Raw genomic sequence first — 45,779 nt, 5'->3', positions numbered from 1 at the left:
GGAGCCCGGCCTGAGCCCGGCCTGAGCCCGGCCTGAGCCCGGCCCGAGTCCGAGCCCGGCCTGAGCCCGGCCCGAGTCCGAGCCCGGCCTGAGCCTGAGCCCGAGCCGGAGTCGGGCCTGGAGGACGAAGGTCAGCGCAGGCCGGCGGCGGCGAGCAGGTTGCCCTCGGGCAGCGCCGGGAGGGCCCGGCCCTGCGACATCCGTTGCTCGGCGCGTTCGGCGGTGAACGCGGCGTCGTGGTGGATGGCGGCGGCGTAGCTGGCGGCGGTGCGTTGGGCGATCGCGGCCCAGCCGTACTGGTCGTGGACCATCCGGCGGGCGCGGCGGGCCATGACGCGGGAACGGTCGGCATCCGACAGCAGCGCGTCCACGGCGTCGGTGAGGCTGTCCGGGTCGTGCGGGCGGAAGGTCATCCCGGTGACGCCCGGCTCGACGATCTCGCCGAGGCCTCCGGTGGCGGCGACGGCCAGGGGGGCGCCGGCCGCGGCGCCTTCCAGGGCCACCATGCCGAACGGCTCGTAGATGCTCGGCACGACGAAGCAGTCGGACGCGGCCATCAGCGCCGGCAGGTCGGTGCCGCCCAGGAAGCCCGGCATGGTGACCATGCCGCCGAGGCCGCGGCGGTGCACGTCGGCCTCCAACTCGGCGCGGTACGGGCCGTCACCGGCGATCACGGCACGCAGCCCGGGGTGCCGCTCGCGCAGCCGGGGGAGTGCCTCGATCAGGTGTTGGACGCCCTTCTCGTACACCAGGCGGCCGGCGAAGGTGACCAGCGGGCCGTCCGCGGCGAAGCGGGCGCGGGCGGCGGCCACGGCACGGGCGGGCACCCGCCAGCGGTGCGGCTCCACGCCGTTGGCGACGACGTCGACCCGTCCGGCCGGTACGCCGAAGAGCGCGTTCACCTCGTCGCGCATGTACCCGGAGCAGACGATCACCCGGTTGGACTCGCTGCTGAGCCACTGCTCGACGCCGTGGATGGTGCGGTTCATCTCCTCCGGCAGCCAGCCCTGGTGCCGACCGGCCTCGGTGGCGTGGATCGTGCTGACCAGCGGGATGTCCAGGTGGTCGCGCAACGTCATGGCGGTGTGCGCGACGAGCCAGTCGTGGGCGTGGATGACGTCGTACGAGCCGGCCTGGGTGGCGCGCAGGGCGGTGCGGGTGAGGGTGTGGTTGAAGGCCATCGTCCAGGCCAGCAGCGAGCCGGTGGCGAGCGGGAAGGCCACCGGGTCCTCGGGGGCGCGCAGGATGCGTACGCCGTCGGCGTACTCCTCCAGGGGCGCGCCCTCGGAGTGGCGGGTGACGACGGTGACCTCGTGGCCGGCGGCGGCGAGGGCGACGGAGAGCGCGTGCACGTGGCGACCGAGACCGCCGACGAGCACCGGCGGGTACTCCCAGGACAGCATGAGGATGCGGCGGGTCTGCGGGGGCACCCCGGGGCCGGACTGCGCCGGCACTGGCGTGCCGGGCTGCGTGGTGGGACCGGACTGCGCGGGGGGCCGGGAAGTCAGGGTGGGCCGGTGGGCCCGGTCCTTGGTGGCAGCGAGCTGCTCGTCGACCCGCAGTGTCACATCAATCTCCGTCCATGCATGGTGAAGCGCGCCGACGTCAGTGGCGGCGGAGCGAGAGGTGTAAGGGGTGGCAGATGGCCAGGCGGGCACGCGCGAACGCTTGTCCCCGGTCAAGGAAAGTGCATCGGACCCGAGAACGCACCTCGAAAAGGGTCATCGTGACGGAGGACACCCGAGTGGTGTAGCGCGCATCAGACGGGCGGTTTTCGCCCGTCGCCTGAAAGGATGGATTGGCGCGTCCGGGCCGGGGGCACTACCTGCGTGCGCGCGGGCGATCTCGGCCGGTGCGCACATAACCATGGTCTAAGGAGCGACATGCAGGTCTGGCCGGGCGAGCGGTACCCCCTGGGCGCCACCTACGACGGGATGGGCACCAACTTCGCCATCTTCTCCGAGGTGGCCGAGCGGATCGAGCTGTGCCTCTTCGACGAGTGGGACACCGGCGCGGAACGCCGCGTCGAGCTGCGCGAGGTGGACGCCTACGTGTGGCACGCGTACCTGCCGGGCATCGAACCGGGCCAGCGCTACGGCTACCGGGTGTACGGCCCGTACGACCAGGCGAACGGGCTGCGCTGCAACCCGCACAAGCTGCTGATCGACCCGTACGCCAAGGCCATCGACGGTGACGTGGAGTGGGACCCGGCGGTCTACGACTACGACCTGAACGAGCCGGAGCGGATGTCGGAGACCGACTCGGCGCCGTTCATGCCGAAGTCGGTGGTGGTCAACCCGTACTTCGACTGGGGCAACGACAAGCCGCCGCGCACCCCTTACCACCACTCGGTGATCTACGAGGCGCACGTGCGTGGGCTGACCATGCGCCACCCGGACATCCCGGAGGAGCTGCGCGGCACGTACGCGGGCATCGCCTCCCCGCCGATGATCGACTATCTGACCCGGCTCGGGGTGACGGCGATCGAGCTGATGCCGGTGCACCAGTTCATCCACGACAACCGGCTCGTCGACCTGGGGCTGCGCAACTACTGGGGTTACAACACCATCGGCTTCTTCGCCCCGCACCACGGCTACTCCGCGCTGGGCCGGACCGGCCAGCAGGTGCAGGAGTTCCGGGGCATGGTCAAGGCCCTGCACGCGGCCGGCATCGAGGTCATCCTCGACGTGGTCTACAACCACACCGCCGAGGGCAACCACCTCGGCCCGACGCTGAGCTTCAAGGGCGTCGACGCCCCGAGCTACTACCGGCTCAGCGAGGAGGACCGCCGCTACTTCGTCGACTACACCGGCACCGGCAACAGCCTCAACGTTCGCAGCCCGCACTCGCTGCAACTGATCATGGATTCGCTGCGCTACTGGGTGACCGAGATGCACGTCGACGGCTTCCGCTTCGACCTGGCGGCCACCCTGGCCCGCGAGTTCTACGAGGTGGACCGGCTCTCCACCTTCTTCGAGGTGGTGCAGCAGGACCCGGTGGTCAGCCAGGTCAAGCTCATCGCCGAACCGTGGGACGTCGGCCCCGGCGGCTACCAGGTGGGCAACTTCCCGCCGCTGTGGACGGAGTGGAACGGCAAGTACCGCGACACCGTAAGGGACTTCTGGCGCGGCGAGCCGGCCACCCTCGCCGAGTTCGCGTCCCGGATCTCCGGCTCCGCCGACCTCTACCAGGACGACGGCCGCCGACCGTTCCACAGCATCAACTTCGTCACCGTGCACGACGGGTTCACCCTCAACGACCTGGTGTCCTACAACGACAAGCACAACGAGGCCAACGGCGAGGAAAACCGCGACGGCGAGAGCCACAACCGGTCCTGGAACTGCGGGGTGGAGGGCGACACCGACGACGAGGCGGTCCTCGCGTTGCGGGCCAAGCAGCGGCGCAACTTCCTGGCCACCCTGATGCTGTCGCAGGGCGTGCCGATGATCGGCCACGGTGACGAACTGGGCCGCACCCAGCACGGCAACAACAACGTCTACTGCCAGGACAGCGAGCTGGCCTGGGTCGACTGGGACAACGCCGACGAGCAACTCCTGGAGTTCGTGCAGACGCTCACCGCGTTCCGCAAGCGTCACCAGGTGTTCCGCCGTCGCCGGTTCTTCACCGGCCTGCCGGTGAACGGGCGCGGCATCGACGAGCCGCTGCCCGACCTGGCCTGGTACACCCCGGACGGGCGGGAGATGACCGGCGAGGACTGGGGCAACGACTTCGGCCGCTCGGTGGCGCTCTTCGTCAACGGCGAAGGCATCCGCGAACGCGGCCAGTACGGCCAGAAGCACCACGACGCGTCGTTCCTGCTCTGCTTCAACGCCCACGACGCGCCCCTGGACTTCACCATGCCCGGCAGCGAGTACGGCCAGAAGTGGGAACGGGTGATCAGCACCGCCGAACCCGAGCCGGACGACGCCACGGTGATCAGCGCGGGCGGCACCATCCGGGTGCCGGACCGCTCCCTCGTCGTGCTGGAGAGGACGATCTGACATGACGGCCACCCCTCCCACTGCCACCTACCGGATCCAGGTCCGCCCCGGCTTCGACCTGGACGCCACCGCCGCGATCGTCGACTACCTGGACGACCTCGGCGTCAGCCACCTCTACAGCGCCCCGCTGCTGACCGCCGCCCCCGGCTCCCAGCACGGCTACGACGTGGTCGACCACCGGGCCGTCAACCCGGAACTGGGCGGGGAGGCCGCCCGGCAGCGGCTGCTGGCCGCCCTGCGCGACAAGCAGCTCGGCCTGGTCGTCGACATCGTGCCCAACCACGCCGGGGTCGCCGTACCGGCCGCCAACCCGGCCTGGTGGGACGTGCTGCGCCGGGGGCGCGACTCGGCGTACGCCGACTGGTTCGACATCGACTGGGACCGGGGCCGGCTGCTACTGCCGGTGCTGGGCGACGACTCGGCTGCCCTCGACGACCTGAAGGTGGTCGACGGGGAGCTGCGCTACCACGAGCACCGCTTCCCGGTCGCCGACGGCACCGGCGACGGCAGCGCCCGCGAGGTGCACGACCGGCAGCACTACGAGCTGGTCTCCTGGCGGCGCGGTGACGCCGAGCTGACGTACCGCCGGTTCTTCGCCATCGCGGGCCTGGCGGGTCTGCGCGTGGAGGACCCGGCGGTCTTCGCCGCCACCCATGAGCTGATCCTGCGCTGGGCCGCCGCCGGGGAGGTCGACGGCATCCGCGTCGACCACCCGGACGGCCTGCGCGACCCGGCCGGCTACCTGGCCCGGTTGCGGGCCGCCGCGCCGGACGCCTGGCTCGTGGTGGAGAAGATCCTGGAGTACGGCGAGGAGCTGCCGGACTGGCCGGTGGACGGCACCACCGGCTACGACGCCCTGGCCGCTGTCGGCGGGCTCTTCGTCGACACCGACGCCGAGGGTGACTTCACCGCGCTGGACAACCGCCTCACCGGGCAGCACACCTCCTGGGAGGACCTGACCCACACCACCAAGCTGGCCGCCGCCACCCAACTGCTCGCCGCCGAGCTGACCCGGCTGGCCGCCCTCGCCCCCGAGGTGCCCACCGAGCAGGCCCGCGTGGCGTTCGCCGAGCTGGCCGCAGCGTTCGCCGTCTACCGGGGCTACCCGCCGCACGGCGCCCGGCACCTCGCCGCCGCCCGCTCCGAGGCCGGCCGCCGCCGCCCCGACCTGGCCGGCGCCCTGGACGCTGTCACCCGCCGACTGCGCAACCCCGACGACGAGCTGGCCCAACGCTTCCCGCAGCTCACCGGCGCGGTGATGGCCAAGGGCGTGGAGGACACCGCGTTCTACCGCTGGACCCGGTTCGTGGCGCTCAACGAGGTCGGCGACGACCCCTCCCACTTCGGGGTGCCGCCAGCGGAGTTCCACCGCTTCGCCAACGCCCAACAGGTCCGCTGGCCCGCCAGCATGACCACCCTCTCCACCCACGACACCAAACGCGGCGAGGACGTCCGCGCCCGCCTCGCCGTGCTCAGCGAACTGCCGGGCCGCTGGGCCGAGCAGGTCAAGACCTGGATGGAGTACGCGCCACTGCCCGACCCGGCGTTCGCCCACCTGCTCTGGCAGACCGCCGTCGGCGCGTGGCCGATCGAGCGGGAACGGCTGCACGCGTACGTCGAGAAGGCCGCCCGGGAGGCCGGGGCCTCGACCAGTTGGGCGGACCCCGACCCGGCCTTCGAACAGGCAGTGCACGCAGTGGTCGACCAGATGTACGACGACCCGAGCCTGCACGACGAGCTGACCGAACTCGCCGCCGCGATCGCCCCGGCCGGCTGGTGCAACTCGCTCGGGCAGAAGCTGATCCAACTCACCATGCCCGGTGTGCCGGACACCTACCAGGGCACCGAGCTGTGGGACAACTCCCTCGTCGACCCGGACAACCGCCGCCCGGTCGACTTCGACGTACGCCGAGAGCTGCTGGCACGCATCGACGGCGGCTGGCGTCCCCCGGTCGACACCGACGGAGCGGCGAAGCTGCTCGTCGTGTCGCGGACCCTGCGGCTGCGGCGGGCGCATCCCGAGCTGTTCACCACCTACCGGCCGGTGCCCGCGCACGGGCCGGTGGGCCGACACGTGGTGGCCTTCGACCGGGGCGGCGCGATCGCCGTGGCGACCCGGCTGCCGCTGGGCCTGGCACGCGCCGGTGGGTGGTGTGACACAGCTCTGTCACTTCCCGTTCACGAGATGAAGGACCTGTTCACCGGCCGGGTCTACAGTGGCGGGGAGACCCCTCTGGACGACCTTCTGGCCGACTATCCCGTGGCTCTGCTGGCTCCTCCCACCGCTGCCGAGGAGGCCGTTTCATGACCGAATTCTCCGTCTGGGCACCGGGCGCCACCCGGGTGCGGCTGCGCCTGGCGGGCGACACCGACCACGAGATGCGCGCCGCCGCCGACGGCTGGTGGCGGGTCGAGGTGCCCGACGCCGGCCTCGACTACTCCTTTCTGCTGAACGACGACGAAACCCCACTGCCCGACCCCCGGTCACCGTGGCAGCCTGCGGGAGTGCACGGGCCGAGCCGCCGCTACGACCACGCCGACTTCGCGTGGTCAGACAGCGCGTGGACCGGCCGGCAACTGCCCGGCAGCATCCTCTACGAGCTGCACATCGGCACCTTCACCCCGGAAGGCACCTTCGACGCGGCCATCGACCGCCTCGACCACCTCGTGTCCCTGGGCGTCGACCTGATCGAACTGCTCCCGATCAACGCCTTCAACGGCGAACACAACTGGGGGTACGACGGCGTCTGCTGGTACGCCCCACACGAACCCTACGGCGGCCCCGACGGCCTGAAACGGTTCGTCGACGCCGCCCACGCTCGCGGTCTGGGGGTGATCCTCGACGTTGTCTACAACCATTTCGGGCCCTCCGGGGCCTACGCGCCGCAGTTCGGGCCCTACCTCGCCGAGCAGAGCAACAGTTGGGGCCGCTCGATCAACCTGGACGGCCCGCACTCCGACGAGGTACGCCGCTACATCATCGACAGCGTGCTCATGTGGCTGCGCGACTACCACGTCGACGGCCTACGCCTGGACGCCGTCCACGCCCTGCACGACTCGCGGGCCGTTCCCATCCTGGAAGAGCTGGCGGTTTCCGTCGAGTCGCTGTCGACGCACCTGGGTCGGCCGCTGTCGCTCATCGCCGAATCCGACCTCAACGACCCGCGGGTCATCACCCCACGCGAGGCTGGCGGGTTCGGGCTGCACGCCCAGTGGAACGACGACGCCCACCACGCGCTGCACACGTTGCTGACGGGGGAGCGGCAGGGCTACTACGGGGACTTCGGCTCTTTGGAGACGTTGTCTGACGTGCTGACCGGCGGGTTCTTCCACGCTGGCACCTGGTCCAGCTTCCGGAACCGGCACCACGGGCGGCCTGTTGATCCTCGGGTGCCGGGGCACCGGTTCGTGGCCTACCTACAGAACCACGACCAGATCGGGAACCGGGCTACCGGGGATCGGATCTCGGCTTCTCTGTCGCCTTCACTGCTGCGCGTTGGGGCCACGTTGCTGCTGACGGCGCCGTTCACTCCCATGCTGTTCATGGGGGAGGAGTGGGCTGCTTCAACGCCTTGGCAGTTCTTCACCTCGCATCCGGAGCCGGAGCTGGCCTCCGCGGTGCGGACCGGGCGGCGGCGGGAGTTCGCCGCGCACGGGTGGCCTGAAGGGGACGTGCCCGATCCGCAGGACCCGGAGACGTTCGTGCGGTCGCGGTTGGACTGGGCCGAGCTGGACAAGCCTGAGCATGCTTCGATGTTGGCGTTCTACCAGCGGTTGATCGGGCTGCGTCGGTCGCTTCCGGATCTCTCGGATCCTCGGTTGAATGCTGTTTCTGTGCAGCACGGGGACCAGTTCCTGGTGATGCGGCGGGGGGACACGCTTGTCGTGGCGAACCTGGCTGGGCGGGGGCAGGGGGTGTCGCTGCCTGGGGTGGCTCGGCGGGTGCTGCTGGCCACGGGGGAGGGGGTCACGGTGATGCGGGACCGGATCCAGTTGCCTGCGGAGACAGCGGCGATCGTGGCACTCTGAGGGATGCGAATTGTGCGGACCCGTTTTTGAACCGACGAAGCACGACAATGGCCTACAGAACTCTAGGAGATCAACTAGCTATCGAGGGCTTTCGCCAAGAGCATGCGTGGTATAGGCGGTGATACGGAGGTGTCATCGGTGGCAGGCTTCAGCGGACAGTCCTAGCTGGCCAACGCCGCTTGTGGTCTTTCCGGACGGGCCAACGTGCGGCCGGCCAATCCAGCTAGGAGAAGGGCAGTGGTCGGGTTTAGACGTACTCGTTTGCAACCGAGACGGCAGCGGCGAAGCTCCAACGAAGCCGAGGTTGTGTACGACGTTGGCGGTGGTATACGGAGCCGGGTCACCTCGACCGGGAAGGTCATGGACCTTGACGGTTCACTAAAGGCACGCAATCATTCATCGGGTGGCCTCTTCCCCGTACACCCTCGAAGGTGCACGCGAAATTCTGTCTGGACCGGGCGCCAAATGGCTCAAAGCCTTGGATGCATTGCTTGGCGTCGGCGTGCTGGCCGCAGGCCCGTTCGGGCTGGCAGCCTGGGGCTGGGTTGATCAGAAGAACGAGTTGATCAAGATTCTTGGCGAATTTGCGTCTGCCGGACGAGCGCGCCTTGGAGGAAAACGCACCCCCGAACGCTACGATCTGCTCGCGGCGACCCACACGGCCCTGACGTATGGAGCGTTCTTTGCCGCGTTCCGCGAGACGGTAGGTCCGATCTGCGATGATATCGGACTCGTTGAAGACGACAAGCGGCGCCTCGTCCACGGTGCCCAGCCGGAACTGGCGCAGGGCGGTTTGCAGCGAGGGCTCGCAAGTGCCTCGGTTGGGCTGCCGTGGGCCGGTTGCGGATTCCGAGCCAACCGTGACGAGGTAGTGCAGCCGTTCTACCAGGCCTTGACCTTGCGGTGTATAGGTTTCCTGCAAAACTTCGAAATTTGGCTTCGCATTGATTCAGTGCGGGCCACTGACCCTCTAGTGCAGGACATTGTTGGTAAGGCTATACGCCGCTACGAGGTGGAGTACAAGTTACTTGCCGCTGAGGTGCCAGAGTTCGGAATTTGGGCGGCGCTGGGCGAGAGTGAAGTGACTCAGGATGCGGTTCACCGTGCTGGTAATTCCTTGAGTCGCCTCGAAAATATAATGATGTCGCTTGCTGGGAAAGTCGAGCGCGTTGGGAACCGCACCCGGCAAGTCAATGCTGCCATCAACCGGGCCGTCCTCGCCGAACCGTTGGTGGCCACTGACTCCTCCGACGATTTAGCAGAGCTTCGGATCCCGACGGTCCGGGACGGCTACCTCACGCCGACATTTCGCTGGAAAGTCATGGATCAGAAGTCGCGGCCGGCAGACGACAACTGGTGGACGCACGCTGAGCACGGGAGCGACCTTGACACGTTCCTGGCTGCATATTTTTCCTCCCCACAAAGCCACGACAGGCCACTAATTGTATTGGGCTTACCCGGGGCCGGCAAAAGCATGTTCACAAAGGTATGCGCAGCGCGCTTGTCCGGATCTGAAGCATATGCGGTTGCGCGGGTGCCGCTGCGTCAGGTGTCGGACCCGACCGCTCCTATCCATCAGCAAGTCTCCGGCGTCCTCGACAAAGCCACCAACGGGCGTACCTCGTGGACCGAGCTTAGCGAAGCCGCAGTGGACGCGACGCGAGTACTACTGATTGATGGCTTGGACGAGTTCATGCAGGCCTCTGGGCACGCCGAGTCAAACTACTTGGAAAACGTCGCTGAGTTTCAGCGCGTTGAGCGGCTTTCGGGCCATCCCGTTTCGGTCGTCGTCACCTCGCGGACACTGGTAGCGGATCTTGCTCGGATTCCGATCGGCTCCTTAGTCGTCAAATTGGACAACTTCAGCCCCGAGCAGGTGCAGGCCTGCCTCGATATTTGGAGTCAGGCTAATCCAGCAGCACCGTCTCGCATCCCATCGGCCGACGCGATTCTCTCTTATGGTGAAATCGCCCGGCAGCCATTATTGCTGCTGTTGCTCATTCTGTATGGCTCCACTAACCCGCTCCCACAGGTGGAGGCGGCATCGACGCCGGCACGAATCTATGGCGACATTCTTCGTCGATTCATTAAACGAGAGTTGTTGAAAGCGCCTGACGTCAACCCTGCGGATTTGCGCGAGGAGCAGACGCAAGCCGAGCTTTGGCGCTTGGGAATCGCTGCCTTCGGCATGTTCAACCGTGGCCGGCACTATATCGAGGAACACTTGCTCTTGGCGGATCTCGAGGCGCTCGACACGGCTACGCCTCGGCGGCAGGTGCAACGACGAGGCACGGCACTCACAGCGGCAAGGCAATTGCTGGGAAAATTCTTCTTCATGCATGCTGCAGAGGTCGATGAGGGCCTCGAAGGCCGAAGCTACGAATTTTTGCATGCTACCTTCAGTGAATACCTAATTGCCAGTCTCGCTCTGAACGAGCTAGTCGATCTTTGGGAATCGCAGAACCGCCCGTCGTCGCAGAACTGGGACGATGACCGCCTATATGCCTTGCTATCGCACCAGTTGATCAGCATCGGCGGCGCGGCAATCCTGCCGTTCGTGGGGCAGCTACATGAAGCTCTTCCTGACTTTACCAGGCAGGGTGTTCGGCAAATCCTGCGGACTCTACTAAAAAGCGCTGAAGAGAGGTGGGACAGTGGTCGGTTCGCCGCATACTCACCTTCTGGTGAGTCGTCGCTCCAGCGCTTTGCTACCTACACGGCAAATCTCATCATGTTGCTGCTCGAAGTCGAAGAAAGGCCTGTGGGGTTAGCTTCTATCGCGCCAGATGAAGTGGACCCGACCGGCTGGTGGGCCAAGATGGTTCAGGTGTGGCAGGCATGTGTATCAGATTTCGATCTTACTGAAATCCAACCGTTGGCCCAAGAAAGCGCTGTCGAGCGATCTCGAGGGGAAGTAATGCAACCTTCAGTGCACATTCCCCTGCTGATGTTCAGACGTCACCAATCCATATTTATGAATGCTGGACTCGGGGTTGTTGGAGAGGGGTACTATATCGATAGCAGCGACCGCGAGGTAGCGTTCGCGGGTTACGTGGCGCGTGGGTTCACGAGTCCGGATGACGCCTCGGATGTTTCCGCCGCTGCGGTTAATATATTACGGCGCCTGTCGGAATCCCCCCGTTTCCTCGCGCCTTCTCTCCTGGCAGCGTATATTACGCGCAACCCAGAACAATTCTCTGTAGCTGATGTCCGCCTGTTGATAGATGCCGCAGAGGCCAGAGAGCACCGTTACATCGACATGTGGCCGTACTCGTTGCTGATTGCGCAGTACCCTCAGTGGGTAAATGATGGTGAAATTAATGACCACTTGCTAAACAGCTTCGGCGCTCGCGGTTGCGTCGCGCCGCTCTTGGCGGGCATGTTGATCTGGGGCGACGATCGCGTCCAGATTCGCAGGATATTCGATGCCCTCCCGGTGTCCGTTCGTCTCAGGATCGAGGAGTGCGGTGCCGCATTCACGCAGCTCGGCGAGTGGGTGGACAGGCGTAGGCTCGTGCTGTTGGCAGCCGAGCTAATTTTGCCTCTGCTAAAAGAAGTCAACCTTGTCGGTATCTGGGAAAGCATGGGAATGCCGGTCCGATTTTTCGAACGTGATCAAGGAGAGGCAAAGCCTAAGTAGAGTGGTATGAGAAATTGAGTAATTGCAGGGTGGGGAATCAATGTGCGCAATTCCGTGAGCACAAGTAGCGCCCTCTGTCCTCTGGGCCTGTCTAGGTTATCGTATTACCGTATTCACTATCGCCAGATTGTCCACCAGAGGTCCGACGCGTTCTGGTTGAAAAGTGCGACTAGTTCGCGACTTCCTGCACTCAGGTAACCGCTTCGGTGGCATGTCGGTGTATCGTCCAGACGTGCAGGAATGGCGGTGCGACCGCTGTTCGTAATCCTCTACCTGGGAGGTGGGCGACGGCGTGGGGAAGAAGACGGACACTATCGGTGCCAGGATCCGGTACTGGCGGATGCGTCGAGGCGGCATGACTCAGGCGGTCCTCGCCGGGCTCGCTGGTGTCACTCAGTCTTACGTGTCGCAGGTGGAGTCGGGTCGGAAGACCGTCGATCGCCGCTCCACACTGGTCGCTCTCGCTGCCGCGCTTCAGGTCACGGTTGCTGACCTGCTTGGTCAGGGCACCGAGTCCGGGGATCCCGCCCGTGAGAGTGCCGCCGAGTGCGTGCCGGCGATCTGGTCGGCCCTGATCGAGATCGAGGACGGCGAGCGCCGACCGTCGACCTACACCGCCGAGCGCCTGGCGGCCGAGATCGCCCGTGCCGAACAGCTTCGCAATGCGAGCAACTACCCGGCCATGGCCCGTCTGTTGCCCGGCTTGCTGCTCGAGGCCGCTGCCATCGGCGGCACCGCGCTCGTGCAGGTGGCCTACCAGGCGGCTACCTGCCTGCGGAATCTTGGCTATCGGCATCTGGCCCTCAATGCCGCCCGGTTCGCCGGGACGATTGCCGAAGATGCCGAGGACCCGGCTTGGATCGCGGCGTCCCGCTTCGCCTACGCGCAGAGCCTGCCGATCGAGTCCGCTTCTGTTGCTGCCCGTGCCGCCGACCGAACCCTGGCCCAGTTGCAGGCGGATGCCGCCGACGTGCGGGTGAGGCAAATGCTCGGACAGCTTCACCTCTCGGCCGCGTTGACCTCGACGGTAAGTGGCCGTCTGGACGCAGCTCGCGATCACCTGGACGAGGCAACCCGCGAGGCCGCGTCGCTCGGTGACCCGGCCGACGGTGCCGGCTTCAACGGTTGCGGGTTCGGACCGACCAACGTCGGGCTGTGGGAGATGTCCATCGCCGCAGAGCAGGGCGACTCTAGCCGCGTCATCGAGCTGTCCCGAACCGTCCGCCCGCAGGTTCTCGCAGCGTCGATTCGTCAGCAGTCCTACTGGCTCGATCTTGGACGCGCGCTAGCGGACGGGGGTCGCCGCGACGGCGAAGCCCTCGCCGCGTTCGTGCAGGCCGAGCGCGCGGCACCCATCCCGTTCGCCATCAACCCTCTTGCCCGCGATGCCGTGGTGTCTCTCGCTCAGCGTGCTCAGCGCCGGGCCATCCCCGACGACTTGCGCCTGCTCGCCGGTCGTATCGGCATCAACCTGGCCGCATAACTGCCAGTAATCGCTGCATCACCAATCCGCCCTACCGTCCGGTTTGGGACGTGGTCTCGTCCCGAAGGCCCAGCGCGCAACGCTCAATCCTGAGCCGCTGGGCCTCTATCGGAGGAGGCGGAGATGAGCGGGCGAGAGAACAACGGCGAAGCGGCCGAGCAGGAGGCTGCCAAGCAGCGCATTCTGGCTCAGGCCGAGGCGGAGCGCGTACCCGTGGACAACACGACCCGCGCGGTCCCGGACCGGCGGTGGCGGCGGCGTGAGCAGCGATGACCTCCCCATCGGACGACGGGTGGCCGGCTGGCGGGTGCGGCGCTCGATGACGCAGCAGATGCTTGCCGATCGCCTGCGCCGGTCGAAGAGCTGGGTCGACAAGATCGAGCGCGGCGTTCGCCCCCTGGACCGGTACTCGGTCATCCAGGAGCTGTCCCGCGTCCTGCGAGTCGATCCGGAGGTGCTACTCGGCCAGCCGTCCAGCGCCCCGACGAGCACCCCGGCCGGGGTGGACGACATCCGGGCCGCGCTCGCCCGCTACGACCTCCCGCCGGCTCCACCGCAGACCGATGAGCTGAGACGGCAGGTCGGGCACGCCTGGTTGTCGTACCAGCACGCGCACTACCCGGAGCTGCTGCGCGTGCTGCCGGGCCTGCTCGACGCCGTCCAGGGCGCGCGGTCAGCGGAGCTGCTGGTGCAGGCGTACCGGATCACCTCGTCGCTGCTGGTGAAGCTCGGCGAGGCCGATCTCGGCTGGTTGGCCGCTGACCGGGCGATGTCCGCCGCCGGCGACGACCCGGTTCTGGCGGCAACGGCGGCCATCTCGGTAGCCCAGGCGCTGCGCGCGTCGGGCCGCGACCGCCTCGCCCTGGCCGCGACGCTCGCCGCCGCGAATCGCATCACCTCAGGTCCACAGCGTTCGGCGGGGGAGTGGGCCGTGGGTGGGACGCTGCTGCTCCAGGCCGCCCTGGCCGCCGTCGGCTGCGGCGACATGCGCCGCGCCGACAAGCTGATCGACCGGGCCGCGGCCGTCGCCACCAACCTTCGGGGCTACGACGATCGGCACCACACCAGCTTCGGGCCGATCGCCGTCGAGCTGGCGCGGGTGGTGGTGGCGGCCTCGCGGGGTGACGCCGTCGAGGCGGTGCGGCGGCACGTGACGATTGTGCGGCGGGAGGCGTGGCGGCGGTTGCCGGCCGAGTACCGGGGCGCGTATTTGGTGGATGTCGCGCGGGCGTACCTCCAGGTGGGTGACCTGCGCGGCGCTGCCCGCGCGCTCGTCGACGCGGACAGCATCGCGCCGGCTGAGGTCCGGTGCCGGCCGTTGGCGCGTACCGTGATCGCCGATGTTGCCCGGGGTCACCCGGCGCCGGCCGGTGTGGCGCGACTGGCCAACCTGGTCGGCCTCACCCGCTGACCGACGTACCCGCCGGTCGTGGCTGGCCTCACCTCGTCGCCAGCACGCGTCGGCCGTTGGCGAGTCGGGTGCTGTTGGCCTGCTCGTAGCGTTCGATGTCGGCGGAGCGGCTCGCGATCGTGCGCCGCTGATGCTCCACCATCGCCGCTTGCCAGGTCGTCACGAGATCCGCGCTGTCCTTGCACGCGACGTCGGCCACCGCGGTCCGGCGCTCCACGTCGCTGGGATGGTCGGTGCCCCACCTCGGGTCGTCGTTGGCCTGCCACGGGTCGGCGTAGGTGAACCCCTTGCCGGCCATGCACGTCGACCACGCCCGGAAGGCGGCCTGAACGCGTGCGTCCTGCTCTGCCTGTTGGCCGGCCCGCAGGGCCAAGTCGTACAGGAGCGTCTCGCTGACCGGTGGCGCGCCCTCGGTCAGTCGCCGGTTCGCCTCGCCGAGGCAGCCGCCCGCAGGGATCCGGCCGCCGGCCGGCTCGGGTCCGTCGGTGCCGAACCGGGTGCCGGTCAGCGCCAGCGCCGTCTTTTGCGGAGGCGGTGGAGGCTTGTCCTCAGCCGCCTTACCGCCGGGTGCGGCGTGGTAGCCGAGGCGCTGCGCCTGGTCGTGCTCCACCAGCCCGTACAACCCGTCCCGTGTGGCGGCTGGGTCGGTGTGGTGCGGTCCCGGCGGCCGGTAGGAGATGCCGAGCCGGCGCATGCAGGCCACGACCAGCTTCGCCTCGGCCCGCTGGAGAAGCAGATCCTCGTCCCCGGACGGAGACAGTCGGTCCAACGGAAGGCTCATGGTCGCCACCGGCGACGGCCCGGCGGGCCGTTGCGCGGGCCCGCTCGAGTCACAGGCGGTCCCGGCAGCGACGGTCAGACAGGCCAGCACCAGGGCCGCGAATTGGCTACGGATCATGGGCATGGAGACCTCGCTCAGGCTGGAGGGGCCCGCGTTACCCGCTACCTCACGGTCGACGCGAGCCCCTCGGTGCGGTTCTAGGGGCGGCAGCGGGTCTGCGGCTGGCCGGTCCAGACAAAGCAGAACGAGTCGAATCGGTTGTCCCAGTGGTTCCCGTTCTGGTCCCGGTCCAGCGTGAGGTTCAGGGCCTCGTCCGACTGGCCGCTGTTGGCCTTCTGCCGCCAGAAGTAGAGGCCCCGGTAGTTCTCGTGCTCGAAGAGGCGGACCGGATTCACCGGGTCGTAGTTGCGCAGCGAGCTGACGTTGTCGTGCAGCACGCAGCCCGAGGTGCAGGCAGCCACGAACGACCATTGATTGAAGTTCGCAGTGGTCGAGAGGGTGTCGTAGCGACCGCCGCGCAGGTCGCTGTGCTGCCACATGCACAGTTCGCCGCTCTCGCACACGCCGTTGCGCGACGTCGCCGCCTGGGCCGGGCTGGCCACGGCCAGGAGCCCGCCGGCCGCCAGCGCCAACGCACCGAAGAACGCCAGGATTTGTCGCTTCATGAGTCTCCTTAGCTGGGGGATCCTTCTGCCGGAGCTGAGTGATTGTGCTGGTGGCACCGGTCTGGACGAGGTCAGTCAACCCCGTGGGTAGCGGCGCAGCCGAGACATTCGAACCAGTTCGAATCTCGATCCTGTGCGGCGTTTCCCGGGTTGCCGCTGAGGGTCCGCCCGGGTTTGGTGAGGGGCGTTGGCGCGTACCCGTGATCGCCGATGTTGCCCGGGCGCCGGCCGGCGTGGCGCGACTGGCAACGCTGGTCGGCTCACCCGTTGACGGCCGCTGGCCTCGGCGCCGGCCTCGCGTGGGTTCCCTCTGGGACTACCGGGCGTCGCGCCGGCGACGCGCGCGCTCGAAATCGGCGACGTCCGACATCCAGGGACCGTGTTGTTCGAGTGCGGCGCAGCCGCCGCGGACGAAGGCGCTCACCACGTTCCGGTACCCGCCGATCCCGTCGACCAGGCTGTACTCGACCTGGTACTGCGGCTCCGACCCGGCTTCCCCCTGTCGCACAGTCGTGATCCGGGCGACTGAGTCTGCGTAGAAGTGCAGTTGAATCCCCTCGCCCATCTCCTCGTCCTCGATGGTGAACACTTCGTTGTTCCCGGCAGCGCGATCGGCGACGAACTCCCAGAACTCGGCGGAGGCGGTGCGCGGCCCGTCCCGTACCCATTTCTTCTCGCGCCCCTTGTCGTCGGTGAACGACAGGGCCGTCTTACCGTGGTCGTCGGCAGCCTCGTCGTCGTCTTCCACGGGCGTGCTCTTGGAGCGGTCCGCGGCCTCCGAGCACATCAGAAAGCTCACCGTCCGCACCGCGTCGTCGACGAGTTCGGGGTACGCGCGGCGCACGGCCTCGTCGACAGTCGCCGCCATCCGATCCCAGTCGCGCTTGTCGGTGGCCCGCTTTCCCCGCCGCGGATCGAGGCCGATCCGCATCCCGGCGCACGCCTGCTCCGCGGTGGCGATCACCCGCATGACCTGGGGCAGCAGTGCGGGGTCGACGGCATCGGGGTTCCGCCGTGGAACCGTCGCGCCGTGCAGATACTGGCCCGTGTACCGCAGAATCTCAGTGTCGAGTGGCCCGAGTGCTACTCCGCGCTCGGCGCGACGGCGGTTTGCGTGATACTCCTGGGCACGTTTCGTGTTCGACACCTCCGTCGCCGTGCGCATCGCCTCGCAGACCTGACCGCGCTCCAGTAGCTCGATGTCAGCGCCATGGGCGACGAGACGACTCCTGTCCCACCGGATGCGCCGAAAGAGCGCGTCGACGTCCGAGGGCGGGGAGAGCAGGACCTGGTCAAGGAGCGCGACGGCGGCGTTCTCGTCGAGCTGGCCCCGGGTTCCGGCGGCGTCGCACAGCGGAAGGACCGCACTCCACAGCAGCAGGTGTCGAGCCAGGTCCTCCCGGATCACCGCGAGGTGAGCTTCCCCGATCGGGAACGTGAACGTGCGAGGGTCATGGTTGGCGTCGGCCCCGGCGGCGAGCGTCAGCTTCAGCTCGCCGCCCTCGCGGACCACCTTCGGGATCCAGCCGCTGCGCGTGAAAACGATGTCTGTCATCTGTTCACGACCACCGTGCACATTCGACAGCGAGGCGTGGGTCGGTGCGCACCCAAACCTCGCCCCCGGCGGCCTCGGCCGGGGCGTCGACCCGTTCGAGACCGAGGAATGCGATCAACTGGAGCAGCTCGGCTCGTTCGGCGCGGTCATCGTCGACGTCATGCGAGTCGAAGAAGACGTAGTACGTGTCGCTCGGGTCGACGATGCCCGAATCCGCCCAGATCCGGCCGACCTCTTCGATCGCCGCTGCTTCCGTCGTGAACGAGGCAGCGCGGGCGGCACCGCGGGTCTCCGGTGACGCGTCGAGGTCGGAGAGGTCCGGGAACCACTGGCCGAAGTAGTCGAGGCCGGCGTATCCGTTCTCGAAGAACAGCATCGCGCTCGGAAGGTAGCGGTTGCCCCTGTCGACCTGGAGGTGTTCCGAACGAGGTTGGTCGGCATCCTCGATTCGGGAGATCACACCCCGACGAGGCCTGAGCACCAAACTCTGCTTCGCCGCTTCGTCAGTGATGGTGTAAGTGTCGGACTCTCGCCCCCGGAAGAACGCAGAGAACGCTACGTACGCCTCCTGGGGGTCGCCCACCGAGACGTGTTGATCGTTGCCATCACCGGCAGCGAAGACGAACGGCTTCGGTCCGGGACTGTAGGGGCGGGCCATATGCGTCCTTCGTTCACGTGTGAAAGTTCCGCCAGCGTAGTGGACCGAGCCGACACGCCCGCGGCTTGATCATCGGCCTGCTGCGCGCGGTGGCCCCCCGCGAGCAGACCAGCCGTTCGCAAGCCCTCAGCCAGACCGCGATCAGGCTGGGCACCGTAGCTGCCGACAACTACTCGGCTTCGACCTCGGTGCGGTAGACAGTCATGCCGCGTCGCTGATAGTTGCGGAGAGCATTCGGATGGTCCAACGAGCAGGTGTGCAGCCACACCCTGCGTACGGCCGGAGACTCCAGGGCCACCATGTCCCAGGCTTGCCGGATGGTCAGCGTCAGCGCATGGCCGCCGAGACCCTTCCCGACATACTCCGGCATCAGCCCGAAGGCGGTGATCTCCACCTCTCCGTCCGGGTGGGGTTCCACATTCGCCACCCCCACGATCTCGTCCTTCAGGGTGATGAACCGGTACTGGCGCAGCGGACGAGACCGCATCAGCTCCCGCCACTCCTCGTTCGTGCGAGACGCGCAACGCCACCCGTGGGGCGCCCCTACCTGAGCATTGATGGCGTGCACGAGCGGCAGGCCAACGTCGACGCGCCGTAGGGAAAGTTCCGGCACGACCTTTCCCGGCCGCAGGTCCGTGGCGTTGTTCATCTCCAGGTACGTGACGACCTTTGCCATGCCGGCAGGCTACCCACCGTGCCGAGTGGGCCCAACACGAGCACTTCGGACGACGCGGATCCCCTCCGAGCGACTCCCATCGACGTTCCCGATGGCGTCGCTTCGACACCATCCCGCGCCCGGTCGCCGCCAGGGCGGGGTTTCCGGGAACGTGAGATTCGGGCATGTACCTGGGCACTGCTGGAGGGGAGAGACAGCAATGCTGGTAACTGGTTATCTCGGCGCGGTGCTCATCGGTGCCCTCGTCGGCCTGCTCGGCCGGCTCATCCTGCCGGGGAGGCAGCGGATCGGCTTCTTCGCCACGTTCGTCATCGGCGTCGGCTCGGCCGTGCTGGGCACAGTGGTCGCCAGAGCGCTTGGAATCGACGACGGAGCGGGCGTCAAGATGTGGGTGCTGCGCTGGGACTGGGTAGTGCTCGCGATCCAGGTCGGCGTCGCGATCGTCGCCGTGGCGCTGGCGAACATGCTCACCTTCACCCGGCTCGCCGGCGGCGACGTCAAGCCCCGTGGGCGGGCTCGTCGCAGCAAGGCCAAGAGCTGACGAGCCGGTCGGCGGGTGAGCCGTCTTCGGTAGCCGCAGTGACGTCGCGAGCGGAGGTCAGGAACGGTCGGCGACCGGTGGCAGGTGACGGGCGAGTGCGGTACGCAGGACGCCCGTCGCCGGCCGAAGCAGTCCGACGTTGATCGTGTAAACAGGCTGACCGGCGCGAATCCCAGGACGAAGCGTCGTGGCGGATGGCGCGACCGCTTCTGGGCGCAGGATGACCTCAAGAACGGCGAACGGGCCAGGACGGCGGACCGTCGCCGACTGGATCGCCTGCCACGGGAGGACGGCCGTTCGCCCCTTCTCGGCGAGCGCCAGTGCCGGACCGGTGACGTCGACCGATGACCAGTTCCTGCGATGCAGCACAAGCGTGAGCGCGCTGAAGACGACGGCGTAGAGGACGCCCGAAACGGCGATGCTCGTGTAGTCGGCCGCCGACCGCCCCGCGATGAGTGCCAGCACGGCTTGGACGACAACCCAGGCCAGCAAGCCCATCAGCAGCATGAACACGAAGGTGAGGCGGGCGGACGTACGGAACGTCGTCTGGTCGTTCTCGTTCATGAGGTTCCTTCCGTCGACAGTGCCGTCGACAGTAGGGCAGGCGGCAGGCCAAAGGGTTCAAGCGGTGCCGCAGCGTCGCGACCCGCTCCGACAAGACCGCAACGTCGTTCCAGGCCGCGGTCACCATCGCCGCGCTACTCCAATGGTGGTGAACCTTTGAATACACGGCTCAGCACGAAGAGCGGACCGAGGATGCCGGAAGGGCAGGGTTCAGAGCGATTCTGACTGTCGGGTCAGCAACGCGAACATGAGCTTGACTCGATGTTCCCGCCCGGTGATGCTGGTGTCCGTCCTAAACATCGGCTTATGCGGACTGCGCCGTCATAAGCCGAGCTTTGCCGATTCCTCACGTTCGGAGTACCGGTGCGACTTTTTAGAGCGTCTATCGCGGCGCTGACAATCATCTGTGTGGGGGTGCTGCTGGGAGCGGCGCCGGTGCAGGCGGCCGGTTATCTCTATCGGCCTGGTGATCCGATGTACCCTAATGCCCCGGGCACCACGCCGGGGTCTTGCACCGGCGGCTACGCGGTCCGTGGGTCGAGTGGGATGTTTCTGGTCTCCGCAGGGCACTGCTGGGGTTACGGCCGGACCGGGGACATCGTGTACGGCAGCGATCGCCGATACGGCACGGTGATCCGCAACGACCGAGTCGGTGACATATACACAACGAACTCCTTTGATGGAGCACTGATTCGCATGGACGCCGGGGACGACGCCACACAAATCGTTGTGGACCCGGTGAGCGGACGCAGCCCAGGCAGGGTCGTGGGCTACTTCAACAACAGTGCCCTCAGTCCCGGCATGTTGGTCGGGAAGATGGGTCGGAGGACGGGCTGGACGGAAGGAAGAATCACCGAGTGGAGAACCGTTAACTACCCTGACGGTGTGCGTGACTACCTGCTGTGCACCACTGCGACGGTGGATGGCGGGGATAGCGGAGGGCCGGTGTGGCAGTCCGACGGGGCTGGCCACGTGTGGGCGGTGGGAATTGTCATCGCGAAGTCCGATGGGAAGATGTGCTTCAACCCCATCCAGAACGTACTCGCGCGGTTCGGCGCGACGCTGCCCGTCCATCCGTACACCAGAGGTGCGGGGCAGCAGCCAGCTCAGGTGACCGAGCGCTCCGGCGCGCCAATCCCGGTCAACCCTGATCCTGTTCCCGGGGCGCTGGTCTAGCTGGCACGGTTCGTGCGACGACGCCAGCAGCCAGGCGCCGACGAACGTCCACCGCGACGATGGCGCCACGTCGCGCAATAGCCGACGTCGTGCCGGAGGACAGCGACGACCAGCGGAGGGGCCACCCGTCCGAGTGGTTCCCTCCGCTGCCCGTACCATCAGGCGGCGCCTACTCGCAGAAGACCCGCACCGTGGCATCGGGTGAATCCACCTCCACTGTGACCTCGTCGAGGTGCTCCACAAGCGCCTCCAACTGCTCGGGCTTGAGCTGCGTCAGGTCGATCGGCACCCCCGAGTCGCTGAGTGAGGCGTTGGCCTTGACCAGGGCCTGCGGCGGGATCAGCGCCGCCAGCCGTACACCGGCGCGCAGCAGTTGCAGTGGCACCCGCACGTTGACCCGCGACGGCTCGCCGTTGTCGGTGGCGTCCACCATCACCCGCAGGTACTTCACCTTGCCCTTCGGTCGGGCGTCGTGACTCGCCGTCGCCGGTGCCTGGTCCCGTTCGAGTGCGGCGATGAGCTGCTCCGCCTCCTCGGCGGTGATCTTGCCGGCGGCCAGCATGTCGAGGATGTCCTTGCGTTGTTCGGTCATTCGAACCTCTCCTTATCGGATGGCCACGAACACGGCCGTGTGGCCCTGCTCGATGTCGAAGCGGGCGCCGGGTAGCGCGGAGATGACACGCCAAGCGGCGTCGAGGGCCCGCACCACACCGATGCGGAACACGACGCAGGCCACGATCGCCGCCAACACGACCAGGACCACGACCGGGAAGAGCACGAGCGCCACGGGGAGCACCGGAACCCAGACGCGGACGGGCCGGCGGTCCGGGCGGTTGACCTTGACGGTCACCAACTGCGGCATCACGTCCGGCCGTCCAGCTCGGCCAACGCCTCCTGTGCGGTGATCTCACCGCGGCGCAACCGGTCGATGATGTCGGCTCGCGAGGGCGCCGGGTCGGTCTCGACGAAGTCGAGCATCTGTGTGATCCGGTTGAGTCGTGACTTGATCGTCGGGTAGCTCACCCCGAAGATGCGTTCCATCTCCTTGATCGAACCGTGGCAGCGCACGAACGCCGTGACGAAGACCTGGTCATCGACGTTGAGCTGAGCCAGTTGCGGTGGCTCGAACTCGCCCTCGATCGCGACGCCGTTGCTCGCCAGGCGCACCCGCTCGACGACGAACGGCTGCCCCCGCGTCAGGCTGGTCAGGTCCTGCCAGTCCATGGCCTGTTCTGTCATACCTAAAGTTGTATCTTAAGAATCTTCAACGTCCAAGACGTTGACCTTAATTTTCTTAAGGTCGTCCTTGCGGGGCGGTCTCAAGAAGCCTGAGTCGACCTCGCCGCCTGCCGGGAATGCGCAACCGCGGCGGAACCCGAAGAGGTCCCGCGGGCTCACACGACGAGGCCGTCCAGATCTTCGCCGGGCACCCGCACCTGGGGCTGTTCGCCGGGAACTCGATAGCGGTCCTGGAGTGCCCGCCGCCGCCCAGCTGAGACGCGCGCCGTTCAGGTCGTTGCTGTCCGGCCGAGGAGGAAGCGCGCCGTGGCGTCGATGACGTCGTCGAAGTGCCCGCCGGTGCCGGGGTAGTGGAATCCGTGCTCGGCGTGCTCGTACTCAAGGAGCGTGCACTCGTTGCCGGCGCGGACCATCGCGTCCCGGAACTGCCGCACCGAGCCGATCGGCTCGATCTCGTCGCGGGTGCCGTGGTGGATCTGCGTCGGTGGATTGCCCGGTCGCACGAACTCGATCAGCGAGTACTCGATCAGTCTGTCAGCGGCGACACCGACCTGCTGTGCGAGGCGGCGCTGCGCGTTCGGCTCGAAGGAGCCCAGATCCAGTCCCGCAGGGTTGAGGGCCACCAGGGCCGCGATGCCGAACTCCGGTGCCGTGCTGGACGGGGTCATCGCCGCGAGCATCGCGAGATGAGCGCCGGCTGAGCTGCCACCCGAGGCCAGGTGCGGCGCGTCGAGCCCGCGCGACGCTGCCAACCGGCCGAACCGCTCGACCACGCGCCGTACGTCAGCGAGGCAGTCGTCGATGCCGGCCGCGCCCCGACCGAGCAGCCGGTAGCCGGCCGACACCGCGAGGATTCCCCGCGACGCCAGTGCTCGGCAGTGCGGGGCGAGCCCGTCGGGCGATCCCTCGCGGAGGGCGCCGCCATGGAACAGGACGATGCCAGCACGTGGCGGCGTGCCCTCGACCGGCTCGAAGACCAGCAGGGGCAGTTCGCTGCCGTCGGCGGCCCGGTAGAAGGTCGAGGATTCCCCACCAGCCCTCACCATGACGGCATCCGATCATTGGCGGTGTACGTCTGCAAGCTGATGGGGACGCGCCGTCATGCCGTGAGTGCGAGTCGCAGGCGGTAGGGCCGTGGCGGACGTCGTTCACCAAGGGGCCTTGCTGGAGAGGACTAGGGTGCCGGGCATGGCGGGGGTCGATGACGACGGGCGCCGGCTCGACGGCGGCCGTGGCTTGGCTCGGGTTTTGCCGACCCGCCGCTGGGCGCAGGTGGTGAGCGGCTTGACCGTCGCCGTGGTGGCCGCGATCGTGTTCACCGCCCTGTTCTGGGGGCTGCACGACTGGCTCATCGATCGGGGCCGGTTGGGCCTGCCGATCCTGCTGGCGGCGCGGGTCGCCTGCTTCGCGACGATCGGCTGGGGTTGTTGGCGGGCCTATCAGGGTTTCCGTCGACCCTGACCGTCCGGGCAGCCTTCCGCCCAACGACCAGGCTCGAGCTGTGCAAGCCCGCGGTGGCTCGCGCCGGCGCCTTCCGGATGGCCGCACGTCGGCCGCCGTTGTGCTCAGCCGATGCGAAAGACTTCTTGCGAGAACAGGCTCCACGGACGTATAATCGAAGGGAGTCTTTCGTTAAGGGGTGCTGATGGAGCAGAACGAGCCAGAACGCCGGGTGCGCGTCCAGGACGCCACGAAGCTGCGCGCACTCGCGCACCCGTTGCGCCTACGGCTGCTGCGCTATCTGCTGGCCGCCGGCCCGAGGACCGCCGCGCAGTGCGCCGAGGCCCTTGACGACACCGGATCGAACTGCAGCTACCACCTGCATCAACTAGCCCGGCACGGCCTCATCGAGCGGGTCCCCGCCGAGGGGGCCAACCGGCGTGACCGACCGTGGCGCGCCGCCGCCACCGGGCTCGAATTCCGCCCGGACCCCGACGATGCCGAGGGGCAGCAGATCAACGACGCGCTGACCGCCCTGGAGCTCGACGAGGTGTTCCGATCGTTGCAGCGCTACCAGAATCAGCAGCACAAACTGACCGACGAGTGGCGGGAGAGCGCCACCTTCCACAGTTACACGCTCTCGCTCACTCCGGAGGAGCTGCGGCATCTCGCCCTGACCCTGGACGCCGTCATCCGGCCGTACCTTCGCCCGTTGCGCACCGCGCCCCCGAGTGATGCCCGGCCCGTCACTCTCAACCTTCAGGCGTACCCCACGGCGGAGTTCATCTGAGATGGTGACCCTGCTGCGACACCGTGGATTCGTCCTGATCTGGGCTGCCGGGCTCTTCTCCAGCGTGGCGAGCTGGCTGTTGCTCACCGGGCTGCCGATCTACGTGTTCGGGGTGACCGGCTCGGCGCTCACCACCTCCGCAGTCTTCCTCGTAGAGCTGCTGTGCGGCATCACGCTGGGATCGTTCGCCGGTGCTCTGGCCGATCGTCTCGACCGGTTCCGGCTCATGAGCTGCGTCGCCGCGTTGCAGGCCGCTGTGATGCTCCCGCTGCTCGGTCAACCCGACCATCACCTATGGGTCATCTCCCTGGTTGCCGGGGCCCAAGCGGTGCTGACGCAGACGTTCGACTCCGCCCGCAACGCCGCGCTGCCCCGCCTCGTCGAGCCCGCGCACCTGGTACGCGCCAACAGCGTGATAGCGCTCAACACCAGCGTGGGACGGCTCATCGGAGGTTCGCTGGGCGGGTTCGCCATCACCCGCGACGGCACCCGCTACCTGGCCGTCGGCGCTGCCGTTGCCTTCGTGATCACGGCGGCCCTGATCGCCGCCGGGCGCCGGGCCGCCCACCAGGCAACTGCGCAGCAGACGACCCCGGACCGTACGTCGTCGTTCTTCACCGCCTGGCGACACGGCCTCACGGCGGTGCTGCGCAACCGCGCCGTCCGGATGACGATCGTGAGTGTGGCGCTGGGCGGCATCGCGCAGGGCCTGTTCGTGGTGCTCTTCGTGGTGTTCGTCAGCCGCGCGCTGCACGCCGACGGCACTCTCACCGGTGTGCTGCGCGGCGTCCAGGCGATCGGCGGCGTGGCGGGTGGGCTCATCGTCGGCCTGCTGGGCGCCCGGCTCAGTCCTCGACTGCTGATGAGCCTCGGGGCGACCACCTTCGCACTGATCAGCCTGGTCATCTGGAACGGACCGACGGTCACCCGTCAACCCGAGTGGTACGTCGGGTTGTTCATCCTGGTCGGTGCGCCTGGCATCGCGTACGCCAGCGGAGCTTTCGCGCAGATCCAACAGAGCGTGCCCGACACCGAGCTGGGCCGGGCCTTCGGCGTCTACTTCGCCATCTTCAACGCCTCGCAGGGGCTGGGCATGGCAGCGGCCGGCCTGCTCGGCGACGTGCTCAGCGTCGTACTCATGCTCAACGTGCAGGCCCTGCTGTACCTGGCCTCGGGGGCGGTCGCCTACTTTGGCCTGCGCGCCGTGCGGCAGCAGCAGCGCCCCGCCGTACGGCAGCGCGCCACCGTCGACGTCGGGTAAGCCACGCTCGTCTCACCGACGACGACGGCCCAGCCGTGCGCCTGAAGGGTTGTACGCCACGTCCTCGCCCCCGGCAACGACCAGCCCTCGCTGTGCAGCAGCGGGTGCGGGAGTGATTCGAGCAGTGACGGGAGACGTCCGACTCAGGAGCGCGGCAGTATGCCCACGAGCGATGTGATGATGGCGACCCGTAGGGCTGTCCGTAGGTCGACATGGTGAACCGCGAGCGCTGGCTCGGACTCGTAGACGGCGAGCAGGCTCGGCGGCGGCGAGGTGTAGGCGGAGAGCGCGCCACCAATGATCAAGGCGTTCAGGCAGAACAGTTCGGCGTTGTCGCCGAGCTCGGGCAGGTGCCGCCGGACGAGGCCGGCCATCACCGCGAGGTTGCCCAGGGCGGCCCGCTTGTGCCGGCGGACCGCCTCGACCGAGACGTTGTGCTCGAGCACCCCGCCCTGCGCGCCGAACAGATCGCAGAGCACCGTCTGGGTGGCGAGCGACCGGCTGAGCACGTCGGCCGTCTGCTCCGCCCGTTCCATGGGGGACCGGCTCAGGTCGACATCGTGGGCCAGCTCCTGGTCCAGCTCGGCCAGCCAGGTCGTCGTCCGGTCGTCCAGCAGGTCGAGCAGGATCGCCTCGCGGGACTCGAAATAGCGCAGCACCGCCGTCTTGGCCAGGCCGACCCGCCGGCTCAGCTCGTTCAGGGTCACCTCGGCCACCGGCATCTCGTCGAGCATCGCCGAGGTCGTCTCCAGGATGGCCCGGCGCCGGACCTCACGCTGCTCCTCGCTGCGCGCCCGCTGGAACGTCATGACACCAACCCTAGCTTAGGTACCGGCGGTCCCTTGACAGCGTACCGGCAGTACCTTACCGTTTCGGGTGTAAGTTACCGGCGGTACATAAGGAGCCGAGATGAAGTGGACCGAGCAGCAGATCCCGCGCCAGGACGGCCGGGTGGCAGTGGTGACCGGCGCCAACACCGGGCTGGGCTTCGAGACCGCCCGGCTGCTCGCCGAGCGCGGGGCGTCGGTCGTGCTGGCCGTACGCGACACGGAGAAGGGCAAGCTGGCCGCCGCCCGCATCAACGGCGACGTCTCCGTACGGGAACTGGACCTGACCTCGCTGGAATCGGTACGCGCCGCCGCGGCCGGCCTGCGCGCCACGCACCCGCGGATCGACCTGCTGATCAACAACGCCGGCGTGATGTACACCCCGAGGCAGACCACCCGCGACGGCTTCGAGATGCAGTTCGGCACCAACCACCTGGGCCACTTCGCGCTCACCGGCCTGGTGCTCGACCTGCTGCTGCCGGTGCCCGGCTCTCGGGTGGTCACCGTCAGCAGCGTCGGTCACCGCATCCGCGCCGCCATCCACTTCGACGACCTGCAGTGGCAACGGTCCTACGGCCGGGTCGCCGCCTACGGCCAGTCGAAGCTCGCCAACCTGATGTTCACCTACGAGTTGCAGCGCCGGCTCGCCGCCCACGGCACCACCGTCGCCGTAGCCGCACACCCCGGCATCTCCAACACCGAACTGACCCGCAACTCCCCGGCCGTCGTCCGCCGACCGCTCACCTGGCTCGCCCCGCTGGTCACCCAGCCCGCGGCGACGGGCGCGCTGCCCACCCTGCGGGCCGCCACCGACCCGTCCGTCCTCGGCGGGCAGTACTACGGCCCCGACGGCCCGGGTGAGGCGCGCGGCTACCCGAGGCTGGTCACGTCCAGCCCCGACTCCTACGACGTGAGCGTGCAGCAACGCCTCTGGGTCGTCTCGGAAGACCTCACCGGCGTGCGGTTCCCGGTGGGCAGGGCCGCCGTCGCGGCGTGACCGCGCCAGGGGGCACGTGGTCCGGGCGCGGTTGGCGACCGTGGTCGATCACAGACGGTGGCCCGGCGGGAGGCGCGGTGGCGGTCAGGTGGTCAGGGGGCTGTCGTCCTTGCCCTGCGCCGGGCCAGTGCGTCGCGGATGGTGAAGACGACGAGTGAGAGCGGCACGAAGACCCAGAGCTGGAGCACTGTGTAGCGGCGCAGTTCCCCGTTGGTGTCGACGCCGGCCAGTTCGGCGTCGAGGGCGCCGGGTCGCATCAGCATGAGCGCGTACATGGACAGCGGTGCGTAGTTGAGACCTGCGCCGGTCAGCCACAGGCCGAACGCTCGGCCGCTGAGGTCGTTCGAGGTCGACAGCAGCCAGGCGCCCCACGTCACCATGACAACAACGCCGACGAGGAATTCGGCCAGGATGATCCGCCGTCGGCGGGTGGTTCCTCGGCTGCCGTACATGTCGACGGCCGCCAAACGACGAACGTTCACGCACCGATGGTGCCACCGGCGGGCAACCCGTCGCAGAGCGATCGAGCACTCCTGCGCATTGATTGTTTCGCGGGAGGCGTGCCCGGCTCGGTGCTCGTGATCCGGGACGGAAGTCCGACGTTGTGTGTCTGCCCGCTCACGGATGGCTCAATCTGAAACCCGGCTCGCCGTCGGGCGGTCGGTACACAAGGGACTGTGGAGGCTCGGATGTTGGTCATCGCGGAGGAGCGGCACACCTACCCACCGGACGGTCAGATCCCCAACCTGGAGACCGATGAGAAGGCGTGCGGCGACATCCTGGCCAGGATCGAGCCGCTGTTGCCCACCGAGCTGCGGGGGGAGGTGGTCGGCGCGTTGGTGAGCTGGTCGGAGAGCACCCTGCTGGACGGTCAGAAATTCGGCACGTGGGCCGAGGCCATCACCGCCGCGACCAGCTACGCGCGGCGGGAGGCCCTGCGGGCCACCGATACCGGTCAACGGCATCGTGGGCAGGTCGTCGACGGTGACGAACTGGCGAAGCTCAACGCGGCGGTGGCGAGCACGGGGCGGACCGGCGACCCGCAGATCGTGTTGCGCGACGAGAGCCGACGGTGGGCCAACTGCGGCATAGCCGCGTTCCAGATCCGCAAGCAGTTGCATGACAAGGGCGGCGAGCCCGCCCGACTGTCGGGCGAGACCTATCGGGCTGGGCAGGGCGTCGAGCTCCGGGAGGCACTACTCGCGCGGCCTGCCAGCGCGGAGACCGTCCTGTTGCTCGACTGCCAGTTCCCGCAGGTGCACAACTTCGTCATCGAGGTGCACCGCGACAAATCCCGCTACCTCGCCCAGGGTTACCAGGGTGCCTACTTCGCCCACTGGTGGCTCGGGCTCAAGGGCGGCAGGTACTCCGGAACGCCCACCGCCGAGATCCTCGCCCTGCGTGAGCGATACGGGATGGGCCGCCCGATCAGCGAGCAGGACTACGAGAGCCTGCTCGACGGCCTGGTGGCGGCCATCTCGTCCGACTGGCAGGAGACCGCGAACCAGTGGAAGCTCCTGCCGTTCAACCCGGACCGGCAGGAGGTCGACTCGATCCGCCAACGGTCCGCATCGCCGACATTCCTCGTGGAGGTGTTCGAGCTGCGCAAGCCGGCGGCGGCTCGCGCCAAGCTCGGCGGTGACAGCGCCGCGTCCCTCAGTGAACTGGCGACCCGAGGGCTGACAACCGACTGACGCAGTGTCCGTGGTGGGCACGACGCCCTGCGCGGGGGACCCGGAGGGGGGTCCCGCCGCGCGGCTCAACGGCGTTGCTTAGTCCAGGCCCCAGGTGAAGGCCTGGTTGTTCGAGGTCGTGTAGCAGGTGAACTGCATCATGTCGGCCCCGTTCTGCGTCGAGTTGCCCTCCACCGCCATGCACTTGCCGGTGCCGCGGTTCTTCAGCTGGTAGTAGTCAGCGAACCCGGAGGTGAAGAGCTTGATCGGCAGCCACTGGTCGTTGAGACGGGCGTCGCCGCACCCCTGCGTGACGATCTTTTCCCGCTCGGTCTTCGACGCGTTGCGGACGGCCATACACTTTCCGCCGTTGCGATAGGAGATGTGGTAGTAGCCCGAGCTGGTAGTGGTGAAGTTCCAGTTGCGGAGCAGTCCTCTGTCGCAGAGATGCTGATCGACCACGGTCCCGCTCGCCGATGCGTACGCCTCGGGGTGGATGCAGTAGTCGTTCGTGAAGGGCTGGATCACCCACGGGCCGGTGGTGGCTGCCGCCGCCGGGCTGCCGGTGCCGACCAGCGTCGCCGCGATCATGGCGAGCGTCGCCACCAGGCCGGTCATCGTTCTGCGCTTCATGAGGGGCCTTTCCCTTGTCCAAAATGGAGAGTCGGGTAAGGCTAACGATCATGCTCGATGTGCGCCACTTGTCGGCGATCTGCGCCACCGGCCGGGAACGGGACCCCGGGAGGTCCCGCTTCCCGGCCGCGGGGCGTTGCTTACGACGGGGAGAACCAGGTGAAGGCCTGGTTGTTCGAGGTCGTGTAGCAGGTGAACTGCATCATGTCGGCGCCGCTCTGCACCGAGTTGCCCTCGACCGCCATGCACTTGCCGGTGTCGCGGTTCTTCAGCTGGTAGTAGTCGGAACCACCGGAGCCGAAGAGCTTGATCGGCAGCCACTGGTCGTTGAGGCGGGCGTCGCCGCACACCTGCGTGGCGATCTTCGCCCGCTCGGTGGTCACCGCACCGCGGACGGCCATGCACCTTCCGCCGTTGCGGTAGGAGATGTGGTAGTAGCCCGAACTGGTCGTGGTGAAGATCCAGTTGCGGTTCAGTCCGCCCTCGCAGAGGCGCTGCTCGACGACGACGTTGAGCGCCGACGAGTAGCCCGCCGGGTGGAGGCAGTAGAGGTTCGTGAAGGGCTGGACAATCCACGGGCCGGAGGAGGCCGCCGCCGCCGGACTGCCGGTGCCGATCAGCGTCGCCGCGATCATGGCGAACATCGCCACCAGGCTGGTCATCATTCTGCGCTTCATGAAGAGCCTTCCGTTGTCCAATGTGGAGGGACCGGTAAGGCTAGCGATCATGCTCGATGCACGCTACCCGAGCAGACCTGCGAGCGGCGAGATGCGCTCTCTGCGGGAGTGCGGCGTCGCCTCGTCAGCGACCCGACGGCTCAGGCAGGTTTTCGCGCGCCCACTCCGCGAACGTCGTGACGGGGATGCCGAGGGCGGAGGACGGCGTCGCCAAGGTCGTCGTGTCGATGGGGCCACCACACGGAGTCGCCGATGGTGACGGGGCGCGAGCTCAGGTGGTGCGGTCGGGCACCGCACACCCGTCCGGGGCACACATGCCCTCGGCCGCACCGACCACCGGCAGCGGCTGTGGCGTCGGGTGGCTCTCGGTCCACGCCTTGTCGATGACCGCGAGCAGGTCGTCGAGGCCGATCGCTCCGGGGACGGCGAAGCGGCCGTCGAAGACGAGAAACGGCGCGCCGCGTGCCCCGAGGCGCTGTGCCTCGCGCTGGTCGGCCGCCACGCGGGCCCGGTAGCGGCGGCTTCGCAGGGCGTCGGCGGCCCCGGCGCTGTCCAGACCCACCTCGGCGGCGAAGTCGAGGACCTCCTCGACGGTCCACAGCTTGCGGGCCTGCCCGAAGTGCACGCGGAACATCGCCGTCCAGATCTCGGCGCCGCGCCCCTGGTCGGTCGCGTAGGCGAGTAGTTCGTGGGCGAAATCTGTCGGCCCGAGCGTGCGGTCCACCGCGTGGTAGGGCGTCAAACCCTCCGCCTCGGCCGCCCGCTCGATGGGCCGCAGGACCCGGTCGACTGTCGTCGCGGGCGCCCCCGCCATCGTGATCAACTCTCGTTGACTGACACCCGCTCGGGGCAGGTCGGGATGTAGCTGGAACGACCGGTGGATCACCTGGACCTGATCGCCGTACGGGAGCCGGTCCAGGGTTTGGTGGAGCCGGTGGTCCATCAGCCCGCAGTACGGGCAGACGATGTCCGACCAGAACTCGATCTTCACGTTTCTCCTCCTCGATTCTCACTTCTTGTTCGTAGGGCCATGATGCGTCAGAATCGGAGAGCCACAAAAGGTACATTCATGTGCGTAGCGCGGGCTGCGCGGAGGGGTGGCGAGGATGAGCGCAGGAGATCTCCGGCGCAGGCGCACCAACGTCCGGGGGAACGTCCGGGCCGCCCCGGGACCCTGCGCGCACTGGAACGACGAGGACGCCGACTTCATCAGGGAGGTCCTGGACCTCGTCGGCGACAAATGGAGCGTGCTGATCATCGGCACGCTGGCCGACGGCCCTGTCCGCTACTCGGACCTGGGTGACGCGATCCCCGGCATCTCCCAACGCATGCTCACGCTCACCCTGAAACACCTCCAGCGGACCGGCCTCGTCAGCCGGACGTCGTACCCCGAGGTGCCACCCCGCGTCGAGTACGCCCTCACCGACCTGGGCAGGTCACTGCTCTCCACCGTCCTGGCCCTGGCGGCCTGGTCCGCCGACCACCACGCCGAGATCCGTCGCCACCAGACGGCGTACGACAACCGCGCCGCGACCTGACCGACTCATGCTCCCAGTTGGGCGACGACCGCCCGGGTGGCCTGGGCGATGAGGGCGTCGTCGGGGGTGGCGTCCTTCGTGTCGCGGCTGGACAGCACGGCGAGCACGATCGGGGCCCGGTCGGGCGGCCAGATCACCGCGATGTCGTTGCGGGTGCCGTACCCGCCGGTCCCGGTCTTGTCCCCGACCACCCAGCCGGCCGGCACCCCGGCGCGGACCAACGCCGCGCCGGTGGTGTTGCCCCGCAGCCAACCGCGCAGCACGTCGCGGTCCGCCGGTTCCAGGGCAACCCCCACTGTGTACGCCCGGAGGTCGCCAGCCAGGGCCCGCGCGGTGCTGGTGTCCCGCCTGTCGCCCGGTGTTCCCTCGTTCAGCGCGGTCTCGTAGCGGGCGACGTCGGTGACCGTGTCGCCGAGCGCGCGTAGCTTCGCCTCGAACCCCGCCGGCCCGCCGAGGTGGCGCAGCAGCAGGTTGCTGGCCGTGTTGTCGCTGTAGCGCACGGCGGCGTCGGCGAGGGCACGCAGGCTCATGCCCTCGCCGACGTGCTTCTCCGTAATGGGGGAGTGCGCCACCAGGTCCCGCGCCGAGTACCGCACCACGCGATCCAGTTGAGCGTCGGTGGTGCCGTCGAGCACCTCGGCGGCAGCGAGGGCTTTCCACGTCGAGGCGTACGCGAACCGCTCGTCGGCGCGGTATTCCACAGTGCGGCCGGTGCCCGTGTCGACGGCGGAGATTCCCAGCCGAGCCCCGAACTGCTCCTCCAGCCGCCGGAACTCCTGATCGGCGGCTGGCGGCGAGGCGAGGGTCGCCTCCGGGCTCGGCGTCGTCCGCGCCTCTGTCGCGTCGTCGCCGCTGCCGCACCCCGCCAACGACACCAGCGTCGACGCCGTCGCCACCACGATCGCCAGCCGTCGGACCGAAACCGCCATCGTCGTTCCTCCTGAGGGTGCCGTCGGTCAGGGCAGGATCTCGACGTACCCGTCGCTGCCGTGCACGCGGATCCGCTGCCCGTCGCGAATCAGCCGGGTGGCGTCGAGCACGCTGACGACAGCCGGCAGGCCATACTCCCTCGCGATCACCGCGCCGTGCGTCATCAACCCGCCGACCTCCGTCACCAGCCCGGCGATACCGACGAACAGAGGCGTCCAGCTCGGGTCCGTGTGGGCAGTGACGAGGATGTCACCCGCTTCGAGGTCGGCCTGCGCCATGTCCAGGATGACGCGGGCGCGTCCTTCGACAGTCCCGGCGGACACCGGCACACCGGCCAGGGCGCCGGCCGGCACGTCGTCGCGTCGGTACGTCCCGGTGATCGCCTCGCCGTCGGAGGTCAGCACCCTCGGCGGGGTGAGCGTCTGGTACGACCGGAACGCGTCGCGGCGCTGCCGGATCAGCTCGTCGTCCACCCGGTGCGAGTGGACGACCTCGTGGAACTCCTGGAACGTGAGGTAGAAGACGTCTTCGGCCTCGGTGAGCACGCCGGCCCGCACCAGCCGCTTGGCCTCAGCCAGCAGGGCCTGCTTGTAGACGAAGTAGCGGCTGATGATGTCGTACTTCGGGTACTCCCGGTAGCCGATGAAGGCCCGTACCCGGTCGATCATCCGCGCGGTCTCGTCGGCCTTCTGCTGCCCGTCCGGCAGCGCCCGCAGGCGCGTCAACACCTCCTGCGCCTGCTGCCGCGCCTGCTGTCGGCCCTGCTCGAAGCGGCGCCGGGCCGCGCCCGGCTCGAAGAGCTTGACGTTGTCCAGCAGCACGGGCACCAGCGTGCCGGGGCGTTCGCTCCACCGCGGCCTGGTGATGTCGATCTCGCCGACGCAGCGCATGCCGTACCGATCGAGATACGCCTCGATGGCGGCGCGCGCCTCGGCCCCGCCCGCGACCTTCGGCAGCTCGTCGAGGAAGTCGTCGTGCGCGACGCCGTCCTGTGCGACGTCTTGGAGGAACGCCACCACCTCCGGATAGGGACGGATCACGTCGGCGACGTCGAGCAGCGCCAGCCCCATCTCCGATGTGACGTTGCCGGGAGCGGAGAGGGTGAGAGTGTCCGCGGCGTTCTTCTCGCCCAGCCACTCGTGCAGCCGGTCGTTGAGCCACCAGGTGGCCTCCATGCCGGCCATGATCGCCTGCATGTTCAGCGGATCACCGAGGACCCGCTTGTGCTCCTGGAAGGCCTCCAGCAGGAAGTCGAACAGCGCCGTACCGGTCACCGTCGCGATGTCGCGCCGTAGGGCGGCGATGGACGCCTCGCTGCGCTCGATCAGCTCGGTGACGACGGCCGGGTCGGTCTCGGTCGCGGTGGACGCGCCGCCGGTCGTCGGCCTGCCGGGAGCGCCGCCGTCCGGGAGCGTCGGAACGAAGTCCCCACGGTCGATCAGGGTCTCCAGCGCGTCCCTCATCAGCGGATCGTCGCGCCCCGCCATCGTGAGGAAGCCGGCGCGGCTGGCGGGTGAGGCCAACAGTCGGGTGGCGTCGACGAACAGCCTCCCGCCGGCCGCCAGCATCGGGGCCATGGCGGTCAACTGCCACATGGACAGCCCCAGCGGCCGCATCGCGTCGGTCATCATCTGCTGGTGACCGACCGAGAGGTAGACGTGGTTCTCCTGGTCATCGGCCGCCGGGATGGGGAACAGCGTGGTGATCGGCCGGCTCTGCACGATCTGGAAGTCGTCGTCGACCAGGCACCACTCGATGTCCTGCGGGCGGCCGAAGTGCGCCTCGATCCGTCGACCGAGCCGCACGAGTCGCACCGCCTGAGCCCGCGTCAGCGCCGGCTGCTCCTGCCGCCGCCTGTCGATCTCCACTTCCCGCGTGCCGCCGCCGGGCAGCGCGGCGACGGCACGCTGCTTCGCGGCGACAGTGCCGGCGACGACCTCGCCGTCGCGCACCGTGAAGACGTCCGGGTTCACCAGGCCGGACACCAGGGCCTCGCCGAGGCCGAAGCTGGCGTCCACCGTCGCGACCTTCCGGTTGCCCGTCACCGGGTCCGCCGTGAACAGGATGCCGGAGGCATCCGGAAAAACCATCTGCTGTACGACGACAGCCATCTGGACGGTGCGGTGGTCGATGCCGTTGCGCAGGCGGTAGATGACGGCCCGCTCGGTGAACAGTGACGCCCAGCACCGGCTGACGTGCCGCAGGATCGCCTCCGGCCCCACCACGTTCAGGTAGGTGTCCTGCTGGCCGGCGAAGGACGCGGTGGGCGTGTCCTCCGCCGTCGCGCTGGACCGCACGGCGTAGGCGGCCTGCTCGCCGAACCGGGCGAGCGCGCCGGTGATCGCGGCGGCCAGGTCGCCCGGGATCGGGGTCTCCTCGACGCCGCGGCGGATCTGCGCGCTGAGCGTGCGAATCGCCTCCCGGTCGTCCGGGCTCAGGCGCGACAGCTGATCGAGCCGATCGTCGATCGCCGGGGTCCGCGCCATGATCCGCCGGAAGGCGGCCGTCGTCACGCAGAACCCCGCCGGCACTCGGATGTCGTCGATCCGCGACAGCGCGCCCAGATGCGCGGCCTTGCCGCCGACGACCGACACCTGGGTCTCGTCGACCTCTCGAAGATCCAACAGTGGTGCCCGGTCGCCGTGATCCCCGTCCATCGACAACACACCCACGTCGCGCCCCCGTTACCTCGTTTGTGCTGGTCCGGCCGCCGATTCTGCGCCACGACCGGGGTCTTGCCGCAAGCCCCCAGGTGCGGTATACGTTAGAAGTGGCAGGGAGAGTGATCTCCTTGCCTTTGTTGTTCTCCGGGGTTGCCGGGCCCCGCTTAGTCGTAGGGGAGCCGGCGCGGCTCGAATCTCAGCCCTCGACCGATTTGCCAGGAGGCGGTCGGCCAGGCCGCGACGAAGCCGGCTATCAGCCCGAGCTGACCGGCGAACCAGAACGTGGGGCTGTCGGGTCGCAGAGGCGGCTCCGGCAAGACCACGCGATGCGCGAGCGTCAGCCATACGAACAGCGCCACCTCGAACGCGGTGATGGTCAGCAGCTCGATCCTGCCGACGTTCGACAGCGCGTGCCAGACCTTTCCGAGGCTGCGACCCGGCCCGGCGAAGTACCGGAAGAGCACGGCGATCGTCACCGCCATCAGGTAGTCCCCGGCGTAGTCGAGCCACAGAGGGTCCTCGGCCGGGTCGAATCTCACGGCGTACAGGGCGACCTCGGCGACGATGAACCCGAGAGCGCAGTGCGCGCCGCAGCGGGACACATGGGTGACGACGATGGCCCGGCGGGGCCGGCGCGGTTGCCCCTCCTGCCGCCGCCGAGGGAACGCCTCGGGCCTGCCCCAGTTCCAGTAGAGGCGGACGGCGGCCGGGCCGATGTAGAGGACGGTCACCAGCCAGACGATCTCCATGACCCGGACCGGCTGACGGTTTCCGCGGAGATAGGTGTCGGCCAGCACGACAGCGACGCTGACGACGCCGACCGCGAGCGAAGCCCACGAGAGCGCTACGAGCCAGGTTGGCTGCATCCCCGCCCCTTCCGCCAGCCGGGCGAGTCTTTCACGGCGTACTCGAACGGATCGGCGGATCGGATGTTCCCGCGTGCCGGCGCGGACTGTTTCACCCTCCCCGGCCCCACCCGGACGGTGGAGGGAACCAGCCGGCCGCTGCCGTACGGTGCGAGGGTGACGAGTGCCCCTCGCGAAGCGGAAGCGCGTGTCGGCCCGATCGGCGCGCTGCTCAGCCGAATCGTCTTCCTGGCCATCTGCCTACCCGGACCGGTCCTGCTCGTCGCCGCCGTGACACTGAACCCACCACGATCGTCCAGGGACTTCTGGGGTCTGCTGGTGGGTGGCGTCCTGGCGACAGCCATCGGTGTCGGGTTCGGCGTCTTCGGTTGGCGCGTGGTCGCCCGATCCCGTCGCGACACGCGTCGGCTGGCCGCGGCTGGCGTCGCCGCGACGGCAGAGGTTCTCCAGGTGGCGAACCACCTGGACGGCGAGAACCCCGGGCTGGAGCTCCGCCTGCGGATCAGCGGGCCGGGGTTCACCCCGTTCGAGGCGGACACGATCCGCGCGGACGATCCGGCGCTCGTGCCGGGCGCGGTGCTGGCCGCCGTGGTAGACCCCACCGACCGCCTCTTCGCGATCATCTGAGTCGGTTCCGACGTGGACGGCGACGTCGTCCGGATCTCGGAACCGCACGTCAACGAACTACTGTCGGCGAACTTCTGGTGGTTGCGGGGCGACGATCGGGACATCGTGATCGACGCCGGGCTTGGCGTCGTCGCCCTGCGGGAGGCGATTCCGGGCCTGTTCGAGCGCGATCCGATGGTCGTGCTCACCCACGCGCACCTGGATCACGTCGGTGGGGCGGCGGAGTTCGGGGACCGGGCCGCCCACCCCGCCGAGGCGGGGATCTTGGCGGCGGGCGTACCGGCGAGTCTGTACGGCGCGGAACTCTTCGACAAACTCGGGATCGACGCCGCCGGAGAAGCTGTTCCGGAGCTCATGATCGACGTCCTGCCCGATCCCGCCTACGACCCGGCCGCCTACCGCGTCGCACCGATGACCCTGCACCGCCTGCTCGACGACGGCGACCGGATCGACCTGGGCGGGCGGGTGCTGACAGTGCTGCACCTTCCCGGCCACACGCCGGGGAGCATCGCCCTGATGGAGGAGCACACCGGGACCCTGTACTCGGGCGACATCATCTACGAGGGCGCCCTGATCGACGATCTGCCGAACTCCGACGTGGCCGCATACCGGCGAAGCATGCAGGTCCTCGTCGACCTCGACGTGTCCCTCGTCCATCCCGGCCACGGGGACAGCTTCGACCGGACGCGCCTTCGCCAGTTGGCCGAGACCTACCTGCGCAGGACGGCCGTCGGCGGTACCGATAAGGAAAGCCGACATATAGCATAATTCGCGGGGTGCCTCCCCAAAGGGAAACCTCACGGCTTACCCGTAGCCCGGGCCGGTTGCTGGCCTTCAGCGACGGTGTCTTCGCGATCGCCGTGACGCTCCTCGTTCTGGAGATCCAACCGCCCCACGACTTCGGGCGCCTCGTCCAGGGGCTGGGTGAACTGTGGCCGTCGTACCTGGCGTACACGTTGAGCTTCCTGCTCATCGGGCAGGTGTGGGTGAATCACCACGTCATGTTCGACCGCGTCCGGCACGTCGACCGAGGGGTCCTGTTCCTCAACACCTTGCTCCTGATGGTCATCGCGTTCCTGCCGTTCTCCACGTCACTGCTCGCCGAGGCGTTGCGCGCGGAGCAGGGGCTACGCGCGTCGGTCGTCGTCTACGGCGGCACACTGTGGACCGCGGCTGCCCTCTTCAACATCGTGTGGGCGCACCTGCGGCGGGCCAAACTGCTGGACCCCGGCCTCGGTCCCTTCGGTGCGCGGGCCATCGGTCGCCGCTTCGCGCTCGCGCTGGTCTGGATCGGCTCCGGCATCCTCGTCGGCGCGTTCGTGCCGATCGCCGGTGTGGCCATCATCGCCGCGTTCCTGCCCGCCTACTACCTGCCCATCCGCGGCGAGTACGGCCAGGACGACACCGCCGCCGAGCAACCGGCCGACTAACTAGAGTCGGTGCCATGCGGATCAGGATCGACGGCAGCGATCTCCCAGGTCAGCGCCCCGGTGCGGAGGCCGACGCGCTGCGGCGGGGCAACGTGCACGTCGGGGTGCAGCGCAAGGCCGAGGTCGTCGATCAGGTGCCGGCCGACGCGACACGCGCCACCTGGTCCTTCGAGGTGTCCAGCCGCGAGGTCGACGGTGCGCTCGACGTCGGTGGCCCCTGGGTGCACGGCCGCCCAGGGGCGCGGTTTCTCTATCTGAGCTGGGGCGCGGTGACCCACGACGGCTTCGCGATGTTCCGACGAGCGAAGTTGATGTTCACCGACGTACCGACCGAGCTGCTGCGCGCCGCCCACGAGGACACCGGGACGCTGGTCGGCCGGGTCGGGTTGACCGATGCCGCCGGTGAGCCGATCTGCGCTCGGGTGCACCCGCCCGCCATCGCCTGGGCGGTGGAGTGAGTGTCGCCGGAGACTAGCTGCCGAAGTCGACGCCATTGAGGGAGACGGAGCGGTACGCGGCGAGGTGCTCGGCCTGCGCGGTGATGGCCTTACGCGTGGCGTCCGACAACCGCTGCCACGGCTGGACGGCGACAGTCAACGCCCTGCCGGACTTGCGGGGCCGCCAGGTGCCCACCAGCTCGCCGTCGACCAGGACGGCGCCGGGGCGACCCAACACCGGCCACAGCTCCTTTGCATGGGCGGCGTCCGGCACCAGCGTTGCCCGGTCCTTGGCCTGGAGGAAAAGGTCGAACGGGCCGAGCAGTCGGGTGACAGCGCCGTCGGCGGACTCCAGCGACTCCTCGTCGGCGGCCAGCAGTGAGCGCACCTCGCGGTCGACAGTCACCTCGATCACGTCGTCGGGCCAGCGCGCCTTCACGTCCTTCACCGGGGCGTCGAGGTAGTCGGCGACCTGTTTCGGGGTGGCCGGACCGAGCAGGCGAAGATACGCGCGGATGAGGTCGAAGCGGTCACCCGCGGCGGCTGCTTTTCTGAACCCGGTGATGCGCCGCAGGACCGGGGGTGAGGTGTCGAGTTGCAACTCCAGTCCGGCCCGCAGGGCGGCGAGCCGGAACGGCATCTCGTAGAGGTGCGTGGCGTCGCACGGGCGGCAGAACCGCAGGTAGGGCTCGGGCAGCATGGTGGCCAGGCGGCCGGAGACGTCCCCCTTGACCGTCGGCGTGCTGACGATGGCCCGCATCCGGTCGGCGATCTCGTCCAGGGCCGTGAGGGTGTCGATGCCGGCGGCCTTCAACGGTTTCGCGGCGTCGTAGACGCGCTTGCCCGCGTCGGCCGAGGAGTGGGGTTCGACGGCGGCCGCCACCGTCGCGACGTCGGCCCGGCGGTAGAGGTGGGGAGCGCCCCGCACCGTCCACAGCAGGACCAGATCGGCGTCGGACAACGCGGTCACGTCGACTCCGCGTACCGCCAGCGCCCACCGCCCGCCGTCCGGACCGGTGTTCTGCACCCCGAGGTCCAGGACGGCGGTGTCGGCGAGCGTGCCCTCGGCCCGGTCGAGCTGCTGGGCCCGGACCCGGAAGTTCATCACCTGGTGCCGATCGACCATGTCAGCACCCTAGTGGGGGCGGCGCGCCCGGTGGGACCAGGCGCGCAGCGCCCATTCGACGGGGCCGTAACGGAACCGTCGCAACCACCACGAGCTGACCACCAGCTGCACCGCGACGATCACCAGTGCGATCAGCAGTGTCTGTGCCGGCGAGGTGCGGCCGACCAGGCCCCACCCGACGCCGGTGAAGACGAGCACGCACACGAGCGACTGGGCCAGGTAGTTCGTCAGGGCCATCCGCCCAGCGGGCGCGAACGCGTCCGCGAGGCGCGGCCACCGCGTGAACAGGCGCAGCAGAGTCGCGGCGTAGGCGGCGGCCAGGAACGGGGCGGTGACGATGCTGACCATCAGTCCGGTCAGGTTCGCCGTGGAACCACCGACCGCGAACACGACGGCGCCGGCCAGACCGATCGGGTAACCCACCCGTTCGCACCGGCGTAGCAGGTCCTGGTGGGCGGGCACGGTGGCGAGCAGCCGGTGCTTGCCGGCGGCGAGGCCGACGAGGAACGCCGCGAACGCCAGCGGCCCCTGCACGACGAGACCGCCGATCATCGCCGGCATCGACCGCAGGTGCTCCACGACGACATCGCCGAGGCCGCCACCCAGAGCCAGCGTGGAGCGCGCACCGGCGCTGAGCGCGGCGGCCTCGTCCGGAACCAGCGTGGCGCCGAGGACCGCCGCGACCCCGACCACCACGGCGATGCCGCCGATGATGGACGCCGCCGCGATCAGCGCGGTGCGGGGCTCGACCCGCCGGACCGCGAGCAGCACGAGACCGAGCAGCGCGTACGTGGCGAGGATGTCGCCGTGGAACAGCAGCACCGCGTGCAGCACGCCGAGGACGAACAACCCGGAGAGTCGGCGCAGGAACGCCGGGCGGAACGCCACTCCGCGCCGAGCCGCCGACTCGAGTTGCAGAGTGAAGCTGTAGCCGAACAGAAAGGCGAACAGCAGGTACGCCTTCATCGCGAAGAACAGCTCCACCGCGCCGGCGATCAGCAGGTCGACGGCGCCGCGCGCCGGATCGTCGACCAGGTGGAAGTCGTAGCCGGAGCTGAAGAACGCGATGTTGACCAGCAGGATGAGCAGCAGCGCGCTTCCGCGCAGTGCGTCCACGACGGTGATGCGGGCGAGGGAGTCCCCGGGCGAGGGCTGTGGGTGGCCGTCTTCCGGTCGGTCTAACCGTGTCACATTCATGGTGTCCAGCCTCCGGAGCGCAGCCCGCTGCCGTGAAGTATTTCCGTCACACGAACTGTCGTGACGAAAAGACACCATCCCTACGGCGGGGGAGGCGATGTCCCTCCGCGCGGCGATCCGCTCGTCGCGCCGTTCGGCGACGGTGATCTCAGGGTGCCAACGCCCGCCGCTGATGGAGACGACGCCGTGACTCGAACACCACTCACGAACGCCATGCCCGCCCCGCCGCCGCCCTGGGCCCGGCGAGCCGGACACGTGGCGTGGATCGCCCCCGTACTGGGGTTCATCCCGCTGCACGTGCCCTGGATTCTCGGCATCCCGCTGTTCGCCAATCCCGACCCGTTCCGCGAGTGGTACCACGGTCGCGGGCCCGGGGTGGGGGACCACCCCGTCGACGGGTTCCTGGGGCTGCCGGCCGGCGCGTTCTACCTGGGCCTCCTGTGCGTGCTCGCCGGGCTCGGCGGCGCGCTGGCGCTGGGGCTCATTCAGGACTGGGGCGTGGTCTTCCCCCGGTGGGTGCCGTGGCTGCGCGGACGTCGGGTGCCACAGTGGGTGCCGCTGACGCCGACGGTGCTGGGATCCGCCCTGATGATCGGCTACTCGGCGACCCTGCCGTGGCAGTTCGCCGCGGACCTGCGGGAGTCCAGTGCGGAGGACATCTTCACCCCGACCGGCGTTCTGATCGGTCTCCCGCTTCTGCTGGCCTGGACGGTCGCGTTGCCGCTGGCCGGGTGGTCCTACTACCGCCGTACCCGTCCGGCGTGAGTAACAGCCAGCGAGGACGGGGTTGACCTTGACACAGTGACAAGGTCTTCACTGGCGGCGGAAAGGGGTGATTCCGATGACCACGCCGAAACAGGACATGAACGCGATGAGGGTTCTCCGAGGGCTGGAGAGCAGCGACTCGTCGGTGCGGCTGCGCGCGGCACTGACGATCGGTACCACCCCTGACCCGCAGCTGGTCGACACGCTCATCGAGCGATGCGCGGTCGAGCCCGAGTTCTCCGTACGCGAGATGCTCAGCTGGGCACTCCTGCGCTACCCACCGGCACTGACCGTTGCGAAGCTCACCGATGAACTCCACTCGGAGCGCGCGCAGGCCCGAAGCCAGGCATTGCACACGCTGTCCAAGATCGGGGACCGGCGAGCCTGGCCGGCGATCACCCGAGCGCTGCTGACCGACGCCGACGGTGAGGTGGCGCGCAGCGCCTGGCGCGCGGCGGTCGCGCTCGTACCCTCCGGTGGGGAGCCCGAGTTGGCCACGGTGTTGTCGACGCAGCTCGGGCGGGGCGGGCGTGAGATGCAGTTGAGCCTCAGTCGGGCGCTGATCGCGCTCGGCGAGGTGATCATGCCGATCCTGCGCGCCGCGATGGCGGATCTCGACCCGCGCGTACGCGCCCACGCGGTGGCCACACAACGTCTGACGCAGGACCCGGATGCCGGGTTCGAGTTCGCGATCGAGGCGGCGAAGCGTGTGCTCGCCCTCGGTCCGACGCACGAGAAGGGATGACGCCAGGTGTTGATCGGTGAGGTGGCGCGACGGTCCGGGGTCAGCGCCCGCATGCTGAGGCATTACGACGCGCTCGGGTTGATCCGGCCCACTGGTCGCACCGGTTCCGGCTATCGCGAGTACACCAGCGAGGACATCCGGCTGATCTTCCACGTCGAGAGCCTGCGGTCGTTGGGCCTGTCGCTACGTGACGTCCGCCGCGCGCTCGACGATCCCGGCTTCACCCCCGCCGAACTCGTCAACGACCTCATCCGGCGAACGCGACTGCGCATCGCGGATGAGACGGAGCTGCTCACCCGACTCCGTCGGATCGGTGCCGCAGACCCCTCCGACTGGGAGGACGTCCTTCAGGCCGTCACACTCCTGCGAGCACTGGGGTCGGAAAGCGCGGGCACCCGCCAACGCGCCGCCCTGTCCTCGGTCGGTGAGGGGCCGGTGCCGGTGGAGGCACTTGTCGAGGCGGTGCTGAGTGAGTCGGACCCGAACGTCGCCGGAGCTCTGCGCTGGGCGCTGGCGCAGTCCGGCGACGGCGGGTTGGCGTTGCTGGCCGAGGGTCTCGGCTCCCCGGAAGCCGAGGTACGCAGGCGTGCCGTTCAGTCCGTCGCCGAGATCCCGCACGCCGCGGCGACCGACGTGCTGCGGGACGCCCTCACGCACCCCGACGTCGTGGTCGGCGGGTACGCGGCTCTGGCGCTCGGGGCGCGCGGAGTGGCGGACGCGCTACCAACGTTGATCGACATGGTTGTCGAGGAGACCAAGGATGTCGACGCCGCCGATGCGTTGAGCCTGCTGGCGGCCGATCCCGGGCTGGCAGACCAGATTGCGACCCGGCTCGTTGCCTGCCTCGGACGGAGCGGTGTCGCACCGTCCGCACGACGGCGGCTGACCGAGGCGTTGGCGGACATCCCGGGCAGCGCGGCCGTACGCGCCCTCACGGACCTGTCGCGCGACGAGGACCGCACCGTCGCACTGACGGCGACCTCCATCCTCGCGCTCCGTGCGGCGGCTTCGCCCTGACCGAACACTGTGGAGCCGTCGACAGCGGGCGAGGCGTCGAGCGGATTGATCATCCTTTGGACTTCGACTATCGTCCGCGTCCGTGAAATCTTCCCGTCTTGCCTCTGCCCTGTTGATCGTTGCCGTTACGACAGCCCTCGCCGCCTGCGGCGACGGTGACAAGGCGACGACCGCCGGACCCACCACGCCCGCTCCCACCTCCGCAGCCCCGTCCGCGGTGGCCACCTCCGCTGCCGCCACGCCGACCTCGTCTTCCGCGGCGGGCGCGGCGACCGACAAGCAGCTCTGCGAGGCGGTGAAGAAGGCCAGCGACGAAATGAGGACCGAGATGGTGAAGGTCGCCACGACTGGCGACGCGTCGGCGGCGGACTTCAAGAAGATCCTGACCGGGCTGGAGCAGAAGGTGACCACTGTCGCCTCGACCGGCGAGGGCAAGTTGGCCGACGCCCTGCGGACGTTCGCCGCCGAGGCGGCCAAGGCTGCGGCCGCGGCGGACCCGGCGACCGCCGCCGACAACCCGGCCTTCGAGAAGGTTGGCAAGGAGATCAGCGCCGCGTGCAAGGCCAACGGGGTCAGCATGGTTCTCTGACCGTCGCGGCCCGATCGGCTCGGGTGTGATGACCGACGGCCCCCACGCCTGAGCGTGGGGGCCGTCAGTCGACAGCGGAGGCGGTGGTCAGCCGCCGGCGAAGGTCGTGTCGACACCACACTTGGCGTTCTGGTTGAGGCAGGACTTCACCAGGTCGCCGAGACGCTCCGGCTCCCAGGCGTTCATGAAGTCGCCGTGCATCGATGACGGCTTGCCGGAGGAGAGGCTGAGGCCGTCACCGCCCAGCGACTCGTAGTTGACCATGAAGGAGAGGTCCGGCACGGCCACCGGGTACTTGCCGGTGCAGACGCCGTTCACCGGGTCGCCCATGTGCGACTTGTGATCGGGTGAGTCGATGTTCTTGCCGTCCCAGCAATCCTTGAACACGAGCTGGAAGATGAGGTTGCCGCCGGGGGCGCACCTCGGCCAGTTGCCGTCGGCGCTGCGGCCGATCTCGGCGCTGCCCGCGCACCAGAACTGGTTGCTGCCGGCGTTCTTCGGAGTGTCGACCTGCCGCTTGGCGTCGCCTTCGACCACCACCAGGCCCGGCGGGAAGGGCTTGACGGTCGACGGGTCCTTGACCCGCGAGCCGTAGTAGATGCGCATGCTCTTGATCGGCACGGCCTTGCCGTCCTTGCGCAGCTCCGGGGTCCAGTAGGCGCTCTTGTCTCCCGGGGCGTTGCAGGTGTTCGCCGCGGCGAACAGCTTGTCCGTCGTGCTGAAGGCGTCGATCTTCGGGCCGAAGAAGGTGTGCATGTGCGAGGCGCCCGTGAGGCCCGGCAGGACGATCGGGTCGTCCGGGGCGGAATTCGCGACGCCGCAGTCGGTGTGGAACTCCGGCACCCGGGTGGTGCCCGGCGGCACCGCCTTCGGCTTGATGGCGTCGAAGGCGGCCAGTTCCTTGCTCCACTTGGCCTGGTCGACGGGCACCCAGCCGCCGGCCGGAGCGCTCGGCGGGACGGACGTCGACGTCGACGGGGACGCGGTGGCCGTGGAACTCGGCGTGGCCGAGGGGGCGGCCGACGTGCTCGGCGTGGCCGACGCGCTCGGCGACGTGCCCGTCGCGGGGCCGAACGTGAACCAGTTCACGTTCACGAAATCCGACGTCGAGGTGCTCGTCATGACCGCGAAG

45 protein-coding genes (1 of these 45 only partly in view) are annotated in these 45,779 nt (G+C 68.6%); 23 read left to right on the top strand and 22 right to left on the bottom strand.

The window, feature by feature from the left end; translation table 11 throughout:
• Positions 1–131: 131 nt before the first annotated feature.
• On the bottom strand, positions 132–1,403 hold the full coding sequence (locus tag NIE111_RS20780; protein ID WP_238685989.1) for a glycosyltransferase family 4 protein: 1,272 nt from the start codon (positions 1,401–1,403) through the stop codon (positions 132–134).
• 480 nt (positions 1,404–1,883) lie between these two features.
• On the opposite strand from NIE111_RS20780, the gene glgX reads away from it, so the two are divergent.
• From glgX to NIE111_RS20745, 7 genes are all read left to right on the top strand, one after another.
• The gene (glgX, locus tag NIE111_RS20775) at positions 1,884–4,001 is read left to right on the top strand and encodes a glycogen debranching protein GlgX (RefSeq protein ID WP_238685955.1); all 2,118 of its coding nucleotides are present in this window, start codon (positions 1,884–1,886) and stop codon (positions 3,999–4,001) included.
• Position 4,002: 1 nt separating this feature from the next.
• Entirely contained in the window at positions 4,003–6,309 is a 2,307-nt protein-coding gene (treY, locus tag NIE111_RS20770; RefSeq protein ID WP_238685954.1) for a malto-oligosyltrehalose synthase, read from the top strand.
• A complete protein-coding gene (gene treZ / locus NIE111_RS20765; RefSeq protein ID WP_238685953.1) occupies positions 6,306–8,030 on the top strand; it encodes a malto-oligosyltrehalose trehalohydrolase in 1,725 nt (574 codons plus the stop codon). Before treY ends, treZ begins: the two co-directional genes overlap by 4 nt.
• A gap of 403 nt (positions 8,031–8,433) precedes the next feature.
• The gene (locus tag NIE111_RS20760) at positions 8,434–11,670 is read left to right on the top strand and encodes an NACHT domain-containing protein (RefSeq protein WP_238685952.1); all 3,237 of its coding nucleotides are present in this window, start codon (positions 8,434–8,436) and stop codon (positions 11,668–11,670) included.
• Between the two features lie 292 nt (positions 11,671–11,962).
• A complete protein-coding gene (locus NIE111_RS20755) occupies positions 11,963–13,153 on the top strand; it encodes a helix-turn-helix domain-containing protein (RefSeq protein ID WP_308193715.1) in 1,191 nt (396 codons plus the stop codon).
• Between the two features lie 123 nt (positions 13,154–13,276).
• On the top strand, positions 13,277–13,426 hold the full coding sequence (locus tag NIE111_RS20750; protein WP_238685951.1) for a hypothetical protein: 150 nt from the start codon (positions 13,277–13,279) through the stop codon (positions 13,424–13,426).
• Positions 13,413–14,564 carry a helix-turn-helix domain-containing protein gene (locus NIE111_RS20745; protein WP_238685950.1) on the top strand — a complete coding sequence of 384 codons (1,152 nt, stop codon included), beginning with the start codon at positions 13,413–13,415 and terminating at the stop codon, positions 14,562–14,564. The genes NIE111_RS20750 and NIE111_RS20745 overlap by 14 nt, the downstream gene beginning before the upstream one ends.
• A 28-nt stretch (positions 14,565–14,592) precedes the next feature.
• Here NIE111_RS20745 and NIE111_RS20740 read toward each other — a convergent pair whose 3' ends face one another.
• The 5 genes from NIE111_RS20740 to NIE111_RS20720 all read right to left on the bottom strand — a co-directional run bounded on the left by NIE111_RS20740 (position 14,593) and on the right by NIE111_RS20720 (position 18,899).
• A complete protein-coding gene (locus NIE111_RS20740; protein ID WP_238685949.1) occupies positions 14,593–15,468 on the bottom strand; it encodes a hypothetical protein in 876 nt (291 codons plus the stop codon).
• A 74-nt stretch (positions 15,469–15,542) separates the two neighbouring features.
• On the bottom strand, positions 15,543–16,010 hold the full coding sequence (locus NIE111_RS20735; RefSeq protein WP_238685948.1) for a peptidase inhibitor family I36 protein: 468 nt from the start codon (positions 16,008–16,010) through the stop codon (positions 15,543–15,545).
• A gap of 316 nt (positions 16,011–16,326) precedes the next feature.
• On the bottom strand, positions 16,327–17,565 hold the full coding sequence (locus tag NIE111_RS20730) for a DUF6357 family protein (RefSeq protein ID WP_238685947.1): 1,239 nt from the start codon (positions 17,563–17,565) through the stop codon (positions 16,327–16,329).
• 4 nt (positions 17,566–17,569) lie between these two features.
• Positions 17,570–17,941: a hypothetical protein gene (locus NIE111_RS20725; RefSeq protein ID WP_238685946.1), complete on the bottom strand. Its 372-nt coding sequence runs from the start codon at positions 17,939–17,941 to the stop codon at positions 17,570–17,572.
• A 451-nt stretch (positions 17,942–18,392) separates the two neighbouring features.
• Entirely contained in the window at positions 18,393–18,899 is a 507-nt protein-coding gene (locus NIE111_RS20720) for a GNAT family N-acetyltransferase (RefSeq protein ID WP_238685945.1), read from the bottom strand.
• A gap of 199 nt (positions 18,900–19,098) precedes the next feature.
• Between NIE111_RS20720 and NIE111_RS20715 the strand changes: the two genes are divergently transcribed.
• The gene (locus NIE111_RS20715) at positions 19,099–19,440 is read left to right on the top strand and encodes a GlsB/YeaQ/YmgE family stress response membrane protein (RefSeq protein ID WP_238685944.1); all 342 of its coding nucleotides are present in this window, start codon (positions 19,099–19,101) and stop codon (positions 19,438–19,440) included.
• A gap of 57 nt (positions 19,441–19,497) precedes the next feature.
• Here the strand turns inward: NIE111_RS20715 and NIE111_RS20710 are convergent, their stop codons facing one another.
• Positions 19,498–19,953, bottom strand: a complete 456-nt coding sequence (locus NIE111_RS20710) for a hypothetical protein (protein ID WP_238685943.1) — start codon at positions 19,951–19,953, stop codon at positions 19,498–19,500.
• 459 nt (positions 19,954–20,412) lie between these two features.
• Here NIE111_RS20710 and NIE111_RS20705 point away from each other — a divergent pair, with 459 nt between their 5' ends.
• Complete coding sequence (locus NIE111_RS20705; RefSeq protein WP_238685942.1) at positions 20,413–21,180, top strand: trypsin-like serine protease; 768 nt, start codon at positions 20,413–20,415, stop codon at positions 21,178–21,180.
• A 169-nt stretch (positions 21,181–21,349) separates the two neighbouring features.
• Here the strand turns inward: NIE111_RS20705 and NIE111_RS20700 are convergent, their stop codons facing one another.
• The 4 genes from NIE111_RS20700 to NIE111_RS20685 all read right to left on the bottom strand — a co-directional run bounded on the left by NIE111_RS20700 (position 21,350) and on the right by NIE111_RS20685 (position 23,465).
• Positions 21,350–21,772 (bottom strand): SHOCT-like domain-containing protein, encoded by a 423-nt coding sequence (locus NIE111_RS20700; protein WP_238685941.1) that lies wholly within the window; start codon positions 21,770–21,772, stop codon positions 21,350–21,352.
• 12 nt (positions 21,773–21,784) lie between these two features.
• Complete coding sequence (locus tag NIE111_RS20695; RefSeq protein ID WP_238685940.1) at positions 21,785–22,042, bottom strand: hypothetical protein; 258 nt, start codon at positions 22,040–22,042, stop codon at positions 21,785–21,787.
• Positions 22,042–22,419, bottom strand: coding sequence for a DUF2089 domain-containing protein (locus NIE111_RS20690; protein WP_238685939.1), 378 nt, complete (start codon positions 22,417–22,419; stop codon positions 22,042–22,044). Before NIE111_RS20690 ends, NIE111_RS20695 begins: the two co-directional genes overlap by 1 nt.
• 269 nt (positions 22,420–22,688) lie before the next feature.
• Complete coding sequence (locus NIE111_RS20685; RefSeq protein ID WP_238685938.1) at positions 22,689–23,465, bottom strand: alpha/beta hydrolase; 777 nt, start codon at positions 23,463–23,465, stop codon at positions 22,689–22,691.
• A gap of 142 nt (positions 23,466–23,607) precedes the next feature.
• Here NIE111_RS20685 and NIE111_RS20680 point away from each other — a divergent pair, with 142 nt between their 5' ends.
• The 3 genes from NIE111_RS20680 (at position 23,608) to NIE111_RS20670 (ending at position 25,910) form a co-directional block, all read left to right on the top strand.
• Positions 23,608–23,880 carry a hypothetical protein gene (locus tag NIE111_RS20680; RefSeq protein ID WP_238685937.1) on the top strand — a complete coding sequence of 91 codons (273 nt, stop codon included), beginning with the start codon at positions 23,608–23,610 and terminating at the stop codon, positions 23,878–23,880.
• Positions 23,881–24,064: 184 nt separating this feature from the next.
• Positions 24,065–24,649, top strand: a complete 585-nt coding sequence (locus tag NIE111_RS20675; protein ID WP_238685936.1) for a winged helix-turn-helix domain-containing protein — start codon at positions 24,065–24,067, stop codon at positions 24,647–24,649.
• A gap of 1 nt (position 24,650) precedes the next feature.
• Complete coding sequence (locus tag NIE111_RS20670; RefSeq protein ID WP_238685935.1) at positions 24,651–25,910, top strand: MFS transporter; 1,260 nt, start codon at positions 24,651–24,653, stop codon at positions 25,908–25,910.
• Positions 25,911–26,053: 143 nt separating this feature from the next.
• On the opposite strand, the gene NIE111_RS20665 is transcribed toward NIE111_RS20670, so the two are convergent.
• On the bottom strand, positions 26,054–26,719 hold the full coding sequence (locus NIE111_RS20665) for a TetR/AcrR family transcriptional regulator (RefSeq protein ID WP_238685934.1): 666 nt from the start codon (positions 26,717–26,719) through the stop codon (positions 26,054–26,056).
• 100 nt (positions 26,720–26,819) lie between these two features.
• On the opposite strand from NIE111_RS20665, the gene NIE111_RS20660 reads away from it, so the two are divergent.
• The gene (locus NIE111_RS20660; protein WP_238685933.1) at positions 26,820–27,734 is read left to right on the top strand and encodes an SDR family NAD(P)-dependent oxidoreductase; all 915 of its coding nucleotides are present in this window, start codon (positions 26,820–26,822) and stop codon (positions 27,732–27,734) included.
• 92 nt (positions 27,735–27,826) lie between these two features.
• On the opposite strand, the gene NIE111_RS20655 is transcribed toward NIE111_RS20660, so the two are convergent.
• Positions 27,827–28,216 (bottom strand): hypothetical protein, encoded by a 390-nt coding sequence (locus NIE111_RS20655; protein WP_238685932.1) that lies wholly within the window; start codon positions 28,214–28,216, stop codon positions 27,827–27,829.
• Between the two features lie 207 nt (positions 28,217–28,423).
• Here NIE111_RS20655 and NIE111_RS20650 point away from each other — a divergent pair, with 207 nt between their 5' ends.
• Positions 28,424–29,428: a hypothetical protein gene (locus NIE111_RS20650; protein WP_238685931.1), complete on the top strand. Its 1,005-nt coding sequence runs from the start codon at positions 28,424–28,426 to the stop codon at positions 29,426–29,428.
• A gap of 78 nt (positions 29,429–29,506) precedes the next feature.
• Here the strand turns inward: NIE111_RS20650 and NIE111_RS20645 are convergent, their stop codons facing one another.
• From NIE111_RS20645 to NIE111_RS20635, 3 genes are all read right to left on the bottom strand, one after another.
• A complete protein-coding gene (locus tag NIE111_RS20645; protein WP_238685930.1) occupies positions 29,507–30,040 on the bottom strand; it encodes an RICIN domain-containing protein in 534 nt (177 codons plus the stop codon).
• Positions 30,041–30,180: 140 nt separating this feature from the next.
• Entirely contained in the window at positions 30,181–30,717 is a 537-nt protein-coding gene (locus NIE111_RS20640) for an RICIN domain-containing protein (protein WP_238685929.1), read from the bottom strand.
• 271 nt (positions 30,718–30,988) lie between these two features.
• Positions 30,989–31,708, bottom strand: a complete 720-nt coding sequence (locus NIE111_RS20635) for a DsbA family oxidoreductase (RefSeq protein ID WP_238685928.1) — start codon at positions 31,706–31,708, stop codon at positions 30,989–30,991.
• Positions 31,709–31,823: 115 nt separating this feature from the next.
• On the opposite strand from NIE111_RS20635, the gene NIE111_RS20630 reads away from it, so the two are divergent.
• Complete coding sequence (locus NIE111_RS20630; protein WP_238685927.1) at positions 31,824–32,255, top strand: winged helix-turn-helix transcriptional regulator; 432 nt, start codon at positions 31,824–31,826, stop codon at positions 32,253–32,255.
• A gap of 5 nt (positions 32,256–32,260) precedes the next feature.
• On the opposite strand, the gene bla is transcribed toward NIE111_RS20630, so the two are convergent.
• From bla to NIE111_RS20615, 3 genes are all read right to left on the bottom strand, one after another.
• Positions 32,261–33,184: a class A beta-lactamase gene (gene bla, locus NIE111_RS20625; RefSeq protein WP_238685926.1), complete on the bottom strand. Its 924-nt coding sequence runs from the start codon at positions 33,182–33,184 to the stop codon at positions 32,261–32,263.
• A 27-nt stretch (positions 33,185–33,211) separates the two neighbouring features.
• Entirely contained in the window at positions 33,212–35,842 is a 2,631-nt protein-coding gene (gene rph, locus NIE111_RS20620; protein WP_238685925.1) for a rifamycin-inactivating phosphotransferase, read from the bottom strand.
• Positions 35,843–36,012: 170 nt separating this feature from the next.
• Positions 36,013–36,714, bottom strand: coding sequence for a DUF4396 domain-containing protein (locus NIE111_RS20615; RefSeq protein ID WP_238685924.1), 702 nt, complete (start codon positions 36,712–36,714; stop codon positions 36,013–36,015).
• A gap of 156 nt (positions 36,715–36,870) precedes the next feature.
• On the opposite strand from NIE111_RS20615, the gene NIE111_RS20610 reads away from it, so the two are divergent.
• The 4 genes from NIE111_RS20610 to NIE111_RS20595 are packed head-to-tail and all read left to right on the top strand — an operon-like array spanning position 36,871 to position 39,229.
• Positions 36,871–37,341 (top strand): hypothetical protein, encoded by a 471-nt coding sequence (locus NIE111_RS20610; protein ID WP_238685923.1) that lies wholly within the window; start codon positions 36,871–36,873, stop codon positions 37,339–37,341.
• Between the two features lie 12 nt (positions 37,342–37,353).
• A complete protein-coding gene (locus tag NIE111_RS20605; protein ID WP_238685922.1) occupies positions 37,354–38,109 on the top strand; it encodes an MBL fold metallo-hydrolase in 756 nt (251 codons plus the stop codon).
• 56 nt (positions 38,110–38,165) lie between these two features.
• The gene (locus tag NIE111_RS20600) at positions 38,166–38,771 is read left to right on the top strand and encodes a TMEM175 family protein (RefSeq protein ID WP_238685921.1); all 606 of its coding nucleotides are present in this window, start codon (positions 38,166–38,168) and stop codon (positions 38,769–38,771) included.
• Between the two features lie 14 nt (positions 38,772–38,785).
• Positions 38,786–39,229 carry a DUF5990 family protein gene (locus NIE111_RS20595; protein ID WP_238685920.1) on the top strand — a complete coding sequence of 148 codons (444 nt, stop codon included), beginning with the start codon at positions 38,786–38,788 and terminating at the stop codon, positions 39,227–39,229.
• A 13-nt stretch (positions 39,230–39,242) separates the two neighbouring features.
• Here the strand turns inward: NIE111_RS20595 and NIE111_RS20590 are convergent, their stop codons facing one another.
• Together NIE111_RS20590 and NIE111_RS20585 are read right to left on the bottom strand one after the other, a co-directional pair.
• The gene (locus NIE111_RS20590; protein WP_238685919.1) at positions 39,243–40,334 is read right to left on the bottom strand and encodes a winged helix DNA-binding domain-containing protein; all 1,092 of its coding nucleotides are present in this window, start codon (positions 40,332–40,334) and stop codon (positions 39,243–39,245) included.
• 9 nt (positions 40,335–40,343) lie between these two features.
• Positions 40,344–41,450 (bottom strand): DUF418 domain-containing protein, encoded by a 1,107-nt coding sequence (locus NIE111_RS20585; protein ID WP_238685918.1) that lies wholly within the window; start codon positions 41,448–41,450, stop codon positions 40,344–40,346.
• Between the two features lie 267 nt (positions 41,451–41,717).
• On the opposite strand from NIE111_RS20585, the gene NIE111_RS20580 reads away from it, so the two are divergent.
• The 4 genes from NIE111_RS20580 to NIE111_RS20565 all read left to right on the top strand — a co-directional run bounded on the left by NIE111_RS20580 (position 41,718) and on the right by NIE111_RS20565 (position 44,647).
• The gene (locus tag NIE111_RS20580) at positions 41,718–42,296 is read left to right on the top strand and encodes a hypothetical protein (RefSeq protein ID WP_238685917.1); all 579 of its coding nucleotides are present in this window, start codon (positions 41,718–41,720) and stop codon (positions 42,294–42,296) included.
• 76 nt (positions 42,297–42,372) lie between these two features.
• Positions 42,373–43,041, top strand: a complete 669-nt coding sequence (locus NIE111_RS20575) for a HEAT repeat domain-containing protein (protein ID WP_372488382.1) — start codon at positions 42,373–42,375, stop codon at positions 43,039–43,041.
• A gap of 6 nt (positions 43,042–43,047) precedes the next feature.
• Entirely contained in the window at positions 43,048–44,058 is a 1,011-nt protein-coding gene (locus NIE111_RS20570; protein WP_238685916.1) for a HEAT repeat domain-containing protein, read from the top strand.
• 82 nt (positions 44,059–44,140) lie between these two features.
• Entirely contained in the window at positions 44,141–44,647 is a 507-nt protein-coding gene (locus NIE111_RS20565; protein WP_238685915.1) for a hypothetical protein, read from the top strand.
• A gap of 87 nt (positions 44,648–44,734) precedes the next feature.
• Here the strand turns inward: NIE111_RS20565 and NIE111_RS20560 are convergent, their stop codons facing one another.
• Positions 44,735–45,779, bottom strand: the 3' portion of a protein-coding gene (locus NIE111_RS20560) for a DUF1996 domain-containing protein (protein WP_238685914.1). It continues 470 nt past the right edge of the window; only the last 1,045 of its 1,515 coding nucleotides appear in the window; the start codon falls outside the window, past its right edge — the gene reads right to left on this strand; the stop codon is at positions 44,735–44,737.

This window comes from Micromonospora hortensis (assembly GCF_022230935.1).
GTDB lineage: Bacteria > Actinomycetota > Actinomycetes > Mycobacteriales > Micromonosporaceae > Micromonospora > Micromonospora hortensis.
The sequence above is the reverse complement of the archived record's forward strand: the minus strand, read 5'-3'. Positions and strand labels throughout refer to the sequence as shown.

What these genes read in the sequence shown, in the direction of transcription:
- treY (WP_238685954.1), top strand. Translation starts at nt 4,003, where the DNA reads ATGACGGCCACCCCTCCCACTGCCACCTACCGGATCCAGGTCCGCCCC.
- NIE111_RS20740 (WP_238685949.1), bottom strand. Translation starts at nt 15,468, where the DNA reads ATGCCCATGATCCGTAGCCAATTCGCGGCCCTGGTGCTGGCCTGTCTG.
- NIE111_RS20690 (WP_238685939.1), bottom strand. Translation starts at nt 22,419, where the DNA reads ATGACAGAACAGGCCATGGACTGGCAGGACCTGACCAGCCTGACGCGG.
- NIE111_RS20590 (WP_238685919.1), bottom strand. Translation starts at nt 40,334, where the DNA reads ATGGTCGATCGGCACCAGGTGATGAACTTCCGGGTCCGGGCCCAGCAG.
- NIE111_RS20645 (WP_238685930.1), bottom strand. Translation starts at nt 30,040, where the DNA reads ATGAAGCGCAGAACGATGACCGGCCTGGTGGCGACGCTCGCCATGATC.
- bla (WP_238685926.1), bottom strand. Translation starts at nt 33,184, where the DNA reads ATGGCGGTTTCGGTCCGACGGCTGGCGATCGTGGTGGCGACGGCGTCG.
- NIE111_RS20675 (WP_238685936.1), top strand. Translation starts at nt 24,065, where the DNA reads ATGGAGCAGAACGAGCCAGAACGCCGGGTGCGCGTCCAGGACGCCACG.
- NIE111_RS20595 (WP_238685920.1), top strand. Translation starts at nt 38,786, where the DNA reads ATGCGGATCAGGATCGACGGCAGCGATCTCCCAGGTCAGCGCCCCGGT.
- NIE111_RS20640 (WP_238685929.1), bottom strand. Translation starts at nt 30,717, where the DNA reads ATGAAGCGCAGAATGATGACCAGCCTGGTGGCGATGTTCGCCATGATC.
- NIE111_RS20665 (WP_238685934.1), bottom strand. Translation starts at nt 26,719, where the DNA reads ATGACGTTCCAGCGGGCGCGCAGCGAGGAGCAGCGTGAGGTCCGGCGC.
- NIE111_RS20670 (WP_238685935.1), top strand. Translation starts at nt 24,651, where the DNA reads ATGGTGACCCTGCTGCGACACCGTGGATTCGTCCTGATCTGGGCTGCC.
- NIE111_RS20650 (WP_238685931.1), top strand. Translation starts at nt 28,424, where the DNA reads ATGTTGGTCATCGCGGAGGAGCGGCACACCTACCCACCGGACGGTCAG.
- NIE111_RS20725 (WP_238685946.1), bottom strand. Translation starts at nt 17,941, where the DNA reads ATGCTGTTCTTCGAGAACGGATACGCCGGCCTCGACTACTTCGGCCAG.
- rph (WP_238685925.1), bottom strand. Translation starts at nt 35,842, where the DNA reads ATGGACGGGGATCACGGCGACCGGGCACCACTGTTGGATCTTCGAGAG.
- NIE111_RS20715 (WP_238685944.1), top strand. Translation starts at nt 19,099, where the DNA reads ATGCTGGTAACTGGTTATCTCGGCGCGGTGCTCATCGGTGCCCTCGTC.
- NIE111_RS20575 (WP_372488382.1), top strand. Translation starts at nt 42,373, where the DNA reads ATGACCACGCCGAAACAGGACATGAACGCGATGAGGGTTCTCCGAGGG.
- NIE111_RS20685 (WP_238685938.1), bottom strand. Translation starts at nt 23,465, where the DNA reads ATGGTGAGGGCTGGTGGGGAATCCTCGACCTTCTACCGGGCCGCCGAC.
- NIE111_RS20695 (WP_238685940.1), bottom strand. Translation starts at nt 22,042, where the DNA reads ATGCCGCAGTTGGTGACCGTCAAGGTCAACCGCCCGGACCGCCGGCCC.
- treZ (WP_238685953.1), top strand. Translation starts at nt 6,306, where the DNA reads ATGACCGAATTCTCCGTCTGGGCACCGGGCGCCACCCGGGTGCGGCTG.
- NIE111_RS20750 (WP_238685951.1), top strand. Translation starts at nt 13,277, where the DNA reads ATGAGCGGGCGAGAGAACAACGGCGAAGCGGCCGAGCAGGAGGCTGCC.
- glgX (WP_238685955.1), top strand. Translation starts at nt 1,884, where the DNA reads ATGCAGGTCTGGCCGGGCGAGCGGTACCCCCTGGGCGCCACCTACGAC.
- NIE111_RS20780 (WP_238685989.1), bottom strand. Translation starts at nt 1,403, where the DNA reads ATGCTGTCCTGGGAGTACCCGCCGGTGCTCGTCGGCGGTCTCGGTCGC.
- NIE111_RS20660 (WP_238685933.1), top strand. Translation starts at nt 26,820, where the DNA reads ATGAAGTGGACCGAGCAGCAGATCCCGCGCCAGGACGGCCGGGTGGCA.
- NIE111_RS20680 (WP_238685937.1), top strand. Translation starts at nt 23,608, where the DNA reads ATGGCGGGGGTCGATGACGACGGGCGCCGGCTCGACGGCGGCCGTGGC.
- NIE111_RS20720 (WP_238685945.1), bottom strand. Translation starts at nt 18,899, where the DNA reads ATGGCAAAGGTCGTCACGTACCTGGAGATGAACAACGCCACGGACCTG.
- NIE111_RS20730 (WP_238685947.1), bottom strand. Translation starts at nt 17,565, where the DNA reads ATGACAGACATCGTTTTCACGCGCAGCGGCTGGATCCCGAAGGTGGTC.
- NIE111_RS20700 (WP_238685941.1), bottom strand. Translation starts at nt 21,772, where the DNA reads ATGACCGAACAACGCAAGGACATCCTCGACATGCTGGCCGCCGGCAAG.
- NIE111_RS20630 (WP_238685927.1), top strand. Translation starts at nt 31,824, where the DNA reads ATGAGCGCAGGAGATCTCCGGCGCAGGCGCACCAACGTCCGGGGGAAC.
- NIE111_RS20735 (WP_238685948.1), bottom strand. Translation starts at nt 16,010, where the DNA reads ATGAAGCGACAAATCCTGGCGTTCTTCGGTGCGTTGGCGCTGGCGGCC.
- NIE111_RS20615 (WP_238685924.1), bottom strand. Translation starts at nt 36,714, where the DNA reads ATGCAGCCAACCTGGCTCGTAGCGCTCTCGTGGGCTTCGCTCGCGGTC.